Genomic DNA, 57,007 nt, shown 5'->3' on the forward strand with positions numbered 1-57,007 from the left:
CCCGGGCCGGCATCGGGTAGCCGTCGTGGTGGTGGATCGTGTCGTCGACCCGGTGTCCGCCCAGTCCCAGCAGATAGCGGCCGGGGAACGCCTCGCCGAGGGTGCGCTCGGCGGTCGCCATGGCGATCGGATCCCGGAAGGCGATGTTGGCGATTCCCGAGGCGATCACGATGCGCCGGGTCGCCGACAGCAACAGCCAGCCCTGCCCCACGGTGTCGCGTCCGAACGCCTCCCCGTACCAGATGGCTCCGTAGCCCAACTCCTCGATCTCCGCGGCGGCTTCGCGGACCCGCCTGGCGGGCTGCCCTTCGAAGGCGAAGGTCCAGATCCCGACCCGGCCCAGCGCACCCCGTGTGTCGCGCGTCATCACATGCTCCCTGGACAGAACGTACCGGAGAACCTCTCCGTTTTCACTTCGATACAATACGGAGAAGCTCTCCGCTTGGCTACCCCGGCCCGCCGCGATGCGAGCGGTGGGAGAGGAGGACACGATGACGCCCGCGCACAGCCGGCCCGGGCCCGAGGTGCCGCGCCGCTCGGACGCGCGCCGCAATCGCGAGCGCCTGGTCGACGCCGCCCGTGCGGTCTTCGCCGAGTCCGGCCCCGAGGCGTCGCTCAATGAGATCGCCCAGCGCGCGGGCGTCGGGCCCGGCACCCTCTACCGGAACTTCCCCAACCGCCGGGCCCTGCTGGCGGCGGTGCTCAGGGACCGGATCGACACGCTGTGCGAGCATGCCGAGCGACTGCTGACAGCCGACTCCGCCGACCGGGCGCTCGCCGAGTGGCTGCACGCCTTCCTGGAGCACGCCCGGGTCAACCAAGGGCTGGCCGGTTCCCTGCTGCTCGACGAACCGGAGGCGCTGGGCGTGGACTGCCATCGGCTGATCGAGGACGCGGCCGCCGCACTGCTCGTCCGGGCTCAGCGCTCGGGGACCGCCCGAGGCGATCTGGCCCCCGGTGACCTCATCCAACTGGTGGTGGGGGTCGCGCTGGCCACGGTGCGCGTCGAGGATGCCGCCCAGCCCGGCCGACTGCTCGGGCTGGTCCTCGACGCGGTGCACGCGGGACCACGTCCCGCGGGCGGCTGAGCGGCTGACGGGCCGTCACCGGCCTGGCCGGTCGGGGCGGTAGGGGCGGCCGGCGCTTCGGAATCTCCGGCGTCCTGCGGTTACCAGCGCAGTTCCCACGGCGACCCGCCGGAGCGCCCCCATGAGATGCGCCTGGTTCGGGGCCATCGCCACGTGCGGGTGGCTTTGTTGACGCCTTCCGAGAGCGGCTGTGCAGCGTGTCGGGAGGCGATCCCTCCGGGAACGGATTCGTTCTCCACGAGAACGGACAGCACCCTGCCAAGGTGCCGCAGCGGGTTCGAACGTCGATCGCCTGTCGTGGCATGAGGCCGACGCCCCCGCGGGTTGTTCCCGCGAGGGCGCTTGTGCCGCCGCTCAGCTCAGCCGGATGGTGGCATAGGCATCGATCGCGTCACGCTGGTACGCGGCCAGGCCCGGGGTGATCGCCTCGTACGCGGCGCGCCAGACGTCATTGCCGACGCGAGAGCGTCCGATGGCGCGGCACTCCTCGGCGGAGACGGCACGCATCCGGGCCAGCGCTCGGTACTGGGCCTCGATCTCGGCCAGGACCGGCTCCCCGTCGGCCGGTTGACCCGCGGCCATGGGTTCGCCAGCCGAATCGCCTGGGCCGTGCGCTCACGATGCCCGGCGTCTGCGTCGGCCTGGCTCATCTCGGCAGCGCGCCGCCCGACCCCTTCGGCGAGTCCGGGGAATTCGCGCATGTTCTCCGCGACATGGGAGGGCGTCACGCCCTCGAACAGGTTCTCCGGTCGATTGATGGTCATGGAGTGGCCGTCCTTCCTGGACTGCTCCAGTGCGGCGATCGTGCGGGAGACGGTGCCGGCCAGGGCGTCGAGCCGGTCCCGCTCCGCGAGCAGCCGCTGGTGGTGGCCCCGCAGGGCGTCGGGTGCGTCGTCCCCCAGCCCGGGGGCTGGCGACTGACGCAGCGCGACTGGCGACGCGGAAGGTCACGCCGGAAACAAGCACCTGAGGCCCTGCGCGACAAGACACCAAGAAAGCCCCTGGTTGACCCTCTGCCGCATTTTCAGGGACTCAAGGCAGGGGGGATTGAGCCAGGGGGCGCGGGGGCGGCACGGTGGAGCATGGAGGCGCTCCTGCCCCGTCGACGAGGAGCACCTCCGGTAGCCTGGACAGCGTCCCGGCAGCCGACGGTCTCTCAGTTCGGGCTGCCGCGCGCCGTCTCCGCCAGTTGTCCGGCCGTTCCCGCACCGTGGTGTGGGAGCGCGGTCCGCCATGCCCGAAAGAGAGCATCTGTGACCACTTACGACACTCACAGCGCCACCCATACCCCCGTACCCCAGCAGCCCGGCCATGCCGGGACGGCGTCGTATGACGCCAACGCGATCACTGTTCTGGACGGACTGGACGCGGTGCGCAAGCGGCCCGGGATGTACATCGGCTCCACGGGAGAGCGGGGGCTGCACCACCTGGTGCAGGAGCTCGTGGACAACTCCGTGGACGAGGCGCTCGCAGGGGTGGCCGACCGGATCGACGTGACGATCCTGGCCGACGGCGGGGTGCGGGTGGTCGACAACGGCCGCGGCATTCCGGTGGGGACACACCCGGTGGAGAAGCGGCCGGCCGTCGAGGTCGTGCTGACCGTGCTGCACGCGGGCGGGAAGTTCGGGGGCGGCGGGTATGCGGTCTCCGGCGGTCTGCACGGTGTGGGCCTGTCGGTGGTCAACGCGCTGTCGACACGGCTGTCGGCGGAGATCTGGACCGACGGCCATCGGTGGACGCAGGACTACAGGAACGGCGCTCCCACCGCCCCACCGGCCCGACACGAGGCCGCCTCCCGGACAGGCACCTCGCTGACGTTCTGGGCGGACGGCGACATCTTCGAGACCACCGCATACTCCTTCGAGACGCTGGCCAGGCGTTTCCAGGAGATGGCCTTCCTCAACCGCGGGCTCACCCTGACCCTCACCGACGAACGGCCCTCCGCGCGCGCGACGGCCGCGGCCGACGAAGCCGACTCGGACCCGGCGGCGAAGACGGTCTCCTACCGCTACGACGGCGGCATCACCGACTTCGTCGCCCACCTCAACTCCCGCAAGGGCGAGCCGGTCCATCCCTCGGTCATCACCATCTCCGCCGAGGACACGGAACGGCTGCTGTCGGCCGAGGTCGCCCTGCAGTGGAACGGCCAGTACACCGACAGCGTGTACTCCTACGCCAACGCCATCCACACCCATGAGGGCGGCACCCACGAGGAGGGCTTCCGCGCGGCCCTGACCACCGTGGTCAACCGCTACGCGCGGGAGAAGAGGCTGCTGCGGGAGAAGGACGCCAACCTCTCCGGCGAGGACATCCGTGAGGGCCTGACCGCGATCATCTCGGTCAAGCTCGGCGAGCCGCAGTTCGAGGGCCAGACCAAGACCAAACTCGGCAACACCGAGGCGCGCACCTTCGTGCAGAAGGTCGTCCACGAGTATCTGACCGACTGGTTCGACCGCAATCCGAACGAGGCCACGGACATCGTGCGCAAGGCCGTCCAGGCGGCCACGGCCCGGGTCGCGGCCCGCAAGGCGCGCGACCTGACCCGCCGCAAGGGACTGCTGGAAACGGCGGCGCTGCCGGGGAAGCTGTCCGACTGTCAGTCGAATGACCCGGCGATGTCGGAGATCTTCATCGTCGAAGGAGACTCCGCCGGCGGATCTGCCAAGTCCGGCCGCAATCCGCAGTACCAAGCGATCCTCCCGATCCGCGGCAAGATCCTCAACGTGGAGAAGGCCCGGATCGACAAGATCCTGCACAACCAGGAGATCCAGGCGATCATCTCCGCGTTCGGCACGGGCGTGCACGAGGACTTCGACGTCGCCAAACTCCGCTACCACAAGATCATCCTGATGGCGGACGCCGACGTCGACGGCCAGCACATCAACACCCTGCTGCTGACCTTCCTGTTCCGCTTCATGCGCCCACTGATCGAAGAGGGCCACGTCTACCTCTCCCGCCCCCCGCTGTACAAGATCAAGTGGAGCCGGGACCACGTCGAATACGCCTACTCCGACCGCGAACGCAACATGCTCCTGGAACGGGGCCGACAGGACGGCCGTCGGATCAAGGACGACTCCATCCAGCGCTTCAAGGGCCTGGGTGAGATGAACGCCGAGGAACTGCGCGTCACCACCATGGACCCCGACCACCGGGTCTTGGGCCAGGTCACCCTCGATGACGCAGCCGTCGCCGACGACCTCTTCTCCGTCCTGATGGGCGAGGACGTCGAAGCCCGCCGCCACTTCATCCAGCGCAACGCCAAGGACGTCCGCTTCCTCGACATCTGACAACGGGTCGTTGGACGTTACCCGGGTGCCCTGCTTGCCTCCTGGCCACCGTCCCTGGTCGAGGCGTCGTAGCCGATCAGGGTGCCCAGAACATCGTTGATGGCGCGTTCGCGCGGCAGCATTCCCGCGTAGCGGCCGCGCCGAACGAGTGGCACGAAGGGCTCCCGGGCGTCCAACACCCGGCGTGCCCAGAACCCGTCGCTCTTGGCAGGCGCGTCCACCTCGGCGGCGATGCGCCGCAACTTCGCGTCGAACAAGGCCCGGGCCTCGGCGAGGTCCACCGGCGTGTACCGGCCTGCGCCTTCGAGGTCACCCATAGCAGCGGCCAGCAGCAGCTCAGGAGCCAACGGGGCGAGGGCGTAGTCCGGCGGCTGATAGATCAGCCAGGGATGGCCGGGCTGGGCCGTGGCCGGGGACACTGGCGTAAACGGGAGGCGTGGCTGGGTCAGCTTGCCGGGAGGCTCATCCGCGCGGTCGGGAAGCTCACCCGCCGTGCGCGGTTCCGCCAGCTCCCACTGGCGTAGCCAGGCGCGCCCCCGGTCGTACGCACGGCGCAGCGCGGGTCGGGACAGCAGCCGGTCGCGCAGCTCGTCCGGGGGTGCCCAGCCGAGGAACGTGCCCGGCCCGGTGTCCGCAACGTTGGCTGTGAGGACCACCGCCCGGGGTCGCCCGATCCGGGCGGCCCCGGCGCAGAACACCAGCAGCCTGGTGTCCCACCAGGTTGTTCCGTCCGCCAGGTCCACCACAGCCACCTCGGTGTGCACCGCCTGCTTGAGGACCTCCACGACCGCCCGCGTGCTGGCGTCCCCGAGCGGCTCTCCCGGAGGGAGCCCCATCCGCGGCGGCACGGAGATCTCCCGCCGCTCCGGACGCGCCTCCGGGAAGTGCAGGGCGATACCCAGGAACTCGACCGAGCCGCCGCCGGTGAGTGAGCCCAGCACCACCAGAATCAGAGGCAGCAGACCAAGGATGAGTGCGATGACGAGCACCGTGCCCTCGTGCCGCTCGCTCGGCCAGTCCGCCGTCACACTCAGCACGATCGTCAAGGCCAGCAGAACGACCACCAGCACGAACGAGGAGACCACGGCCCGTCGCCTGGACCAGGGCCAGAACGGCCCGTCCGACCTATCCACGCTTCCCACTGTCGGACCGCCCCCGGGTTCCCGTCAAACGCGCAGGGGGGCCAGAGCTGCTCCCGCTTCCGGGACACACCGAGCAGCAACACGGCAGGACCTCCGCGATCCGCCAACTCATCCCCCAGACCCCGGTTCCCGTCGTCGCGAAGGCGCTCGGTTACGACGCCCGGCTCCTATCTAGCCCGTTTCGGTCTAACGCACCTGATCAGGGGCGGAGGCCATCATGAGGTGCTGGGGGGCGGGCAGTGCGTTCAGCCTCCCGGCGTGTCTCGGTTGGGCGTGCGCCAGAGTCAAGCGATCCTGGATCGCCTTCGACCACTGAGAACATCGGACTCACGCATCCAGCCTGCGGTTGCGCTGGACCGAGGAGAAGAAGGACCAGGCGATCAGGACGACGCCGACGAGGCCCGTGATGACCTCGGGGATCTCATACTGGATGGTGACGAGCAGAATCACCGCGAGGGCGCCGATCGCGTAGTGCGCGCCGTGCTCCAGGTAGACGTAGTCGTCGAGGGTGCCCTGGCGGACCAGGTAGACCGTGAGCGAGCGGACGTACATCGCGCCGATGCCGAGGCCGAGCGACATCAGGACGATGTCGTTGGTGATCGCGAAGGCGGCGATGACGCCGTCGAAGGAGAAGGACGCGTCCAGGACCTCCAGGTAGAGGAACATGAAGAACGCGGCCTTGCCGGCCATCGCGACCGCCGGGACCTTCTTGCCGCTCCTCTTGGCCTCTTCCTCGACCTCGTGCTCGCGCTCCTCCTCTTCCTCGAGCTTGTTCTCGAAGTAGCCGGAAAGGCCGCCGACGATCAGGTAGGTGATCAAGCCCGCGACGCCGGCGATCAGGACGGTCTCCGTCTTGTCCGCATGTATGCCGCCGTGCTGGTGGGCGTTGGTGGCGAAGGTCATCGCGGAGACGAGCAGCACGATGAGCGCGATGCAGACGGAGAGCATGTCGACCTTGCCGAGCTTGGCGAGCGGACGCTCCAGCCAGCCGAGCCACTTGATCTCCCGGTCCTCGAAGATGAAGTCGAGGAAGATCATCAACAGGAACATGCCACCGAAGGCGGCGATCGACGGGTGGGCGTCGGTCACCAACTGCTGGTACTTGTCCTTGTCGTCGAGCGCGAGCCGCACCGCTTCGATCGGACCGATCTTGGCACTGACGGCGACGATCACGACTGGGAAGACCAGGCGCATGCCGAAGACCGCGATCAGGACGCCGATGGTGAGGAAGATCTTCTGCCAGAAGGCATTCATCTTCTTCAGGATCCCGGCGTTGACCACGGCGTTGTCGAAGGACACCGAGATCTCGAGGATGGACAGGATCGCCACGATCCCGAAGCCGGTCCACCCCCCGTACAGCACCGCCACGACGAGGCCGAGCGCGGTGACCGCGAACGACCAGCCGAACGTTTTCAAAAGCACTGGCTACCCAATCGTTTTGTGCGGGGCTCCCCCGCGCCGTACCTGGCTCTACGAAACATCGACCTAGGCGAGTGCGATCATCCTACGTAGAGGGTGTGCTCAACCGCCGTCGTCGCCTCGCGAGTTCGGCCGTGACCCGGCGTTGCGGAGGTCGTATTCGACGAGGCCGGCCCGATCGACGGTGGAGGTTGAGCGCAGGGGCCGTCGCCGACGGTCAGGCCGAACAGTCGCCCCGGGCGCCGTTCGCCGAGATGCTGATGGACTACCTGGGACAGCGGCCGAACACCACGACCGCTACCAACCCGGACGCCCGATGGCTCTTCCCCGGCCGCAGTCGTGGAGCGCTTCGGCGTGCGCGTCGGCCGCTGTGGAGCCCGTGGCCGCATGCGCCGAGCGGCCAGGGCGAGAGCCGACAGAAAGAGCTCATTGGATTGATGTCGCACAATAGTCAACTGATACCCGCATCTCTATAAGACGCGGACGAGTGAGCGGTCGTCCGCAGGGGGAGTCATGGCCACAGACCCGAGCGCGCATCGGTTGCGCCTGCTCTTGGTGTTGGCGGAGGAACTTCATTTCGGGCGTGCAGCCAAGCGGCTGTTCATCAGTCAGCCCGCGTTCAGCCGACAGATCCGCACCCTTGAGGAGCATCTAGGGGTACCACTCGTGGAGCGGTCCACGCGGCGGGTGGAGCTCACACCGGCCGGGGAGGCGTTGCTGCCGCGCATGAGGGCCGCGGTGGACGCCCTTGATGCGCTTCGCGGTGCCGCAGAGGCGGAAGCGCGCCCGGCGGAACCGGACCGGGTAGTTCTTGGGGGCTACGTCTCTGGCCTGCCCGCGCTGCGGATCCTCGTCGACGAGCTGCGTAAACGCCATGCGGTTCCCGAGGTCGAATGGCGTGCGGTGGGCCCTGTCGAGCAGGCACGGGTGGTGCTGGACGGGGAGGTCGACGGGGTCGCGTGCTACGGGCCCATGCCCGAGGGGCTTCGGACGCTCCGACTGGCAACCGAACCTCGCTTCGTCTGCCTGGCGGATACCCATCCACTGGCGGACCGCGAGGCCCTGACCCTCGCGGATCTGGCCGACGAGCCTGTCATCGGCTTCCCGCCTGAGATGGGCCGGGAATGGCGCGACTTCTGGGCTGCCGACCCTCGCCCCGACGGGAAGCCGGTGCGGTACACCGACCAGACGGGGGTCACGCTGGAGGCGTGTGTCTCCCTCGTCAGCCTGGGAAACGGGATCCGCTTCGTCTCTGGAAGCAGCCGGGAACTCCTGCCTTGGCCTGGCGTCCGCTTCATCCCCGTCACCGACCTACCCCCTTGCACCGCGCTGCTGGCCTGGTCGGCCTCCCGGCCCCCCTCCCCAGCCTTCGGCTCGCTCCTGCGCGCCCTCAGCGCCTACCTCCGCACCGTGGGCGACGTGACCGTTGGCAGCGCCAAAGGGGATCGGCCCAGGGACGCGGTCGCCCTGGCGGGCAAGCGCACCGCCCGATGAGCGCCGCGGCGCCAAGCACCCGCTCGGTCGGCCTCACGGCGCGCGGACGGGTCGTCAGCGGGACAACCACACCGCGACTGTGCTGACGCCCACCCACTGCCACCACGCCACCCACTCACCCGCGTCCACGGCGTTTCCCGCGCGCAACGCCGCCCTCAGCCGTTGGGGAGGCGTTGTGTGAGGCCGGCGTCCCTACCCAGGCGCACCGGCAGCGCCTCGACGCCGTTGCCGACGAAGCTGGGGTGGGGCGGCACCTCCTCGGCCGGTACGGCGAGCTCCAGCTCCGGGAAGTGGCGGAACAACGCCTCCAGCGCGATCGCCCCCTCCATGCGGGCCAGCGCGGCGCCCAGGCAGGCGTGCGGGCCGTGCCCGAAGGACAGATGGCGGCCCGGCGGCCGGTTCAAGTCGAACCGGTCGGCGTCCGGCCCGTGCGCGTCCGCATCCCGCCCGGCCGAGGTGTAGGAGACGAGGACCGGCGCCCCACGCGGGATCACCGTGGCGCCGACGGTCAGGTCCGCCGTCGGGTAGCGGAACGGAAAGTAGCCGACCGGGCCGTCGTAGCGGAGGGTCTCCTCGACGACGTCCTCCCAGGACACCCGGCCGGACCGGACCAGGTCCAGCTGGTCGCGGTGGCGGCACAGCGCGCGGACCGCGTTGCAGATCAGGTTGACGATGGTCTCGTGCCCCGCGATCAGCAGCGACTGCAGGGTGCCGGCCAGCTCCGTCTCGCTCAGCCGGGTGCCGTCCTCCCCCGGCCCCGCCGCAAGCAGCGCGCTGGTGAGGTCCTCGCCGGGCGACGCGCGGCGATCGGCGACGACCTGGCGCAGGATCGCGAGCACCCCTCAATCCCGGGCCCGCCGTGCGCACGGGACCGTCCACCCCCGACGCTCCAGATCGGGGGTGGGGGCGCGGACTCAGTGCGAGGCGACGAGGCCCTGGGCGAAGCCGCCGTCGACGGCGAGTTCGACATTGGTGGTGAAGGTCGCCTCGCCGGCCAGGAACAGCGCGGCCGCGGCGACCTCCTCGACCGTGCCGTTGCGCTTGAGCGGGGTGGTCTCGTCGCCCTGTCGCTCGAACTCCCGGCGCTGCTCCTCCGTCAGGCCGGGCACACCCATCGTCGGGGTCTTGATGAACCCCGGCGCTACGGAGTTCACCCGGATCCTCCGGGGGAGCAGCTCGGCCGCCAGCACGTGGGCGAGAGCGCGCATCGCCTCCTTCGACGCGGAGTAGGCACTCAGTCCGGGGAAGACGACGTCGTTGGCGACCGTGGTGAAGACGATCGAACCGTGGTCCTCGATCAGCGGGGCCAGCGCCTGCACGGTGAAGAAGACCCCCTTGGTGTTGACGTCGAAGTGTCGGTCCCACGACGCCTCGGTGACCTCCGCCAGCTCGGCGAACTCCGCGATCCCGTGGTTGACGAAGAGGTGGTCGACACGGCCGAGCGCCTCCCCGGCGAACTCGGCGAGGGCCGCGATGTCGGCCATGCTGGCGGCGTCGGAGCGCACCACGTGCGCAGCCTGACCCTTCAGCTCGGACCGCGCGGCTTCGAGGGTCCGCTCGTTACGTCCCGTCAGGACGACCTCCGCCCCTTCGGCGAGCAGCGCCTTGACGATCGCCAGACCCATGCCGTGCGTCCCGCCGGTGACCACGGCCTTCTTACCCGTGAACCTGCTCATCATGACTCCCTGTTCGTGGTGATGGTGTGGCTGGTGGGGTGACGAGGACGACTCTGCGGGGTGGCGCTTTCAATCCGCCTGCGGTCCGCCCCGGTCCGCCTGCGGTTCGGCTGCGGTCCGCTTTCTGTTCCCCGCCCGGCCCGTGCCGGCCCGCGTCCGGCCCCGTACGCTGGACCGATGCGTTTCGGGATACTGGGCCCACTGGCCGTGTGGACGGCGGACAGGGAACCCGTGGCGGTGCCCGAGGCGAAGGTCCGCGCCTTGCTGGCCGGTCTGCTGGTCACACCGGGGCGGGTCGTCTCGTCAGACCGGCTGATCGAGGACCTGTGGGGCGACGCGGTGCCCGCACGCCCCGACAGGGCGTTGCAGACCCTTGTCTCCCGGCTGCGCAAGGCGCTGACGGCGGGGGAAGGACACGCGGCGGGCGCAGGGCACGAGCCGAGCGGTGGGCGCGGGCTGGTGGTGCACCGCCCGCCGGGGTATCTGCTGCGGGTGGCCGGCGAGGCGGTGGACGCGGAGTCCTTCCTCTCGCTGGCCGGCCGGGCCCGCCGCACCGCCGACCTCCACGAGCGGGCGGCCGGCTTCTCCGCGGCTCTCTCGCAGTGGCGGGGGCCTGCCTTCGCCGACTTCGCGGACGAGCCGTTCGCCCGCGCGGCGGTGACGCGCCTGGAGGAAGAGCGGCTCCTGGTTTGGGAGGAGCACGCCGAAACCCGACTCCTACTGGGCGAACACGGTCCCCTGGCCGGCGTCCTCCAGGAGCTGTCGGAGCGTCATCCGCTGCGCGAGCGGCTGCGCGCGGCCCAGATGCGCGCCCTGTACGGCGCGGGCCGGCCGAGTGAGGCCCTGGCCGTGTATCAGGATGTGCGCCGCCGGCTCTCCGACGAGCTGGGCCTGGAGCCGGGGCCCGAGCTGGTCGCGCTCCAGAGGGATATCCTCCGCCAGCTCCCGGAGGTGCTTCCCGGTGCGGGTGTGCGGGCTCCCGCGGAAGCGGCGTCACGGCGGGCCGTCTTCGACGTGGCTCGCGCGCGGGCGGCCCGTCCCGACGCGGACGGCTCGGGGCTGGGCGGGTCGGAGGTGGGCGGCCTGGGGGTGGGTGGCTCGAAGGTCGACCCCCCGGAGGCGGACCGCCGGGAGATGGACCGCCCGGAGGCAGACCGCCCGGAGGTGGGCCTCCAGGAGATGGACCGCCCGGAGGCGGACCCCTCGGAGGCAGCCGGCCCGCGTCCTCGTACGAATCTGCCCGTCCCGATGACCGGCCTGATCGGGCGGGCGCAGTCCGTGACGCGGATCCGGGCGCTGCTGACGGCGGGGCGACTGGTGACCCTGACCGGGCCGGGCGGAGTCGGCAAGACCCGGTTGGCGCTCGAGGTGGCGGGCGGGGAGGCGCGGCCGGGAAACCAAGAGGAGGTGGGGGCGCCGGGGACGCCGGGTGACTCCTTCCCGGACGGCGTGTGGCTGGTAGAGCTGTCCGGGGTATCCCGGTCCGTGGGGTCCGGCGGACACGTCGGGTCCGTGGGGGTCGTCGGCGCCATCGGGTCCGTCGGGTCGGAGGCGGCTGCTCCGGTTCTCTCGGGGCCGCCTCCGGACAGCGTGCCCGGCGCGGCGGTGGACGGTCTCGCGGAGCTGGTGGCCGTGGCCCTGGGCATCCGCGACGACGCTCGCCCCGACACACTGCCGCCTCCGACGACGGCCCCCCGCTCCCACCCTCTGACCGACCGGCTGGCCGACGCCCTGCGCGATCGGCGACTCCTGCTCGTCCTGGACAACTGCGAGCATGTGATCGAGGCCGTGGCGGCGCTGGCCCGTGTGCTGCTGCGGGCCGCGCCGGGGCTACGCGTGCTGGCCACCAGCCGCGAGCCGCTGGGCGTAGCGGGCGAACAGCTGTGGCCGGTGGCGCCCCTGGACGTGCCGAAGCCCGGCGCCTCGCCGGCCGAGGTTCGGCGGTCGAGCGCGGTCCGCCTGTTCGTGGCCCGGGCCGCCGCCGTGTTCCCCGGCTTCGTCCTCTCCGACGGCGACGCCGAGGCCGTCGCCACCATCTGCCGCCGCATGGACGGCATACCGCTCGCCGTCGAGCTGGCGGCGACCCGGCTCCGCGTCCTGGGCGTGGCCGGGCTCGCCGAACGCCTCGACGACCGGTTCGGGCTCCTGACGAGCGGACGGCGGGACGCCCCCGCGCGTCAGCAGACCCTGCGGGCGGTGATCGACTGGAGTTGGGAGCTGCTGACCGCCGCCGAACGCACGGTGCTGAGCCGGCTGGCCATCCACTCCGACGGCTGCACCCTGGAAGCCGCCGAGGCGCTCTGTTCCGCGGGCGGGGTGAAGCCCACCGAGGTCATGGACCTGCTGGCGCGCCTGGTGGACCGGTCGCTGGTGGTGGTCACCGACGAAGCCGACGGCAAGGGCGACGGAGGCACGGGGGGCAACGACGGAACGGACCCCACCGACCGGCTCCGACCCCGTTACCGGCTGCTGGAGTCGGTGGCCGCGTACTGCCTGGAACGGTTGCGAGCGTCCGAGACCGCCCCGGCGTACGGCTCCGGGGGCACCCCCGCGCCCGCCGCCGGACCGGTGACCGTGTACGAACGGCTGCGCCGCGACCACGCCCGCTACTACACGGCACTCGCCGAGCGGGCCGACACCCACCTGCGCGGCGGCGACCAGCAGCGCTGGCTGCGCCGGATGGAGGCCGAGTCGGCCAACCTCCGCGGCGCCCTCGACACCGCGGCCGTCACGGGCGACGCCCCGCTCGCGCGGCGACTGGTGCGCGCCATGGCCTGGTTCTGGTTCCTGTGCTGTCGCCTCACGGAGGCGAAGCGCTCGATGGCCGCGGCCCTGGCCATCGTGGAGACCGCGGTGGCGGAGCGCGGCACGGAGGAGTCGGGCGCCGGCGAGACCGACGCCGCACGGGCTCATGTGGTCGCCTGGCATGCGGGGATGACCCTGCTGTCGGGCGAACCGCTCGACTCCCGCCGCGGCAGCCACGGCCCGCTGCGGCTCTACGAGGACATCGACGATCCGGGCGGCCGAGCCGGACCCGGGTGGTTCCTCGGCTACGCCGCGACCATGTTCGGCGCGATGGAGGTCGGGGAGGAGCTCGTGCGCCGGGCCTTGGCCGACTTCCGGGCGCTGGGCGACCGCTGGGGTGTCGCGGCGGCCCTGAGCGTACGGGGCGTGCAGCGTTCCGTACGCGGCGACCTGGCGGCCGCCCGGTCCGACGCCGAGGCGAGCCTCGCCCTCTTCGGCGAGCTCGGCGACGGCTGGGGCCGGCTCCAGGCCACCGGGGTGCTGGGCAGGCTGGCGGAGATCCAGGGTGACTACCGGGCGGCGGAGGCCGAGCATCGGGAGGGCCTGCGCGTCGCCGAGCGCCTGGGCCTGTGGACCGAGGCGTCCACCCGCTGGTCCGAACTGGGCCGGATCGCCCTGCTCAGCGGCGACCACCCGCGGGCCGAGCGGCTCCACCGGCGCGGCAGGGACCTGGCCGTGCGGCACGGGGACCGCCGCGCCCAGGAGTTCGCCGAGGTCGGCCTCGCCCTCGGCGCCCGCCGCCAGGGCCGCCTCGACGAGGCCGAGTCCGGTCTGCGCACCTGGCTGGAGTGGAACCGCCGCTTCGACGCCGCGAACGGTGCCGCCCTCATCCTCGCCGAGCTCGGCTTCATCGCCGAGCATCGCGGCGACTCCGAGGCCGCCCTGAGGCTGCACACCGAGGGCCTGACCGCCGCCCGGGCCACCGGTGATCCGCGCGCCGTCGCGCTGGCGCTGGAGGGGCTGGCCGGCGCCCGCCGTCTCACCGGCCAGCACGAACTCGCCGCCGGCCTGCTCGGCACCGCCGCGCGGTTCCGTGCCTCCGTGGGCGCCCCGCTGCCCCCGGCGGAGCGCGCCGACGTCGACCGCGTCACGACGGCCGTACGGGCGGCACTGGGCGAGGCGGGCTTCGCCGCGGCGTTCGAGCGGCACACGGAACCGAGCGCCGGCCCCGCACCGGGTGCGGGGTAGCCTGCTGCGCTGCCGGTAGATCCCGCCGTCGCGCCAGGCGCTCACGCCGGAGACCCGGCGCCGTTCGACAGGGCCCGTTTACGCGGCCGGGGTGAGTTCGGCGCGGCCGAACAGCAGGGCGTAGCCGGTGGGGAGCTGGTGGAGGATACGGGTGATCAGGTCGGGGCCGGCGTAGGCGGCGATGGCGGAGAAGACCGAGCCGGTGTCCCAGCGGGTGGTGGCCAGGGAGGCGCCGGTGCGGGCGGCGAGGTCCTTGACGAAGGCCCAGCCGGTCAGGGGATGGATGTCGGGGATCTGCACGGTGAGGACGCGTGCGGCCTCGAGGGGTAGCCGGGCGGCCAGGTCGACGCGTTCGTCGCCGGTCAGCTGGCGCCCCAGCCCCGCAAGGACCAGGCGGACGGCTTCGTCGGCTCTCTCGCGGGTGGGGTAGGCGCCTTCGTAGCGGACCTTCTCCAGCATCTGCTCATACGCCGCCCCGTACGGCTGCTCGTGCTCGAGCGGGACGCGCACGTCGGTGATCACTGCGATGCATGCCTTTCGTGGAGCAAGGGGGTGCCGGGTGTGCGGCACCGCGGTATGGGTCAGGTGGGCTGGGGGCGGCCGAAGAGCAGGTCGTAGCCGGCGGGGAGCTGGAGCAGCATCTGCTCCAGCAGGTCGTCGCCGGCGGTGTCGGCGGCCGTGGACAGCACGGCGCCGACGTCCCACGTGGCAGTCTGCTCGGTGGCGCCCTCGATCCAGGCCGCGGTCGCCCGCACGAACCGCTCCGGCGACAGCGGCTCTGCGCTCTGCAGCGGGTTGAGAAGGATCAGGGCGAAGTCCTCCGGCAGGCGTGCCGCGAGCTGAGCGCGGACTTCGCCGACCAGGTGCGCACCGAGCAGGGCGAGCACCACACGGGCCGCGCGCTCGGCTTCCTCCGGAGTGTCGTACTCGCCGCGTTCCTTCACGTGGTCGAGGAACGCTTCGCGTCGCAGAGTCATCTCGGCCGCGCCCCTTTCCTCTTCGGACTGCCTATGGGAGTGCGGAGGGCGGACTGAGGGGGAGATCAGGTGCCCGTCCCCCGCACCGGTCCGGCCGGTGTCAGCCGGAGATCTCCTTGTGGCCGGATCCGACGCCGATGGCGATCTTGCGGGGCTTGGCGCGCTCGGCGATCGGGATGCGCAGGGTGAGTACGCCCGCCTCGTAGTCGGCCTTGATGTGCTCGGTGTCGAGGGTGTCGGCGAGCACGATCTGGCGGGAGAAGACGCCCAGCGGCCGCTCGGCCAGCTCCATCTGTACGTCGTCGGCCTTCGTCACCGGCCGGCGCTCGGCCTTGACCGTGAGCATGTTCCGTTCGACGTCGATGTCGATCGCCTCGGCGCTGACGCCGGGGAGGTCGAAGGCCACGACGTACTCGTCGCCCTCCCGATATGCGTCCATCGGCATCGCCGACGGCCTCGACCAGGTGGCCGGGCCCATCATCTGCTGGGCCAGCCGGTCCAGCTCACGGAAGGGGTCAGTGCGCATCAACATGGAAAAACACCTCCAGAGGTTCGGGCAGTCACTGCCAATGCGCCTCACTGAATCCGTTGTAGCATGTCATCCAACGGATGACAAACATGATGTCGTCCACATGATGACGACCCGAGGGAGGTCTCCGTGATCCCGGCCGACCAGCCGTCCTCGTCCAGCACCGACGCCCACAGCCCGGCATCGTTCCTGGCCGCCGCGGCAGCCCTGCACGCCATAGACGACGCACTGCGCACCGCCCAGCACGAGGCCCCCGACACCCCCGGCGCCGGGCCGGCCCCGGAGCAGGCCCTGGCCTCCCTGATGCTGCTGCGGCAGGTCCGCGAGCAGCTCGCCGGATGGGAGACCGGCCTGATCGAAACGGCCCGCGACGCGGGCGCCAGCTGGGCCGACCTCGCCCGCCCCCTCGGTGTCGCCAGCCGGCAGGCCGCCGAGCGTCGCTACCTGCGCGGCCGCCCCGGCCCCGCCGGGAGCACCGGCGAACAGCGCGTAACCGCCACCCGCCGGCGCCGCGCCGCCGACCGCACGACCGCCACCTGGGCCCGCCACAACGCCGCCGACCTACGCAGCCTCGCCGGCCGGATCACCGCACTCACCGACCTTCCCCCCGCCGCCCGCCTCCCGGTCGGCGAGCTCCACGCGGCCCTCGCCCACGACGACCCCGCCGCCCTCGTCGCGCCCCTGGCTGCCACCCGCCGTCATCTGGCCACCGCCCACCCCGACCTCGCAGCGCAGCTCGACACCCTCACACCGCCCTAGGGTCGCTCTGGCAATTGATCATGCTGGGGTTCGTGGAGTCAGAGGACGAGCGAGGTGAGGTGGAGTCCGGCGAGGTAGGGGGTGGCGGCCGGTTTCTCGAAGCGGGTGGCGACGGCCCGAAAACGGTTTGGGCCTGCGCAGCCCGCTCACCCCGAGCCGGCCGGCTACGGGGCCGCCGCGCGGAAGAGGGCCAAGAGGGCCTGGGCCGGCGGAGTGTCCGCGTGGAAGAACTGGGTGGCCAGCGCGGGTGGCACGGCCGTTCCCTGCATGCGGACCTCGTGGCGCCTGAAGCGGAACGCTGCCTCGAACAGAGCCTGGTCGAGAGATTCCCCGCCGAGCGGCACCCGGGCCTGCGGTGATCTCGGGGCTCAAGTGTGGTGTGGCGTACGGAAGTACGACCCTGAGGAGGGCCCGCCAGGATGCCTGACGAGCCCTCCTCGCTGTTGCACCTGGTCTAGCCGGGGTTGCCAGCCTTCCAGCCTACATATTTGAACCCGGGAATCCTCTTGTAATTTGGCTTGAAGTCAATCGCGCCGCCGGGGCCGAAATTGGTACCCCAGACACCTCCCGCGCCATCCGAAAGTCCTACATGCCAGTGCCTCCCCCCGTTGTCCCAAAAGACAAAGGACCCCTTCGGAGGCATGCCTGAGGTGTGCTTGGCGCCGTCCGAGGATGTCCAGTGCGTCTTGGCCGAAGAGTGGACGACGGAGCGGTTCCATGCTTTAGCAACTGCTAGTTCGCATAGATTGTTGTAGGACTTGTCGCCCTTACGGTGGAGAAACCAGTTCATGGCCTCCATGACCGGAGACCCGAACACTTCCACGGGGGCGGCCTTTTCGCGCGCGGGCGCGTCGGCTATCGCGATGCCGGAAAGTGGGAGAGTCAGCGCAAGGCACGCGGCAGCGCTGACTCCTATACGTGACAAATTGGCTTTCTTGCGCTTGCCTGACGTCATGTTCGGCTCTTTCGTCAAGTAGTTCAGGAAGAACGAGTCGTGTGCGCCGGGAACCACCACGGTCGTGATGTTTGCTCGGGGGACGACCCCGCGTACGCCCTGGAGAAGGTCGTGGTCACCTATCGCCCGCGCGTGGCGCGACCGCGCTGCCGGTCGTCTACTGGCCCTGAGCGGCCTGCTTCCCTTTCAGCTTCGCCAGCGTCGCCTTGGCACTCCGCTTCAGCATGTCGGCGGCCTCCTCAGCGGTCGCCGGCTTGCCCTTGGAGTCGGGGGCGCGCAGCTCCGACCACTTGGACTCGTACGTCAGCCATCCGTCCCGGATGGCGAGGATCACCTCGGCCGCGTCAGTGCCGCCGTCATCGGGCACCTCCGTCACCAGGAACGCCTCCTCGCCGAAGCCCGGTGCCGGTTTCACCACGTAGTGGTAGTCCAACCGGTCTTTCTTGTCCTTGTACGCCTTGTACCGCGCCGCGAACTCAGGGGCCGGGTCGGATGCCTTGTGCAGGTACACCTCGGTGTCGACGTACGCCGACGAGTACTCGGAGGGGCCGCGGTCCGGCGGGTTGAAGTCCAGGTCGCAGGTCATCCAGTCGAGCGCCGACTGCCGGGACCCCGACACCAAAGGGTTGCCCGCGCGCTCCTGCATCGCGTAGCCGCGTGCCATGTAGGGACCGAGGTCGGTGGCTTCGCACAGATCGCTGACGTAGTGGTAACCCGCCAGATTCGCCTTGGGCTTCTCCTCGACCGCCGGCTTGTCGTCATCGCCGAAGCCGCCGGTAGCGAAGAGCGTGCCCGCCCAGACCGCCGAGGCGACGACCGCCCCGCCCAGGCCCCAGAGCCAACCCCTGCTCCGACCGACGCCGGCCGGAGGCGCCGCGGGCTGGGGCGAGGTGGGTCCGAATCCGCCGGACGAGGGCAGCGGAGTCCCCGCCATCGTCAGCTGCCCGTACGGACCGGGCGCGCCGGGCTGGGGCGCGGGCTGCTGCGGCGGCATCTGCGCCGCGTACGGATTCGGCTGCCCCTGCGGCGGCTGCGGCTGCGGTGGGCCGTAGGGCTGGGGCTGCTGGGCGTATGGATTCGGTTGATCCCCCGGTATTGACATGCGCGAAGCGTACCGGGACGCGTACATGACGCGAGGCCCGGTCCCGTCCTGGGGAAGGACGACGAGCCCGCTCATGGATGGCGCTCCAAAACCTCCATGGCCGAACTCCTCACCCCCCAACGAGAACGACCGCCGGCTTCCCGCGCTGCACCGAAGCAGCTCGGCCAGCGACTGCACCACTCGGCGAGACACGACCCGTGGTCGGCGGATGCCACAGCGGGAGCCGTCCCGTGCGATGACGTAGGACAGGGCGATGCGGGCACCGCCGAGTCCCAGCTTGTCGGCACGTCGGGCGGGGGCCGACTGCGTGGGCCCGTGCCACTCTCGTGCCAGATGGAGCGGGGACTCACCGGGAACCCGAGGTGCGATGATGAGATCACGCTACTGATAGCCGGACCTCGCTCGGCATGCGGGCGACATTTTGATGACTTAGCCTAAAAAACAGCGCCTGCTAGTCGATTGCTGCTCGAGCAGGAAAGCAGGATCAATGATGTACATGATGCGCGAGGTCTACCAAGCTGAACGCGGGAAGGCGCCGGAGATCGTAGCGGCGTTCAAGACCCTCACCAAGGTGTTTGAAGAGACCGGATACGCGAACCGGCGAATCTACGTCGATTACGCCGGCCCCATGGATACGGTCGTCTGCCAATGGGAATTCGACAGCCTCGACCAGTACTTCACCATGGAGCGAGCGTTCTTCGTGAATCCAGACGAGAACGCCCAGTCACTGATCGATACCTTGAACAACAACGCGGTATCCGGCTACAAGGAGATCTACGAGGTCATCCAGTAGCGGATCGCCTGGGCGACAGAGGCCACCGTCACCCCGCGCGTTCCCGGGCCGCGACCGGCTACACCACTCAGTGGGACGCCATCCGCGCATGTACCGCCGGCCCTACGCACGCCGTGGCTGCCTGGATCGGATCAAGACGCGCCGTCACGGGACAGCCGGAGGTCGAAGGACACGTTGAGGCATTCGGGCCCGGCCCCGTACCGAGGAGCGGGACTCAGCGCGCCCGCAGCGAGTCGAGAGTGGCGAGCGCGGTCGTGAGCAGCGGGTCCCGCTGTTCGTGGACCCGCCCCAAGACCCGCAACCCGTAGTACGAACTCAGAACCTGACGGGCGAGGGTGCGCGCATCGGTGCCGGTACGGATCTCCCCGGCGGCCTGCCCCTCGGCGACGACCGTGTGGATCGCGTCCTCGACGCGGTCGAAGGTGCGCCGCACGACCTTCCGTACGTCCGGATCCAGCGCCGCGGCTTCGATCGCCGCGCTGATCGCGAAGCAGCCACGCGGCCCGTCCGCGCCACCGCCCCCGCCCGGGGCCACATCGGCGTCGATGGCGTGCGCCATCAGCGCGCGCAGCCGCTCCTGACCGGTCCCGGGCCCGGACAGGAGCTCGACCTGCTCGGTGGTGGCGGTCTCGTAGTAGCGCTCCAGGGCGCGCAGATACAGCTGCCGCTTGCCGCCGAAGGTGTTGTAGAGGCTGGACGGCCCGAGCCCGGTGCTCTCGCAGAGGTCGCGGGTGGAGGTCCCCTCGTAGCCCTGACGCCAGAAGGTTTCCATGGCCGCGCTGATGACGCGGTCCTCGTCGAACTGCCGTGGCCTGGCCATACGCCCATCTTAGAGGTTTTGTAACAGCCGTACAAAACATGCGTCAGCCACGCGGGATCGACGAGCGCCGCGACCTGCACGAACGGTGCGGCGGTCAGGACACGGCACGGGTACGAGACTCAAGGGGCTCAGCAGGCGCGGAAGCGTTCCGCCGCATGCGCGCGGCGCCGAGTACGCCCGCGAAACCGACGGCGGCGAGGCCGGCACCGACCCAGGCGACGGAGGTGTAACCGAGGCCGGCGTCGATCGCGAGGCCGCCGAGGAGCGGAGCCAAGGTGTTGCCGACGTTGAAGGCGGCGGTGTTGGTCGCGCCGACGAGGGTGGGGGCATCGGGCGCGAGCGTGAAGACCCGCGACTGCAGCGCCGGGTTGGTGACGTACCCGGCGATGCCGAGCAGGAACACCAGAGCGATGACGGCGATCGCGCTGTGCGCGGCCAGGGCCAGGAGCACGGAGACCGCGGCGAGCGCACCGAGCCCCCAGCCGAGGGTCGCGAGCGGGTGGGCATGCGCGGTGCGCCCGCCGATGACGAGACCGAGCAGACCCCCGGCGCCGAACAGGGCCAGCAGCGCGGGCACCCACTTCTCACCGATGCCGGTGACGTCGGTCAGCAGCGGCGCGAGGTAGCTGAAGGTCACGATGACCGCGCCGAAGGTGAAGGCGGTGATGGCGTAGGAGAGCCAGAGCTGCGGCCGAGCCATGCCGCGCAGCTCCGCCCGCACCGAGCGGGGCACGTCACCGGGCCTGCCGTGATCCGCCCGGACGGCGATGAGAGTGCAGACGAGGCTGGCCACGGTCGCCCCGGCCACGGCCCAGAAGGCGGCGCGCCAACTGGCGTGCTGGCTCAGGACGGTGCCCGCGGGGACGCCGACGATGGTGGCGAGGGTGAGGCCACCGGCGACGACGGCGACGGCCCGGCTCTTGGCGCTCTCGGGCACGAGCGTGACGGCGGTGGCGACGGCGACGCCCCAGAACCCGGCGTAGGCGAGCGCGCTGACGATGCGGGTCGCGAAGAGGAAGCCGTAACCGGGAGCGAGCGCGCCCGCGATGTGCGCGGCCACGAACACGGCCTGAAGCCAGACGAGGGCGGTACGGCGGGGAAGGTTGAGGGTGGCGACGGCGAGCAGGGGCGCGCCGACGACCATGCCGATGGCGAAGGCCGAGATGAGCAGCCCGGCTTGAGGAATCGAAACCCCGAGGTCAGCGGCCATACCGGGAAGCAGCCCGGAGAGCATGAACTCGGAGGTGCCCTGAGTGAAGATGCCAAGCCCCAGGATGTAGACGGCGATCGGCATGGTCCCCCCTTTTTTAGATCGAACGCTTCAAAACGAGGGCAACGATGATCGACTGGCCCCCAGGGGTGGGACGTTAGCACGTTTTGAAGCACTCGCTTCAAAACTGCCGGAAGCAGCCACCTCATAGGGGCCTTGCCGCCTCCATCACGACAGACGGCAGATGACGGTGGTGACCTGGGTCGACATCAGCTTCTGACGGGTGCTGACCCTGGCCAGGCCCTGGCGCCTGGGGACTCCTGCCGTCCGGCAACAGCGTGAGAAACCAGCGGACTTGTAGCCATCGCATGCCAGCGCTCGTCCGTGAACCTCGACCCGTCGAACGCTGCCCGCTGTACGGCGGCGAACACCTGCGCCTGCTCGGGCCCGACCACCTCGATCTGCACGCCTGGGTCCTTCACCGGCTCGACCTCGGGTATCCGGCGCGCGGACCCGGTGTTCATACCCTTCCACTGGGCGGGCGAGAGCCGGGTGGACAGCGTCGCCAACCCGGCCCTCGACTCGCTTACCGGATGCGGGAGTTCAAGTTATGTGCGATGGGCCCGGAGCGGCCGCCGTCTCACGATCCGGTCGGGGTGCCCGCCGGGGTGCAGAACTCGGCCGATACGACGTTCTTGCCGCCGCCCACGAAGTCGCCGTTGAAGTTCAGCGCGATCATGTGCTTGCCGTCCTTGGTGCCGAACGCCTGCGTCGTGGAGCCGTGGATGCCGCCGGAGTGGCCCCAGACCTTGGTGCCGCAGGTCGTCTCGTATTCGATGATGCCCAGGCCGTAGCGCTGTCGGGGGAGGTTGCCCTCGGTCTCGACGGTGGTCATCATCTGCTTGAGCTGGGCGGGGCGCAGCAGCTTGCCGCGGAAGAGCGCGGTGTAGAAGCGGTTCAGGTCCGAGGAGTTGGTGACCATCTCACCGGCCGCCCAGGCCCACGACGGGTTCAGCTCGGTGACGTCGTAGGTCTTGCCGGGGTCCTCCTCGAAGGTGGAGTAGTGCCGGGTGGGCCCGGGGATCTCCGAGTCGGTGCCGGGGAAGTACGTGGCACGCATCTTCAGCGGCCTGGTGATGCGCCGCTCGATCTCCTCTGCGTAGGAGTTGCCGGTCACCTTCTCGATGATGAGCCCGACGAGGAGGTAGTTGGTGTTGGAGTACTTCCAGGAGGTGCCGGGCTCGAACTGGGGCGGGTTCTTCAGCGCGAGGGCGATGACCTGCTGCGGGGTCCAGTCGTCGTAGCGGTTCCGCAGGAAGTCGATGCCCATCACCGCTTTCTGGAACGCGGCGTCGTCGGTGAAGTTGAAGATGCCGCTGGTGTGGTTCATCAGCTGGCGGACCGTGATCTTCGTACCGTCGTGGCCGTTCCCCCGGACCACGCCCGGCAGATAGCTGTCGACCGTGGCGTCGAGGTCGACCCTGCCCTCCGCCTGGAGTTGGAGCATCACGGTCGACACCAGCGACTTGGTGGTGCTGCCCGCCCGGAACCGGTCGCCGTTGCCGCGCGGCTGCTGCGTGGTGAGGTCGGCGACGCCCGCGGTGCCCTTCCACACCCCGTGCGCGTCGCGCGCCTCGGCCACGATGCCGGGCACCCCTGCCGCGACGGCCGTGTCCATGGCCTTTTGGGTTGCGGCGTGTCCGGTGTCCTTCGCTCCGGTCGCGCCGGCCGCCGTGGCCACCGGCGCCGTCAGCACGGCCGCACCGACCGCCGCGATCGTGGTCGCGCTCACCAGCGCGGTGCGTATCAGGCGTGTCGACATGTGCATCAACCTTCTTCTCGACGGCACTTGACGATCTTTCTTCTCTCCGCACCACACACCGTCACCACGGGCCGGGACAACGCCTCCGTTGGAGAAAACCGATCATTGTGGCCGGGGTCACACGCGGTTGACGGCGTCGAGCAGCAGCTTCGCGGCCATCGTCGCCCCGTCGGTCCGGACCGTGCCGGCCACGGTGGTTGCCCGTGCGCGGGTCTCGGGGGTCAGGGCGGTCCTGAGCGCGACCGAAAGGGACTCGGCGGTCGGTGTCGGACCGTGGTGTGCCACGCCGATGCCCAGGTCGGTCACCCGGCCGGCCCAGTACGGCTGGTCCGCTCCCTGGGGGACCACCACCTGCGGCGCGCCGACCCAGGCGGCCGTCGTCGTGGTGCCCGCGCTGCCGTGGTGCACGACAGCGGCCGTCCGCCGGAACAGCGCCTGATGGTTCACTTCGCCGACGGCGAAGCAGTCGTCCTGGTCGTCGATCAGTGCCAGGTCGGCCCAGCCGCGGGAGACGATCACGCGACGGCCCTGCGCGCGGATCGCCTCGACGGCCGTCCGGACGAAGTCCTCCGGGGCGCTCATGGGCGTGCTGCCGAAGCCCACGTACACCGGTGGGGTGCCGGCCTCCAGGAACGCGGCCAGCCCATCCGGGAGCGGGCGTTCGTCGGTCAGGAGCCACGCGCCGGTCTGCACCACATCGAGGTCGGTCGGCTGCCACGGGGACAGGACCGGGTCCGTAGCCAGCCACGGGTGGTCGGTGAAGGCGTAGTCGCGGACGTTGTCCACCGGGGGCAGCCCGATCGACGCCCGCCGGGTGTTGAGCTCCTCGCCGAACATCGTGTTCGCGATCTGGGCGTCAAGGTCCCACAGCGCCCGGTTGTCGGTCGCGTCCGGCGGCAACGGCCGGCCGCGCCGCGCGGGCGGCCGGCGGTACGGCGAGGGCAGGCTGACCGGTTGGTGGCTCGCGTGCACGTAGCGGACGCCCAGTTTCTCGGCCACCGACCGCGCCCCGGCCGTCGCCGGCAAGGGGCCGGTCGCCACCAACGCGTCACATCCCTCGGCCGCCGCGGCGACCGTGTCGAACTGCGCGGCCATCAAGTCGGCCGCACGCTGCGCCAGTCCCGCCGCCGACCCCGGAGTCACCGTGGTCACCAGCGGGCGCACCGGCGCGCCGGTCGGCACCAGCGCCACACCCACCTCGGCCAGCCGCTCGGCGAACTCCTCGTCCGGCGGCGCGCACACCCGCACCTCCGCGCCGAGTTCCCGCAACCGCACCGCGAGTGCCGCTGTCGGTTCGACGCTCCCACGCGACCCGTACGTCGAGAACACCACGCGCATTCCGTCACTCCCCGCTTCGATGATCTTTGGCTGAGGTCGGTGATTCTGCGGCATGACCAGGCTCTTGCCGCAAGCCCCCCGGTGCGCTATATGTTGATCATGGAAAGAGGGGAGCCCCCTTTCCCCTTGTCCGTCCGCGGTAGACGGACAGCCTCCTCGCGAAGCGGCGGACGCGCCGCGTACGGCGGTAGCGTCGGCTCAGGACGAGCTCCCATGCGCCGTCTCACGTACTCTCCCTGCCCGGTGAGTACAGGGTTGTGGCCTACCCCTGGAAGTAACCCACTCTCAACCTCCCATACTTGATCAGGCGTCTGTATCTGGCAGGGGCTATCGCACGCGTCTGAGGGTCGACTCTGGTCCGCGCGCGTGCGGAGGAGGAGGGGGATGTGGGAATCGAGACGGATCTGCTGGCGGTGGTGCCGTTGGACAGCGAACACGCGAAGGATCCCGCCGTCACCGGTGCCAAGGCCGCCAATCTGGCTCGCGCGGCCGTGGCGGGGCTGCCGGTGCTCCCCGGCTTCGCCCTGGTACCCGCCGGGCGGGCGAAGGGCGCCCCCGCCGGTGACGAGGAGCTGCGTCGGGCCTGGAGGGAGCTGGCCGGGGAGGACGGGCGGCCGTTGGTCGTGCGGTCCTCCTCGGCGCACGAGGACGCCGAGGACTCCTCGATGGCCGGCCGCTTCGAGTCCGTGCTCGACGTCAGGGGCTGGGAGGAGTTCACCGCCGCGGTGCGGACGGTCCTGGACTCGGCCCGTCGTGTGCAGGTGCTCCATCCTCCCGAGGGGCGGAACGCGGACCCGCTGGACGGCATGGCGGTCCTGGTGCAGCCGATGCTGCGGTCGGTCACCGGCGGGGTGATGTTCGGCGCGGACCCGGTGGCGGGCCGCGAGGACCGCATCCTGGTCAGCGCCGTCAGCGGCGGCCCCGACCGGCTGGTGGACGGCAGCACCCAGGGAGTGCGCTACCAACTGTCCCGGTCGGGCAGACGGTTACGGACCGATCCGGCCGAACCCCGCTCCGCGCGGCTGCTCGGCCGACGAGAGACCACCTCGCTGGTCCGGCTGGCCAGGAAGACCCAGCGGGTGTTCGGTCGCCCCCAGGACATGGAGTTCGGGTTCGACGCCGAGGGGCGTCTGTGGCTGTTCCAGGCCCGTCCGATCACCGCGATGGCGGTCCGGCCGCCGCGCGGCGCGCGGCTGCTGGGTCCCGGCCCGGTCGCCGAGACCTTTCCCGGAGTGCTCCAGCCGCTGGAGGAGGACCTGTGGGTCGCCCCCATGTCGCACGGTCTCACCCTCGCCCTCGACCTCACGGGAGCGGCTCCCCGGCGCAGGCTCCGCAGCCTGCCGGTGGTCACCACCGTCGACGGGCGGGCCGCCGCCGACCTGCGGCTGCTCGGCGTGGTCCGGTCCGCCCATCCCCTACGGGACTTCATCAACCCCGCCCCTGGTGCCCGCCGTGTCGCGGCCGCCTGGCGGGTGGGGCGGCTGCGCTCCGCGCTGCCGCTGCTCGCGCTGGACCTCATGGCCGATGTCGACCGGCGGCTCGCCGACTTCCCCGCGCCGGCGCGGATGCTCAGCGGTCAGATCCTGGACGCCGTCTCGTGGGGCCGCGCCGTACTGTCCTCCCTGCACGCTCAGGAATCGCTGGCCGGCGCGCTGCTCGTGTCGGGCTCCGGGGCGACGGCCGCCGGTGAGGCGCTGGCCGTGCTGGCCGAGGGCCGGGCGCAGGGCCTGAGCGACGCCCGACTACTCGCCCGCCACCCCGTGCTTCTGTCCCTGCTGCCGCCCACGCTCGGCGCACGCGCCGCCCTCCCGGAGGGTACGGCCGGCACGGGTGTGCCGCACGGAGTGGGATCGCTCCCGGTTCGGGAGGGTCTGCGGCTGCGTATCCGCTGGGTGCAGGAGATGCAGGCGGAGATGGTCCGCGAACTCGGCACCAGGCTGCGCGTGGGTGACGACGCGGTGGGGCTGTCCCGTCTTCTCCTGCTGCGCTGGAGCGAGCTGACCGAGGCGGCGGACGGCGGCGGGCTGCCGCCCGATCTGGCCGAGCGCCTCCCCCGGCCGGACGCCCCGGCCCTGCCCTCCGCCTTCCGTCTGGCCGACGGCCGCCCGGTGGCACAGCTCGCGGTCACGCGCGGCCGCACCGGCGCGGGGCAGGGCGCGGGCGGCGGCTTCGGCACCGGCACCGCCTGGGACGGACACGGCGACCGGCCCGAGCACGCGGTGCTGGTCGTCCGCGTGCTCGACCCCGCGCTGGCACCCCTGCTGCCGGGGCTGGCGGGCCTGGTCGCCGAGACCGGCAGCGTTCTGTCCCACCTCGCCGTACTCGCCCGTGAGTACCAGGTTCCCACCGCCGTCGGCGTGTCCGACGCCCTGGACCGCTTCCCACCCGGCACCGAACTCTCGGTGGACGGCGGCACCGGAGCGGTGGAGAAGGCCGGCGAACACGCGGCGCCACGGACCTCGGCGAGCGGAAAGGGAGCGGCGGCATGAAGTACGTGGGCTATCTCTTCGGCGGTCTGTCCGCCGCGTACGCCGGGTACTACATGGTGCTGTACCTGTACCGGTGGGAGTGGCAGCGCGCGCTGATCTCCGGCGTACTGCTTCTGGTGATCGAAGGCTTCCTGGCCTGTCTCATCCTCCTCAACCGGCTGTCCCGGCTGGAGAGACGACTGACGGAGTACGACGCCCGCGTCGAGGAGGTGCAGCGGCGGCTGGACCAGTCCCGGGAGACGGCGCCGGACCGCCGCTTCCGCTGGATCGGCTCCGAGGGCCTGGACGGCACCCAGCGGACCTTCGTCTTCGTCCCCGTCCTCATGGTGGCCGGAGCCGCCCTCTCCGGTGTCGCGTTCGTCATCCAGAAGATCGCCTCAGCCACCGCCCGCCCGGGTGCGGAACGCCGACTGGCCGGCCGGCTGGCACCCCTCACCGCCCCCGCCGACACCGCGCCCGGCGGGGCGGCACGCGCGGCACGGCTGGAGGACCGTCCGGCCGTACCGCCGTCCCGCGCCGGACGGAAGCTGGCGGTCGGGGCCGCCGCCGTCGCCGCCGTGGTGCTTTTGACGCTGATGCGGGAGGGATTGGCCGACGCCACCCAGACCCGCCCGGAGGCCACCCCGGACGCGGCGGCCTCCACCGTGGTGTTCCGGATCGAGATGCGCGGCGACGAGACCCGGGAGGCCCGGGAACTCGCCGCGGGCGACCTGTGGCAGACCTGCCGCCGCTCCACCGCGGCCCAGAACGACCGTGCCTTCCTGCAACACCTGGAGAGCGAGGTGTACGCAGGGGTGATCCGCCCCGCCCTTACCCCGCACGATCTGATGCGGTTGCGGGGCTGCATCGAAGACGCCTCGACGAACCGCGCCACGGCGAGCGTCCTCGGCGAGGGCCAGGCCGAACGCCGGCGCTGAGCGGCCGACACCGGAGACCGTCCGCCGTACGCGTCCGCCTGGACGGCAGCCGGTCCTCACGCGCTCCTGCGCGTCGCTCAGCTCGCCCCCACCGGGACCCCCAGGAGGGAGGCTGTGACGGGATGAGCGGGTGCGGCGAAGATCTCCGGTGTGGGGCCGTACTCGACGGCTTGGCCCTGGGACAGGACGAGAAGGGTGTCGGTCCGGTCCTCCACCAGGCGCAGGTCGTGGCTGATGAGTATGAGGGCCAGGTCGCGGCCGTGGCGGAGTTCGTCCAGCAGGTTCATGACGGAGAGGGCGGTCTCGGCGTCGAGGGCGGAGGTCACCTCGTCGCACACGAGGACGTCGGGATCGGCCGCGAGGGCGCGGGCGATGGAGGCGCGCTGCCGTTGTCCGCCGGAGAGTTCGTGGGGATAGCGGTCCGCGAAGTCCGCCGGCAGGCCCACCTGATCGAGCAGTTCCCGTACGCGGTCGGCGATCTGTCCGGGGTCGGTGCGGCGGTGCAGGGTCAGGGGGCGGCGGATGGCCGCGCCGACGGTGCGGCCGGGGTTGAGGGTGCCCAGCGGGTCCTGGGGGACAAGCTGGATGCGGCGGCGCTGTTCGCGGGTGCGGCGGGTGGCGGAGGCGCGCAGCGAGCGGCCGTCGAGGGTGACGGTGCCGCCGGTCGCGCGGTGGAGGCCGACGATGGTGCGCATGAGGGTCGTCTTGCCGGAGCCGGAGACGCCGACCACGCCCAGGCTGCAACCGGCGGGAACGGTGAGGTCTATGCCGTGGAGGACGGGAGTCCGCCGGCCTCGTCGGGTGAAGGCCGCCTTCAGGCCGGTGACGGACAGCACGGGCGGCTTCGCGGTGACGTCGCGCGGTGCGGACCGGGCGGCAGGGGCGCGCCGGGCCGCAGCCCTGATCCGGGGGCTCAGTTCCACGACGTCGTCGGCCAGCCGGGAGACGAGGTCCGCGTCGTGGCAGGAGAGCGCGACGGCGAGTTGCTGTGAGGTCGCCAGGTGGCGTAGGAGTTCGCCGATCTCGTCGCGCAGGTTCGGGTCGAGTCCGGCGGTGGGCTCGTCGAGGAGGAGGACGGCGGGGCGCCGGGCCAGGGCGCGGGCGAGGGCCACTCGCCGCTGTTGGCCGCCGGAGAGGGCTCCGGGGCGGCGGTCGGCCAGGTCTCCGTCGGTGGGGAGGCGTACTTCCTCGAGCAGCGCGCGCAGTGCCTCGGGGGTGCGGTCCGCCGCCACTTCGGCGAGAAGGCGGCGCACCTTCATCCGGGGGTTGAGGCCGGAGCCCGGGTCCTGGCCGAGGTAGGCGAGGCGGTGCCGTCGCAGGGCGCGTATCTCCGTCTCGGCCAGTGTGAACGGGTCGTGTCCGAGGACGTCGACGGTCCCGGCCGTCCGCTGTGCGCCCGTGGGCAGCACGCCCGCCACGGCGCGCAGCAGCGTGGTCTTGCCGCAGCCGGATGGTCCGGTGAGGGCGACGACGCGGCCCTGGGGGACGGTCAGGGAGCCGTCCTTCAGGAGTAGTCGGCCGTCGGGGCCGGCGATGGTCAGGCCACTGACGCGCACGGGCACGTCGTCCGTGCCCGCCCGGCCTTGGGGATACCGGCGAGGCATGTGGTTCACAGCGCGGTCACCGCCTTGCGGCCGCCGAGCGGGACGAGTGCCGCGGCGGCCAGGTTGACGCTCATGGCCAGCAGGCCGATGGCGATGCTGGGGGCCAGTACGGCCCACGGGTTGAGGAGGATGCCGCCCGCGTTCTCGCGGATCATCAACGCCCAGTCGGCCGCCGGAGGCTGCGGTCCCACCTGGAGGAAGCCCGCTGTGGCGACGACGTAGACGGCGGCGACGAAGCGCAGCCCGAACAGCGCGAGAAGTGTGGCCCTCAGGTTGGGCAGGACTTCGCGGACGACGAGGTACCACAGGCGCTCGCCCCCGGCGGTCGCCGCTTCGATGTAGCCGGAGGCCACGATCGGTGCGGCCGCGGCGGCGACCAGGCGTACCGCGTACGGCGTCCCCATGACGTAGGCGGCGGCGATCAGGGCGAGTCGGCCGCCGTCGGGCCAGGACAGGGCGATCAGAAGGATGCCGAGCACGGACGGCAGCAGCATCAGGACGTCGGCAGCGCGGTCGATGACGCGGCCGATCCCGGGGCGAAGGGCCGAGACGGTGCCGAGGACCGCGGCCGTGGCGGTGACGAGGACGGCTACCAGCAGCGAGGTGATGACGAGTTCCCGGCCGCCCGCGAGGAGCCGGGTGAGCACGTCGCGGCCGAGCTGGTCGCCGCCGAGCGGCGCTCCCCCACCCGGTTCCGCGTAGGGAGCGGTGAGCGGGGCGTCGATGGCGTGCGGGGCCAGCCATGGCCCGGTCACGGTGGCGAGGACGAGCAGCAGCGCGGGCAGGGTGCTCAGCACCACGCCCGCGCGCGGGAGACGGCGCCGAGCGGCCTCGGTCCGGGTGGTGGTCACAGGTTCCCTCCGGATGCCCTGGCCCGCACGAGGTCGGCGAGGAGCAGTACGCCGGTGATGACGGCCCCGGTGACGGCGACGACTCCGGCGATGACGGGGCTGTCCCGGTCGGTGACGGCTCCGGCAAGAACGGCGCCGATGCCGGGGTAGTTGAAGATGGTCTCGACGACGACCGCGCCGCCCAACAGCATTCCGGTCGAGGTGGCGATGCCGGCCGCGATGGCGGGCATGGCCCCGGGCAGCACATGGTGGGTGAGGACGCGGCGGCTTGGCAGCCCGTCGAGGATGGCGGCTTCCACGTGCGGGGCCTTGGCCTCGTCGGCGAGTGCGGCCCGCACGATGCGGGTGTTCCACCCGATCTGCGGGATGGCCAGGGCCACCACGGGTAGGACGAGCATCTCCCAGGACGCGGGCCAGCCGTCGCTGTCGGCCAGTGTCACGGCGGGCAGCCATTGCAGCCACTGCGCGAAGACCAGGACGAGGGCGACCGCCACGACGAATTCCGGCAGCGCCAGCACGCCGGTCGCGGTGGCGGAGATGGCCCGGTCCGTCTTGCCGCCGGGCCGGAGCGCCGCCCAGCCGCCGAGGGCGAGCGAGGCGACGAGGGTGACGAGTAGAGCCAGACCGCCGAGCAGGAGGGTGTTGGGGAAGGGGCGTGCCAGCATGTCCGCGACCTGCTCGCCACGAGCGGAGGTGCCGAGGTCCCCGGTGGGCAGGCCGGTCATCCAGTCGGCGAACCGTTCCACCACCGACCGGTCCAGGCCCAGCAGTTCTCGCCGCTGGGCGATGTCGGCGGCGCTCTCTCCCCGCTCGGCCGTGGCGGTGGCCGCGTCCCCGGGGAGCAGTTCGACAGCCGCGAAGAGGGTGGCCAGCAGCACGGCGAGCATCAGGGCTCGACGGGCGAGGAGGGCGACCAGGCGCAGCGGCGCGAGCAGCCAGGGCCGGGGCGGCGCGGAGGAGGTGCCCTCGGCCGCCCCGACGCCGGGCCGCTCGACGGTCGGCGTCAGCGGTTCAGCCATGCCCGCTCAAGCTGGACGCGTCCGTAGCCGGGGAGCTTGGGCAGGCCGCGCACGGGTGCGGTGGCCAGGTCGATGCCGTCGGCCATGCCCCACAGGACGTAGCCCGACGCGTCGTGCTGGAGCCGCTGCACGTCGTGGAGGAGCCCCGCCCGCTTCGCCGGGTCCTTGGTGGCCATGGCCTTGCGGTAGGCGGCGTCGAACTCCTTGTCCTTCCAGCCCGCCTCGTTCTGCGCGGAGTCGGAGACCATGGTCTTGCTGGCGAAGAAGACCACGGAGTCGTTGGTGCCCCAGTAGGTGGTGTAGAGGTCGCCCTTGAGCCAGGTCTTCTCCCAGAACGCCCCGGACTCCTGCTTGACCACCTTGAGCTTGACGCCGACCTCGCGGACCTGGGTGGCGAACAGGGTGGCGGCCTCGGCGAGCCCGGCGATGTCCTCCGTCGTGACCAGTTCGTAGGTCTTGGACAGGTCGAAGTCCGCCTCCTTCAGCAGCGACCTGGCCTTGGCGAGGTCGCGGCCGCGCTGCGCGATGTCCTTGGCGTAGGCGGGGTCGCCGGTGCCGAGGATGTCGTTGGCGACGGTGCCGTAGCCGGAGAGCACCTGCTCGACCATGGCCTCCCGGTCCACGGCCAGGCGCAGCGCCTCGCGTACCTTCTCGTCCGCGAACGGCCCGTCGGCGGTGCGCATGACGATGGGCATCGCCATGTCGTTGGGACGGCGCACGATCTGGATGTCCTTGCGCTTCTCGGCCGTCCGGGCGGCCACGGCGCCGACGTTGGAGGCGAGGTCGATCTGCCCGGCGAGCAGGGCGTTCGCCATGGCCTGCGGGCTCTCGAAGATCTTGACTTCGATCGCGTCGAGCAGGACCCGGCCGCCGTACCAGTCGTCGTTGCGCACGAGCCGGGCGTTGCCGTCGCGGAACCACTCCAGCGTGAAGGGGCCGGTGCCCGGGGCCTTGGCGATCTCCTTGTCCTTGGTGCCCTTCTTGATCACGAAGGTGGTCAGACGGGTGAGCAGGGGGAGTTCGGCGTTGGCGTAGTCGGAGACGAGGACGACGGTGTCGTTCCCGTCGGCCTTGATGTTCTCGGCCTTGATGCCGGGCAGGCGGGAGGCGCCGGACGGGGTGCCCCGCAGCCGTCGCAGCGAGAAGACGACGTCTTCGGCGGTGACGGGGCTGCCGTCGTGGAACTTCGCCCCCTTGGCGACGGTGAATCGCCAGGTCTTCAGATCCTTGGACGACGTCCACCGGGAGGCGAGGCGCGGCATGGTGTTGGGCTTGGCGCCGGGGATGGTGAGGGTGTCGTAGACGAGCGAGAGGATGAGGTAGTCGCTCTCGTTGGCCTGGGTGCCGTGCGGGTCACGGGTGATGGCGTTGGCGCGACCGAGGGCGCCGACCCGCAGCGTGCCACCGCGCTTGGGCGTGGCGTTGGAGTCCGACGAGGCATCCGACGAGTCGTCACCTCCGCATGCCGCGAGCATCAGGGCCGCGCTGATGCCGCCGCCCGCCCACAGCAACTGCCTTCTGTTGAGATCCACGTCGTCCTCGTTCCCGGGCTTCGAATCGTTTCGATCTTAGGTGTGCCTACCCTAAGAGCCGATCGGATGACAAGGCTTCACGCTGTGACCGGGCCGCTACGTCCACGAACGTCCCAACTTGAGCCAAGGCCAAAGGTGTTCTGGTTTCGGATGCGACTGATGGGGCGCGAGGACATCTCGCACTAAGGCTTGCCTTACCTAAGTTCCATTGGTACGTTCCCGGCGGCTGCCCCTACCAGCCGACACCCGCTCGGCCCTGCGCGCTCCCCGCTCGGTGGCCGCCCGCAGCCTCCTCCTTTTCGCGCGCTTGTCACTTCCCCCTGCAATGGAAACGGACGATCGATCCATGACCACGGGAACCGCCCCCGTACGCCAGCTCGACCCGCACTCCGTCGCCGAACTCACCCAAGCCGCACAGGAGATCCTCGACGAGTTCGGGAGCTCCGCCACGTCCTCCGCACTGCTGGAGCGCGTATCCGAGACAGCCGCCCGTCTGAGCGAGCCGATCCGGCACCACTGCCGCCCCGTGGACACCGATGACGGCGTGTTCGTCCTGCGGGGTCTGCCCCTGGACGACATCGAGATCGGCCCCACGCCGCTTAGTTGGGCCACCTCCGGGGACAGCGGCGCGGTGTGGGACGTGACCCTGCTGCTGCTCGCCACCGTGATGGGCAACCCCATCGCGTGGGAGGGCCAGCAGGACGGCCGGTTCGTCCACAACATCGTTCCCAGCCCCGGCCACGAGCAGCAGCAGACGGGCGCCAGCAGCACCGTCCTGCTGAGCCCGCACACCGAGGACGCCTTCCACTCCGGCCGCGCGCACCTGCTGATGCTCGGCTGTATGCGCAACCACGACCGCATCGCCACCACCGCCGCCAGCATTCGAAGGGTCCGACTTGACGGCTCCGACATCGAGGTGCTGTCCCGCCCGGCGCTGCCGATCCTGCCCGACGACGCCTACACCGAGGCCCAGGGCTTCGCGGGTCGACCGCCGAACGTGCCCACCGTGTGGGAGTCCGAGGGCGGTCTCACGCTGCGCTTCGACCCCGCCTACACGCCACTTGACGACGCCTCCCCCGAACTCCGCGCCGCCTACGGCCGACTGGGGGACGAACTCGCCCGGGTGTCGGTGGCGGTGAGCCTGGAGCCCGGGGACATCCTGGTCGTCGACAACGACCTCGTCGTCCACGGACGCGTTCCGTTCCAGGCGCGCTACGACGGCACCGACCGCTGGCTGAAGAGGGCCTCCGTGCGAGTTCCCGGCCGCCGCACCCGCCCCGCGGCCGAAGCGGACGAGCACGGCTACGGCCAGGCCGCGATCCAGGCGTACGCGTAACCACCGACCGGACGAAGGGGACCACCATGACCGAGAGCTTCGAACTTGAGGACGACAGAAGTCTGCGCGTGCTCAGCGCCACGGACATCGCGGGCATCGACATCACGCTGACCGACGTCGTCGACGTCGTCGAGCAGGCGTACCGCACCCTGGCCGACGGGAGGTCGGACAACCCCCGCAAGCTGACGGTGAAGCCCGAGGACGGCCACTCGGTCTCCTACGCGATGCTCGGCCGCGACGGCGTGCGCGACGTCGTCGCCATCAAGACCTCGTACAAGCACGGCCTGCACGAGGACCGGGACAAGCAGCACTACTACACCACTCTCACGATCTACGACGACGTGACCGGCCTGCCCGTCGCCATGATGGACTGCGGTCGCGTCGGATCCCTGCGCACCCCGGCCGTCTCGGCTCTCCTCGCCCGCGAGCTGGCCGCCCCCGGCAGCCGTAACGCGCTCGTCATCGGCACCGGCACCCAGGGCCGGCTGGCCCTGCCCTTCCTGCTGACCACGCTGCCGGAGCTGGAGCGGCTGATGGTCTTCGGCACCCACCCGGACGGGATCCGCGCGGTGCGCGAGCAGCTCCACACGTACTTCCCCGAGCGCGAGGTGGAGTTCGTCGAGGATCTGCGCGAGGCCGCCGCGGCGGCCGACGTGGTGGTCGCCACCGCGGGCCAGAACACCCCGGCGGCGGTCGAAGCCGACTGGCTGGGGCCCAGCACCCTGTCCATACTCGTCGGCCACGGCATCGAGCCCTCCACGCTGCACCGCGCGGACCGCGTCATCGCCACCAGCGCCGCGCAGATGAAGGTCACCGGCACCGACATGGCCGACGCGAACGGCGAACTCCGTGCGGTGGACGCCGAGTTCCCCGAGGTGCTGGCGGGCCGCGCGGCCGGACGTACCGACGACGGCCAGCGCGTCTTCGCGTACAACAGCGGGCTCGTCGTCACGGACATCGCCCTCGGCCACCGCTTCGCACAGCTCGCCGTCGCCCAGGGCCTGGGAACGCGGGTGCCGCTGTGGCAGTGATCCCCTTCCCCGGCGCCCGCGGGCTGACGCTTCCCGCCCACCCCGATCCGTGGCTGGACACCCTCCTGCACGGCGGACTCCCGCACGAACTGGCGTACGCGTTCGGCGGCCCCTTCCACCTGCTGCTGCCCGAGCGCTTCGACGCAGGCGTCGCCGCGTTCCGGGCCGCCCTCGACGAGGCGGACGTCGACGGCCGCGTCTACTACGCCAAGAAGGCCAACAAGGCCGCGGCCTGGATCGAACGGTGCGCCGCAGGTGGCACCGGCGTCGACGTGGCCAGCCTCGGCGAGCTGCGCGAGGCGCTCGGCCACGGCGTACGCGGCGAGAACATCGTGGTGACCGGCCCCGCCAAGGCCGACGACCTGCTGCGCGTCGCCGTCCTCCAGGGCTGCCTGATCGCGGTCGACGCCCTGGACGAACTCGACCGCCTCATCACCCTCGCCGCGACGACCCGCCCGGCCCGGCTGCTGCTGCGCCGGCTTCCCCCCGCCCAGCCGCACAGCCGCTTCGGCATGGACGACGCCGAGCTGCACACCGCCCTGGAACGGTGCCGGGAGGCGGGCGACGCCGTACGGATGGAGGGCTTCTCCTTCCATCTGTCGGGTTACGCGGTGCGGCCGCGCGCCGACCTCGCGGGCGAGCTGGTCGACATGTGCCTCACAGCCCGCGCCCTGGGCCTGCGAGCGGACCGGATCAGCATCGGCGGCGGCTTCGCCGTCGACTACGCCGCGGCGGACGACTGGGAGCGCTTCACCCACGAGCAGAGCCCCGCCGACTACCACGCGGGCAAGTCCTTCGCGACATCCGACTTCTACCCGTACCACTCGCCCGTCGCCGGCGCCGACGCGCTGCGGGCGATCCTCGCCGCCCGGCCCGGCGGCCGCGGCGCCCCCCTCGCCGCCCGGCTGCGCGACTGCGGCGTCATCCTCCTGATGGAACCCGGACGTGCCCTGCTGGACCGGGCCGGCTGCACCGTCTTCCCCGTCCAGGGCGTCAAGGAGCGCGACGGCTACGGGATCCTCACCGTGGGCGGCACCAGCCTGAGCCTGTCCGAGCAGTGGTTCAACAGCGAGTACCTGCCCGACCCCGTCCTCCTCACCGACCGGCCGGTCGGCGCCCCGTCGCCGTTCCGCGCCTGCGTCGGCGGCGCCACCTGCCTGGAATCGGACATGCTCACCTGGCGCAAGGTCGCTCTCGCCACCCGGCCGCACCCCGGCGACCTGCTGGTCTACCCCAACACCGCCGGCTACCAGATGGACTCCAACGAGTCGCCCTTCCACGACCTTCCGCTGCCTCCCAAGGTCGTCGTCGAGGCCCCAGGCGGGCGCACCCGCTGGCGGCTGGACCACCGCCCGCCCGCCTGACCGTCCCCCTCCCCCCCCGGAGCCCCTCATGCACCACGCACTCCTGCGACCGGCCGTCGTCAGCCGCGTCTCCGACCTCATCGGCTACACCCCCCTGTTCGAGCTGTGCCGCACCGAGAACGGCAGCCGCCTGCTGCTCAAACTCGAACAGTTCAACCCCACCGGGACCGCGAAGATACGCATGGCCCGCCAGATGGTCCTCGACGCCGAGGAACGCGGCGAACTCCGTCCCGGCGGCCGCATCATCGAATCGACCTCCGGCAACACCGGCCTCGGCCTGGCCGTGATCGCCGCCGAACGCGGATACACCTTCACCGCCGTCGTCGACAACCACGCCTGCGCCGACAAGCTGCGCGGCATGAAGGCCCTCGGCACCGAACTCGTCTACGTCGTCGACGACGGCACCGAGGAGCTGGCCACCGCGGCCCGCGAAGAACTCGCCGAGGAGATGGCAGGCCAGGACGACAACGCCATCTTCACCGAACAGCACAACAACCCCGCCAACGCCGTCGGCTACCACCAGGTCGGGCGCGAGCTGGACGCCGCCCTCGACGGCCGCGTCGACGTCCTCATCGGCGCGGTCGGCACCGGCGGCGGACTCTGCGGCACCGGCCGCGAGTTGCGTCGGACCGTCCCGGACGTGACGATCGTCGGGGTGGAGCCCAAGGGGTCGATCGCCTTCGGCGGTCCGGCCCACGACTACTACCAGTCGGGTACCGGCACGCCCGAAGGCGCGACCATCGGCGCCCTGGTCGACTTCGACCTGATCGACGAAGGTGTGAAGGTCGGCGACATCGAGGCGTTCGCCACCGCCCGTGTCGTCGCCCGCAGGACCGGGCTCCTCATCGGCGGCTCCGCCGGTGGCGTCGTCTACGAGGCACTGACCCGGATGGCGGACCTCCGGCCCGACACCACTATGGTCGCCCTACTCAACGACGGCGGTGAGAAGTACATGGACACCGTCTTCGACGACGACTGGATGCACGCTCGTGATCTCATCGACCCCACCGTCGAGCGCGAGATCGACGAGGTGCTGACCAAACTCCGCGGGAACTGACACCCATGCCGATACCGATCCGCACCCTGCTCCACGACAGCCGGGCCCTCGCCACCCTGGCCGTGCCGCTCGCCCTCACTCAACTGGCCCAGGTCGCCCTGACCACCACCGACACCGTCATGATGGGCGTGATGGGCGCCGAGGCCCTGGCGGCCGGCGGCCTCGCCATGGTGATCTTCAACCAACTGCGCACCATGGGCGTCGGCATGGTCACCGCCGTCGGCAACCAGGTGGCCGCCGCGGCGGCCCGCGCCGAGTCCGCCGACACCGAGGAGTCGCGGGCCCGAGCCGACGAGGAGGTGCGCGACCTCGTGCGCGCCGCGCTCGCCCTCGCCACCCTCGCGGGACTCGCCGGCGCCGTGCTCATGGTGCTCATCGGCCACGCCGTGGCCTGGCTCGGCCAGGACGCCGACGTGGTCGACGCGGCCAAGCCCGTTCTCTACGCCCTGGCCCCCGGCCTCGTCCCCTGCCTGTGGTTCCAGGCCATCCGGCAGTTCACCGTCGGCATGCGCCGTCCCCAGGCCCTGCTGCACATCACCGTCGCCTCCATCGCCGTCAACGCCGCCCTCAACTGGGCTCTCATCCACGGCACCTGGATCCTGCCGGAGCTCGGCCTGCCCGGCGTCGGGATCTCCACCTCGCTGGTCTACCTGCTGTCCTGTCTGGCGTTGTACGCCTCCGCGCGCCGCGACCCCCAGCTCTCCCCCCTGCTGGACATCCGCATCTGGAAGACCCGCAAGGACACCCTCCGCGGGCTGGCCGGACTGGGCACCCCCATAGCCGCCACCTACGGTTCGGAGGCCGGCTTCTTCTTCGTCGTCGCCCTCATGGTCGGCACCTTCGGCAGCGCGGCACTCGCCGCGCACACCGCCGTCAACCAGCTTGTCTACATCGTCTTCCAGATAGCCGTGGGCCTGTCCCACGCGGCCTCCATCAACGTCAGCCGGGAACTCGCCCTCGGCCGGACAGACGAGGCCCGGCGTCTGAAGAACACCGCCCTGGCCTGCGCCGGTGCCGTCATGGCCGTGGTCGGCACCGTCTACGTCCTCACCCCGGAACTGGTCCTACGCCCCTTCCTCTCCTCATCGGAGCACGAGGCGATCTCCATCGGCGCCGACCTGCTCCTGATCGCCGCCGTCCTCCAGTTCTTCGACTGCGCCCAGAACATCGGCGTCGGCCTGCTGCGCGGACTGGACGACACCAAGGGCGGATTCCACGTCACCCTCATCGGCTACTGGCTGATCGGCCTCCCCGCCGCCTGGCTCCTGGGCCGGCTCACCGGCCTGGACACCACCGGCATCTGGCTCGGCCTCCTGACCGGCCTCGCCGCCACCGCCCTGTTGCTCCTACGCCGCTACAACCGCGGCCTTGCCAGCCGCGGCGAGGCGCCATCCGCGGTGCCCGCGCCGACAGCCGGCTGAGAGGACGCCAGACGACGCACCAGGCCCTGGTCTACGACCTGGGCCTTCGCCCTGCGGCGGGTGAGGCCGGCATGGGGCCGGGATTGGCCCTTCGCCTTGTACGCCGTCGGCCACATCGAGCCTCACTTGACCTTGCCACAGTGACAGGGTCTTCACTGAGGCCAAGGAGGTCGCCCTCATGACCATGCCGAAAGAGGCCACGAACACCATGCGAGCTCTCCAGGGGCTGGAGAACGACAGCTCGTCGATCCGACTGCAGGCGGCGCTGGCGGTCGGAACGACCCCGGACCCCGGGTTCATCGGCAAGCTCATCGAACGATGCGCGCGCGAACCCGAGTTCCACGTGCGCGAAATGCTGACGTGGGCACTCACTCGCCACGCGGCTTCGATGACGGTCCCGTTGCTCCTCGACGAAGTCCGCTCGGAGCATGCGCGGGCACGGAGCCAGGCGTTGCACACACTGTCCAAGATCGGGGATCGGCGAGCGTGGCCGGCGATCACACCCGCGCTGCTGTCCGACGCCGACGACGAGGTGGCCCGGAGCGCCTGGCGGGCAGCGGTCGTGCTCGTGCCCGAAGGCGAGGAGCACGCGTTGGGCGTGGTGTTGGCGACACAGCTCGGGCGCGGCGAAGTAGAGACGCAGCTGAGCCTCAGCCGGGCGCTGATCGCGCTCGGGGAGGTGATGCTGCCGACACTGGGCGCCGCGACGGCGGATCTCGACCCTCGCGTGAGCGCGCACGCGATCGCCACGGAACAGCTCTGGCGCGACCCGGATGCCGGATTCGCGTTCGCGATCGAGGAGGCGAAGCGCGTCACAGCCCTCGGCGGGGCCTACCAGGAGGGGCAGGTAGGCCGTGTTGATCGGTGATGTCGCGCGACGGTCCGGCGTCAGCGCCCGCATGCTCAGGCATTACGAATCGCTCGGCCTGGTGCGGCCGACGGGTCGTACGGAGTCCGGCTATCGCCGGTATTCCAGCGAGGACATCCGGCGCATCTTCCACATCGAGAGCCTGCGGTCGTTGGGGCTGTCGCTGCGCGACGTCGGGCGCGCGCTCGACGACCCCGGCTTCGCGCCCGCGGAGCTCGTCGACGACCTCATCCGCCAGACGCGAGACCGCATCGCAGCGGAGACGGAGCTGCTCACACGACTGCGTCGGATCGGTGCCGCGGAACCCGCCGGCTGGGAGGACGTCCTCCAGACCACCGCGCTCCTCCAGGCGTTGGGGTCGACGAGCGCGGGGACGCGGCAGCGTGCGGCCCTGTCCGCGGTCGAGGAAGTCCCCGTGCCGGTGGAAGCGCTGGTCGAGGCCGTGCTGAGCGAGTCGGACCCGAACGTCGCCGGGGCCCTTCGTTGGGCTCTGGCTCAAACGGGTGAGGACGGGCCGGCGCTGCTGGCGGAGGGCCTCGACTCACCCGCTGCCGAGGTGCGGAAACGTGCCGTCCAGTCCATCGCCGAGATACCGAACGACGAGGCGACCGCACTGCTGCGGAACGCCCTCACGCACTCCGACATCGTGGTCCGCAGGTACGCGGCACTGGCGCTCGGAGCACGTGGAGTGGCCGACGCGGTCCCGACGCTCATCGACATGGTCGTCGAGGAGGGGAACGACGCCGACGCGGCCGACGCACTGAGCACGCTGGCGAGTGATCCCACGTTGGCGGATCGGATCGCCACCGGTCTCGTCGACTGCCTCTCCCGCGACACCATGGGATCGTCCGCGCGTCGACGGCTGGCACAGGCGCTCGCGGACATCCCCGGGACCACGCCGTCACGTGCCCTCGCGGACCTGTCCCATGACGAAGACCGGGCCGTGGCTCTTACCGCGACATACATTCTCCAACTGCGCGACGCACGATAGCGACCCTCTCCTGGGGTGCCATGGGGGGCCCTTGTCGGCGGTCACCGCCGACAGGTCCACGGCATCGCCCATGACCCCGGCGGTATCGCCTCACGCCAGGCGGTACAGGCGTGCCGGAGCGTGCGTCGAAGATGTCAGGCCGCCGAGCTCGCCGCGTTCCGGGAGACGGGCTTGATGTGGGCGAAGGCGCTGCGGGCGTTCCAGGTGGGGAAGGCTTTGGCGAGCCAGGAGGGGCCGTGGAGTTGGATGCGACGGTCGCGGGTGGCTTCGGACCAGGTTTGCTGGCCGGCGTGCCATTTGATGAAGGCTTCGGCGTCCGCGGTGATGTAGAGGTCCTCGTCGAGGCCGGGGTACGTCTTGCAGATCTCGGTGTCTCCGTGCTCGATCAGCAGCCAGAACCGCTCCTGGGGTCGGCGGCCGGTGAAGTCGAAGCGGATGACGACGCGTCGATCCGGGAGCCGGTCCCGGCGGAGCATGTTGCACATCGACCACAGCGCCACAAAGGGATCGAGGTGCTCGGGGGCGATCTCAAGCCAGCGGGCGCCCCACTCGCCGAGCGACACACAGACCTTGAACAGGTCGTGCCCCGCGGGAGTGAGCTCGTAGTGGCGCCCGCGCCCGTCGGGCTTGGCTGCCGATTCGACGACGCCGAGCCGTTCGAGCTGCTTGAGCCGCTGCGAGAGCAGGGTGCGGGAGAGCCCGGGGGCTCCCTCCAGGATCTCACCGAAGCTTCCGCAGCCCAGGGACAGGTTGCGGATGATCAGCGGTGTCCAGCGCTCGGCGAAGATCTCGGCGCCGCGGGCGATGGGGCAGTACTGGCCATAGCTCCGCACGACCCCAGTGTCCCACCCCCGCCATCGGCCCTGCAGTACAGATTCTTGACTTTACGGCCGGGGTCCCCGGTGATCCGATGGAGATCGGGACACGAGGAGGTGGCGACAGACCACTGCCGAGCAGGTCGGCCATATCCGAGCGAGGAGGCGATCGCCATGGAGATCGACGGGTTCCGGGGCCGGCTGATCACAGCTGACCACTCCGACTACGACACCGCCCGAGCCGTGTGGAACGGGGCCGTCGACCGGCGCCCCCGGCTGATCGCCCGATGTAGCGGGACCGCCGACGTGGCCGCGGCCGTGCGCTTCGCCCGCGCCCACGACCTGGAGATCGCGGTACGAGGCGGGGGCCACAACGTGGCGGGTACCGCGGTGTGCGACGACGGGATCGTCATCAGCCTCTCGGCGATGCGGGCCGTGGGGGTCGACCCCGCCGACCGCACGGCCCGGGTACAGGGCGGTGCCCTGTGGGGCGACGTCGACCACGAGACGCAGGCCCATGGTCTGGCCACCACCGGCGGCATCGTGGGCCACACCGGGGTCGCCGGGCTCACCCTCGGCGGTGGCATCGGCTTCCTCATGCGCGGACATGGGCTCACCGTCGACAACCTGCTGGCCGCCGAGGTGGTCACCGCCGAGGGCAGCATCCTTCGGGCCTCCGCCGACGACCACCCCGATCTGTTCTGGGCGCTGCGAGGCGGCGGCGGCAACTTCGGCGTCGTCACCACGTTCCGGTTCGCGCTGCACCCCGTCGGCCCGACCGTGATCGCCGGCCCCGTCTTCTGGGCGGCCGACGACACCACCGACGTGCTGCGCTTCTACCGGGACTTCGCCGCCGAGGCACCCGACGAGCTCGGGACCGTCGTCAGGCTCGGCACCATCCCCCCACTGTCGGTCATCCCCGAGGAACTGCACTGGCGGCCGGCCATCGCCGTCGTCTGCTGCTACGCCGGTGCCCTCGAGGACGGCGAGTGTGCGGTACGGGCGCTGCGCCAGCTGGGGAGGCCGCTGGTGGACCTGATCGCGCCCATTCCGTACGTCGCCTTCCAGGGCGCCCTCGACGACACCGTCCTCCACGGGTGGCACTACTACTGGAAGTCCACGGACCTCGCCGACCTGTCCGACGACACCATCGCCGCCATCGCCGATCACGCCTTCAGCGGCGGCTCGCCCCGGTCGTACTCGGCGATGTTCCACATGGGTGGCGCCGTCGCCCGGGTCCCCCGCGACGCCACCGCGTACGCCGGTCGCGACGTGGCCCACAACATCGTCATCGACGGCGTGTGGCTCCCTGACGAGTCCGGCGAGCACGCCACAGCCGAGACCGCGTGGGCGCGGCGGTTCCTCCAGGCCCTCCGACCGCACCGCGCCGACAGTGTCTATGTCAACTTCCTCGACTCCGACGACGACACCAGCCGCGTTCGAGAAGCCTACGGCGATCACACCTACCGGCGACTGGCCGATGTCAAGGCCAAGTACGACCCCGACAACGCCTTCCACCACAACAAGAACATCCGCCCCCGTTGAGCGGAGCCGGCGGTGACGGGTGGCCAGGCCATCGCGCCGGTGCGGACCGGCTCCACGGTGCTTGCCGGCACCGATCTGCCTCCGCTCGTGGGGGGGCGGACATGGAGGACGGATGGCGCGGGTTGGATTCCCGTCATCGGCTCCATGACACAGCCCCAGGTCAGCGACCTGGGGCTGGTGTGTTGTCCGGGGCAGCGTGACCGGCGTCGGCACCATGTCGGGCACCGACGGGGCGGCACGACGGTGAGCGAGGAAGCCCGCGTTCAGCGGAGGGTGAGTGGGGTTTCGGAGTCGACGTGGGAGAGCTTCTCGGGGTTGCGGACGTAGTAGAGGCCGGTGATGCGGGCGTCCTCGACGTGGATCGCCATGACACCGTCGATCTCGCCGTCCAGGTGGACGAGGAGTGCCGGGTTGCCGTTGACCACGGTGGGGGCGACGGTGATCCGGCGCACGTTCTTGCGGAGGCCGCCGACCATGAAGCGGGTCACCTTGTCGGCGCCGGCGACCGGGCGCGGCGCGGCCTGCTTGATGCCGCCCCCGTCGCTCACCAGGACCACCTCCGGGGCGAGCACATCGAGGAAGTCCTGCGGGTTCCCGGTCTCGAGCGCGCGCTGGAACGACTCCAGAGCCGCCCGGATCACGCTCGGAGGGACCGCCTGGCGGGGGCGGCGGGCCTCGACGTGCCGGCGGGCGCGGTGCGCGATCTGGCGGACGGCCGCGGGGCTCTTGTCGACGGCGGCGGCGATCTCGTCGTAGCCGAGGTCGAAGGCCTCGCGCAGGACGAAGACGGCGCGCTCGGTGGGCGACAGCGTCTCCAGGACGAGCATCATCGCCATCGACACGCTCTCGGCGAGCTCGACGTCCTCGGCCACGTCGGGCGCGGTGAGCAGCGGCTCCGGCAGCCAGGAGCCGACGTACGCCTCCTTGCGACGCTGCATGGTGCGCAGCCGGTTCAGCGCCTGCCGGGTCGTGATCCGGACCAGGTAGGCGCGCCGATCACCCACCTGCTCCAGATCGACCTTGACCCATCGCAGCCAGGTCTCCTGCAGGACGTCCTCGGCGTCGGCCGCCGATCCGAGCATCTCGTAGGCGACGGTGAAGAGCAGGTTGCGGTGGGCGACGAACGCCTCGGTCGCCGGGTCGGTGGCGGGGTCGTTCATGTCCGGTCCTGAGTCCTCTGAGTGTGCATCCTCGTCAAGTCCTTGGTGTCGGCGGGCGTTCGATCAAGCCCGCGCCCGCTGCGGGGCGGTGGCCGGCGCCTCGGCCTGTTCGGCCTGCTTGGCCTTCAGCAGTCGCTGTCGCGTGGCCCCTCCCGAGACGCGGTGCAAGCGGTACCCGCCGGGCTTGCCCGCCTCGTCGGCCAAGTGCTTGACGACGCCCACGCACACGACTTCCTTGAGCTTCGCGCCCATGCGGCCGTCGATGTTGAACCACACCGCGACGTCGGACCGGTTGGCGAACTGGAAGATGCCGTCGCCCCGGCCCAGGCTGATGCACTGGGCGGCGAAGGACTGGTTGAGGGTCTCGGGCTGCTCCCCCGCGATCCGGCTGAGCACCGTGTCGGCAGCCCGCGCGCCCATCGGCATCGCGGCCTGGCAGCTCATCCGCAGCGGCAGGCCCGACGGCGCCGCCGAGTCCCCGGCCGCGATGATGCGTGCGTCGTCCACGCTGGTCAGCGTCTCGTCCGTGAGCAGGCGCCCCAGGGCGTCGGTGCTCAGCCCGCTGCGCACCGCCAGGTCCGGCACGCCGAAGCCGACGGTCCAGATCGTCACCGCACTCGGCAGCTCGCGGCCGCCACTGAGCCGGACGGCATCACGGGTCACCGCCGTCACCCTCGTGTCGGGGCCGTCGAGCACGGTCACCCCGAGCCTGGCCAGGCGCCGGGCCACCGAGCGGCGGCCCCGGGGATGCAGATACGGGCCGAGTACCCCGCCGCAGACCAGGGTCACGGCGCGGCCCTGCTCGGCCAGCTCGGCGGCGGTCTCGATGCCGGTCGGGCCGGCTCCCACCACCGTCACCGCGGCCGTCGCGGGCGCGGCGTCGAGGACCGGCCGCAGCCGCCCGGCCTCCTCGAAGGTGCCGATCGGGTAGGCGAACTCGGCCGCCCCCGGCACGCTCGGATCGGCGCTGCCACTGCCCACCGCGTAGACCAGGTAGTCGTAGTCGACCGTGCCGCCGGACGCCAGCGCCACGCTGCGCCCGGCCGCGTCGATCCGGGTCACGGTGTCGACCACCAGCCGGACGCTCTCGCCCAGGACCTCCCGGTAGTCGACGACCGCGTCGTCCGTCCCGCCCACCAGCTGGTGCAGCCGGATCCGGTGGACGAAGCTCCGGCGCGGGTTGATCAGCGTCACGGTCACGTCGCCGCGCTGCGTGAGGCGATTGGCCGCCATGACGCCGGCGTACCCGCCGCCGATCACGACCACATCGGTGTTCTGGTTCATGGTGTGTCCTCCGCTTCAAGGGGTTCGGCCTCAAGACACCGACGGCCCGGTTCCTGTGACAGGTACGGCTGTGTGACCTGCGCGACACTCGGGTTCACGTCCGTGCAGTTATTGCACTGCTGTGCAGCGACTGCATGAAGATATACTTATTCCCTGAGGGGGCGTCAAGCCCCGCCCAATCCAGACCCGGGGAGCGACAGGGCCCGATGACCAGTGACGATCCAGTCCGCCGCGGTGGCCGTGAAGCGCAGCGCCGCCGCACCCGCAAGGCGATCGTCGACGCGGCGGTCCGGCTGAGCGCCGGCGGAGCGACGCCGTCCATCGACGAGATCGCGGCCGCCGCCGACGTGTCACGGCGCACGGTCTACGCGTACTTTCCGAGCCTCGACCACCTGCTGATCGACGCGACCGCCGGCGCGCTCAACGAGCCCCCGGTCGAGGAGGCGCTGGCCGACCCCTCGATCGCCGACGACCCCGCAGCCCGGGTGGACGCCCTCATAAGGACGCTGTTGAGGTACTCACCGCAGTCGCTTCCCCTTGGCCGCCGACTGATCCGCCTGACCGTCGATCCACCGGTGAGCGAAACCCCGGAGCCGGCCACCCCGCGCCGCGGCCCCCGCCGGATCGAATGGCTGGAGCAGGCTTGCGCACCTCTCCGCGACACCCTGAGCCAGGAGTCGTACCAGCGGCTGATCTCGGCCCTGACCATCGTGGTCGGCTGGGAGGCACAGATCGCTCTGCGCGACGTCCGCGGCCTTGGCCCGGAGGCCGAAGAGGAGGCCATCACCTGGGCGGCACGAGCCCTGGTGGAGGCGGCGATCAGGGAACACGAAGCGGACAGCCCGCAAGGCGACGGCCCCCGTGCGCCGGCCGGCTCTGACGGCGGAACTCGCGCAGAAAAGGGCCCAAAAAAATCGGATGGCGATGTCGAGAACCCGCGTCCGGCTCCGTCCCCGGGGTGAACGCGACCACAATGGGTCGCACCAGCACCGAGGAGAACCACGATGGCCAAGTACCTGCTGCTCAAGCACTACCGCGGCGCCCCGGCTTCGATCAACGACGTGCCGATGGACCAGTGGACGCCGGAGGAGATCTCGGCGCATGTGCAGTACATGAACGACTTCGCGGCCCGACTCGAGAGGACCGGCGAGTTCGTCGACGGTCAGGCGCTCGCCCCCGAGGGCGCGTGGGTCCGGTACGACGGTGAGGGGCGCCCGCCGGTCACCGACGGACCGTTCGCCGAGACCAAGGACCTCATCGCCGGCTGGATGATCATCGACGTCGACAGCTACGAGCGGGCCGTCGAGCTGGCCGGGGAGCTGTCGGCCGCGCCGGGGGCCGGCGGCAGGCCGATCCACGAGTGGCTGGAGGTGCGCCCGTTCCTGACCGCGCCGCCCACCATCACGGAATGACGTGACCCATGGACGAGGTCCTGCTCCGGAGCCTCACGCCGAGCGTGCTCACCGTCCTCGTCCGCCGCGGAGCCGACTTCGCGGCGGCCGAGGACGCCGTGCAGGACGCTCTGGTCGAGGCGCTCCGGGTCTGGCCGGCCGACCCTTCCCCGAGTTCTCCGCCTCGCTCGAGCCGGGGAGACGCCGTTCGGGATGCCAAGGGCTGGCTGGTCACCGTGGCCTGGCGCAAGTTCCTCGACGCGACGCGCGCCGACGCCGCCCGCCGCCGGCGTGAGGACCGCGTCGAGAAGGAGCCGGCGCCCGGGCCCGCGCCCGCGGTGGACGACACGCTCCAGCTCTACTTCCTGTGTGCCCACCCGTCGCTGACACCGGCGTCCGCGGTCGCGCTCACCCTGCGCGCCGTCGGCGGGCTCACCACCCGTCAGATCGCCCAGGCCTATCTGGTGCCCGAGGCGACCATGGCGCAGCGGATCAGCCGGGCCAAGCGCACCGTCTCCGACGTGCGATTCGACCGGCCCGGCGATGTCGCCACCGTGCTGCGCGTCCTCTACCTGGTCTTCAACGAGGGTTACTCCGGCGATATCGACCTCGCCGCCGAGGCCATCCGGCTCACTCGGCAACTCGCGGCCGCCGTCGACCACCCGGAGGTGGCCGGGCTGCTCGCCCTCATGCTGCTCCACCACGCCCGACGCGCCGCCCGCACCGCGCCCGACGGCAGCCTGGTGCCGCTCGCCGAGCAGGACCGCGGCCGGTGGGACACCGCGTTGATCGCCGAGGGCGTCGGGATCCTCCAGGCGGCCCTCGCCCGCGACCGGCTGGGTGAGTTCCAGGCGCAGGCCGCCATCGCGGCACTCCACGCTGACGCGCCCACCGCCGAGGAGACCGACTGGGCGCAGATCGTCGAGTGGTACGACGAGCTCACGCGCCTGACCGACAGCCCGGTCGTCCGGCTCAACCGCGCGGTCGCCGTCGGCGAGGCCGACGGACCGCGCGCCGGCCTGGCGGCGCTCGCGGCGCTGGACGACTCTTACCCAAGCTCGGCGAGCAGGGGATACCCCATACCCCGTTATGCCGCGGTGGCGGCGTACCTCCACGAACGCGACGGCGACCTGGCCACGGCGGCACGGCTGTACGCCGAGGCGGCCCACAAGGCACCCAACCTGGCCGAGCGCGACCACCTGACGCGCCAGGCCGCCCGGCTCAACGCCCGCCGATGTCGCTGACGGGTCGCACTGAGTGGAATCCGCTGGCACCCGCTTCCGTATGCGCCGGGCCGCGACGTGGAAGATCGGCGGCCACCTGGCCGTACGTGGCGTACGTGGCGCGGGGGGCGAAGTCGTGGGCGGGCCGGTCGGCCCCGCGCTGGACGCCCAGGACCTGGCCAGGGCGGCCAGCGCCGCGGCGAGACTCGGGGAGGGCGTTCGTCCCGGTGGCCTCCTTCGCGGCGATCAGCGGTGGTCGGGGTTCAGCAGCGCGGCGGCCGCGGCGATGAAGGCCCCGGACGCCTCCTTGGCCGCACGCCGCAGGGCGTCCAGCTCGGCGCGGCCGGTGGCATTGCGCAGGGCGTAGGTGGCATCGGCGGCCTGCTGGGCAGGGCCGGCCAACTCGGGAACCAGGACCTGGAGGCGGACGTGGGGCGCGGTGATCGCCGTCCGGGTGTCGTGGGACTTCGTCTGGGCCTCCAGCTGGTGCTCGGCGCCGGCCTCGATCAGGGCCAGGCGCTCCCGGTGGAACATCGCCGAGCGGTGCGCGTCCAGGGCGGTCGCGAAGTCGGTGACGGCGCCGAGCCGGTCCTGGCGGTGGCTGTCGACGCGCTGCTCAGCGCGTGCGGAGACGGCGGCGCGGTGCTGAAGGAGTCCGGCGGTCAGGGCGCCGGCCAGGGTGCCGATCACGGCGACGATCGAAGACCACATGGGTGTCGGGTCCTCTCCAGGTGCGGGTCGGAATGGGTGGTCAAGCCAGGGCAGACGGTGGCCATGGCGAGCGGCAGGAAGCCGAGGAGGCCGCGGTGGTGCCGGTCCCCGTCGGCCCCGGGAGCCGCCCCCTGCACCGTCGTGCGCGAACGCTCACGCCACCGCCGCTGCTATGCCACTGGGGTGCCGTGCCGGCCGATACCGGCGTGGCATCCGACATCGGCGCCTGGCCCCCTTTAGGCACAACAATCATGCTCACTCGCGTGGCGTCGTGTTCCCCGACGTTACGCGGGTGAGCATGTGCAGACCCAGCCCTCTTCCCGCACCGAGGCGATGCGATGCCCGACCGCGCTGACCAAGACCGCCCCGAGGGCGCCGCGCCAAGGGGGATCGCGCGGCGACGGCCGCCGGAGCAGTGGCTGTTCAGCGGCATCTACGGACTGGTACTGGCCAGCGCCATGGTGGCCGCGCTGGACGCGACGGGCGAGACAGTCGATCCCGGTTCGGACGCGCTGTGGGTCCTGCTCACCGCGCTGGCGTCGAGTGCCGCCCATGGGTACGCGCACGTCATCGCCCAGCGTGCGTCCGTCGGCGGGGCGGCCAGCACGAGCAGACTGCGGTCGGTGCTCGCCGAGTGGCCACTGGTCGCCGCCGTGCTGCCCACGGTGGGGATACTGCTTGCCGCGGTAGCCGGGTGGTGGGCGGAGGCCACGGCGGTAGACGCCGCCCTGCTGTTCAACACCTTCGCCTTGTTCGGCTTGGGCGCTTCGGCCGCCCGCACCGCTGGGCACCGGTGGCCGTCCTCGTGCCGGGCGGGATGCCTCGACATGCTGATCGGCCTAGTGATCATTGGTGCGAATGCCCTGATTCATTAGCCGGGCCGTCGGGTGCCAAAACCGGGGCCGTCCAACAGCGGCAAAGCGCTGGCTCCAGTTCGGGCAGGTCTGCGCAGTCGGATCTCTCCGTACTCCTCTCAGCTGGTGTGAAGGATCCGAAAGCGATGGGGTTCCACCGGATCCCGATCGACGACTTGGACTGACGTCCAAGCCCATTGCCAAACGCTGATGCCCGGCGTGCGGGAGAACCAGATCTGCCCGCGGGTGCCTTCGCCGCGACACGTGGCCAGGATTCGGCAATGCGCGCCCGGTCCGCGCCGTGAGAACGCAGCACGTCGGCGAGGACGGTGACCGTGTCGTACCCCTCGAAGGCGACGAAGGAGGGCGCTTCGCCCAGCCGCTCGCGGAGGGCCGTCTCGACTCGTGCACCGAGTGGGCTGAGACGCTCGGGCAGGTAGCGCAGGAACGGGATCGCTGAGCCGTCGTCGCCCAGCAGTGCCGCCCATTCGGCGAACTCCGGTTGCCCTGCCGGAGCACCGATCATGATCTCGGTGAGGCGCTGGTCGCGACGGACGGACCTGACGATCGACACTGCCGGCTCCGGGTGGCCGGTCAGCAGGAGGAGGGCTGTCGCACGATGGTGGACGAGTTCGTCGCACACGGCCGTGGGGGCGAGCGTGCCCATGTCGAGTTCGATGACGGTGCCGCCGCGTGGAGCGAGGTAGTCCCGCAGGATGCGGGCCCCAGATGCCCAGTAGACACTCGGCTGGGCTGCTACGGCGATTCGACTGTGGCCCGCGCTGAGGAGGAAGTCTGCGTAGATCTGCCAGCCGTGGGACTGCGCCGGGCAGAGGCGCGCGCCCCATTCAGTCGGCTGTTCGGTGAGCGCGTCGAGAACCGCCGACGAGCAGAGGAACGGCACGCCGAGGGCGTCGGCCCTGGCGGCGGCGGCGCGAGCGACGACGCTGTGATACTCCCCCGCCAAGGCGGCCACCCCCAGGCGAGCCAGTTCGTCTACGGCCGCCGCAGCCCTCCGTGGATCAGCCGCGGTGTCTCGGACCACCAGCTCGAGCGGTCTTCCGACGATCCCGCCGGCGTCATTGACTTCGCGAACGGCCATCTCGAGTCCAGCGAGCAAGTGCCGGCCTGCCTCGACCCAGCCAGGCCGAGTCAGCGGAACGAGAGCGCCGATCCGCACTGATGAACCGTCAGGCCACTCGGTTTCGGATGACGATGGTGACGTATTCATGCGTTGGCGTCTCCCGCGTGACGATTCGGTCGCAGGTTGCCCAGATCGCCGAGTGGCAAGGCCCGGTGATACGCGTCCATCTCATCTCGTCGCGGCGAGCGCACCTGCGTGATCATGCCGGACATTGCATCCGCCGCCCTCACCGACAGGCAACCGAATATCTGTTCGCCGCCGGAAGTGCCGCCGCGGCGACGAAGCGGCCGTGGCCCTGGTGCCGCGACTGCCCCGCGCCCGCCGGGCTGCGCGGAGCGACCATGGCCGGGGGCGTGCGGCGGTCAGAGGCGAATGCGGTAGACCCGCCTGGTGTCGGGGTGTTCGGCGAGGCCCCAGAGGGCGCCCCCGCTGGCCCGTGGCTGGTATGTTCCGGACAGGGGGCCAGGCGGCTCACCCCGCGGGCTGGCCGCTCCGGCGACAAGCCGAAGGTCGGTGTGGGGGGATTTCCACAATCGGAGCGGCGCTCTCGCCCTCTGCCCCTGCATACCCTTCGACACGGACCACGTCGACCGAACCGAGGGCAGGGGGACCATGAACGTCAACAGGCGTGACTTCCTTGGAGGTTCACTCGCGGCCGCCGCTGCGATCGGTCCGCTGGGCACCATCGCCTCCTCAGCACACGCCTCTCCACAGGCCCGCGCAGCGGAGCGCTCGACCTTCGACCTCGCTCTGGTCGACGCCAAGAACGGCGTGGTGGAGAACGTCAACACCGGAGACATTCGTAAGGGAACCTTCGGCAGGCCATGGGCGCGGTTCGACACCGGTGGCTGGGCCCCGCTGGAGTTCCGCCGCCGGAAGGTCAAGGGCGTGGGTCTCGTCTTCATGCTGTGCGGAGCCCACCTCAACGGAAAGAACGGACAGGTGACCATTCATCGGGAGGGCACCTCGGAGGGGATCGGGGCGGACCACGGGCTCACCATCTTCCCGCACTGCATGGAGTACCTGCCGACGGCGGATGCCGTGATCGTCGTGGGGACGAGAGGACGCGAGGACGCCGGTCCGGTGCCGCCCGGGGCGCGCCGCGGCGGAAGTTACCAGCTCTACACCGCGCCTGATGGAACTCCGGGCTCCTTCAAGCGGGTCGGGACACCACAGCCCTTCCGTCAGGCACACGCCGTTCTCTGGGATCCCTTACGCCAGTTGCTGTGGATTTACGGAGGGAACAGGCTCCAGGCGTTCAAGGTCGAGGGGCGCGGCACGAGCACCAAGCTGACGGAAGTGCCGGGCATGAACCTGGTGTCCAGAGTGCTGGAGAACGGCCACGACCTCCAGCCCGACTACGTGGACACCCGGTTCTTCTGGGCGACCGGGTCCCACTACATGTTCAAGATCTACAAGGCGGGCGACCGCCCCTCCATCTCATGGAGCCATCGCGTGCGGGAGGTGAAATCCTTCTCCCGCCACGAAAGCGGCCGCGGCATCTGGACCACCTCTCGCGACGTGGACAACCCGTACGGCGACAACAAAGTCCACTTCATGTGGCCCAATGAGACCGTCCGGCACTCCGATCGCTCGAAGTGGATCTACAAGGCGCGCCTCCTGAACCACGAGCTACCTGGTGCATAACGGCTCCACGCCCGCAACACTTCGAGGCTCCGCGACGGCACGTTCCACGAACACCGGACCCCGCGCCTCGCTTGACGAAGGACATGGAGGCACCCCCGAATCGGGAGGCGCCGGGCTCGCCCGGGGCCCGACAATGGCGTGCATGGTCGTCTTTCGCTGCCGCCGCTGTCTCGGCGATGTCACCGCACCCGTACGAGAGGTGCCGCTGCCCGATGCGGCCAGCGCCCCGGTGCCGTACGCGCTGCCGGAGGGCGAGGACTGCCCGCCGCGGATGCGTCCGGGCACCTTCGCCTACGATCCGCCGGAGGCCGGGGAGCGAGTCTTCCGGCCAGGTTTCACGGGGGCGTCCCTGGGGCTCCAGCGTGCGGGGCTGAACGGCATCGTCCTGGCCCGGGCCGATGTGCACGGCACCGAGCTCACCTCGCTGCCCGGACGGCGGAACGGCTGCTGCGGCCTGGACGGCTGCGACGGCCCGAACCTCGTCTGCCGCGGTTGCACGGCCGAAGTGGCCACTGAGCGTTCGGACTGCTGGACCCCGCAGGAGGTCGTGCTCGTTCCCACCGCGGTGGAGGCCGTCGCCACCGACTGATCACCTGGCTCATGGGGGTAACCGCCGCCACTCACGCTCAGTCTCGCCGACTCAGGCGCTCATCATCCGCCAGTGAAGCCCTCAGTCACCGGTGGTCCGAGGCCGCGTCGGGTGAACCCCGCCTACAGGTCGAACTCGATGTGCTCGAGGTCGGTGAGCTCGACCTCCAGACCTTGGGCGCGGCGGCCGTTGTCGCGGAAGTAGACCTCGCCCAGGGCCTCCGCGGCGATCTGTTGCAGATGCCGCTCTGTGGCGCCGGCCTCCTGGGCGTCGAAGAGGCGGGCGGCGTGGCGTGGCGGCAGGGCCAGGGTGAGGTGGCGCAACCGGGCGTCGTCGGTGCTGCCGGGGGCGGCGGTGAAGCCGAAGCGGGCGCGGGTGTCGATCATGATGCCGCCGGTCGTGGCCGCGACCTGCTTGGCCCTGGCCCGGACCTGCGGCTGCCACCGGCGGCGGACTTCCCGCTCCATGCGGGCGGCGAGGTGCGGCCGGGGCTTCTTGATCTGGTCCTTCACATACCGTTCGACGGTGCGCTGGGTGATGTCGAGCAGCCGGGCGACCTGCTTGGTGCTGCCCTTGTGCTGCTTGACCAGGTACCGCATCTGGGCGCCGGCGGACTTCGGGATCGGGCGCGTGAACGCCCCCTGGACCGCCTTGTCGAGCCCTTCCCCGACGGTGGCCATCGATCTCGTCTCCTACTCTCCGTTGTCCTTGGCGGTGATCTCGCCCGTTTTGATGTAGCGGGCGAGGTTGGCGACCTTGCCGTCGCTGTTCAGCTGCTCGTGCACCTCCGCGCCCCACAGCACGGTCTGGGTGCCCTCGTGCTTGACCATCCCGGGCGACACGCCGAGTCGGAAGGAGCCCGGGACGGTCTTGCCGTCGGCGCCGTACGGCAGGACGTCCAGTGGGCTGGGACCGTCGGCGGCGTACACGGCGCAGTCCGACAGGATCGCGACCGGGTACCGGCCGGTGGCCGCGGCGAGGTTGAGCATCTTGCGGTGCATGTTGATCCGGGCGCGGGAGATGACGACCGCCCGGATGTCGGGACGCCAGGTCGGCCGGGCGAGGGCCGGCCACGCCTGCCCCGGACGCCAGCCGCCACCGCGGGCCTTCTCCCGCAGCTTGCCGATGCCGCCCTTGGTGGTCATCTTGATGGCGTTCAGGACGATCGCCAGCTCGGGGTCACGCTGCTTGTAGCCGTCCATCGCCGCCAGGAACTCCGCCGGAGGCAGCTTCTCGCCGACGTCGAGGTCGCCCATGGTGTGGACGTACGCGTCGCGCAGTCGCTTGTACCAGCCGTCGAGGAACTTGCCCTTCTCCCGGCGCAGCCAGGCTTCGAGCGGGGCGACGTCGTAGCCGAGCTCCACCGCGTAGGCGACCGTGGGTGTGGCGTACCAGGCGGGGCCGGTCGGGCGCTCGCCGGTCGGTGTGAAGGGGCTGGGCAGCAGGTCGCCGTGGAGTCGGCGCCACTGCTTGCCGACCAGGACGCGGGAGAGGTCGACGTGGGAGAGGTCGACCAGCCAGGCGCCGGGCAGCGCCGGGTCGAAGACCGGGTTGGTGATGTGCTCGGGCGGCGTCGACAGGCCGACGACCGCGCCGTTCGCGGCCGCGCCGAAGGCGAGGTTGACGTCGATGCCGACCAGGTAGCGCCGCATGCACTCCTCCGCGTCGACGTCTGCGCGACGAGGTGGCGCTCGACGGGATGCCTTGACTTGAAGTGCAGTTGAGCTTCTAGCGTGTCGCTCAGATGATCAACGGGCGAGGAGAGGGGAACGCTCATGATTCTGGTGACCGGGGCGACGGGCAATGTGGGTGGTGTGTTGCTCGACGAGTTGCGCGCCTCCGGCGTCGGGCCGCTGCGGGCGCTCACGCGCGATGTCACCCGGGCCCGGTTCCCGGAAGGGGTTGAGGCGGTGAAGGGGGACTTGGCGGACCCGGTGTCGTGGAAGCCCGCGTTCGAGGGGGTGCGCTCGCTGTTCCTCGTGCCTCATCTGGGTCCGGATGCCGAGATCCTCCAGGCCGCCCGGGATGCTGGCGTCGAGCATGTGGTGCTGTTGTCATCGATCACCGTGCAGACGCATCCGCACCTGGGCCCGGCTCGAAGGAATCTGGAGGTCGAACGGCTGCTCAAGGGAAGCGGGATGGCGTGGACGGTCCTGCGACCGACACAGTTCGCGTCGAACACGTTGATGTGGGCGGCGGCCATCCGTGAGGGAGAGGCCATCCACGCGCCGTACGCGGAGGTCGCCCTGCCCACGATCCACCCCGCGGACATCGCCGCGGTGGCACGGGCGGCCCTGACCGATCCCGGCCACCGGGGACGAACCCATGCGCTCACCGGCCCCGAGCGCGTGACCCCCCGGCAGCAGGTCGCGGCGATCGCGGGCGCGCTGGGGCGTGACCTGGACTTCTTCGAGATCAGCCGGGAGCAGGCCCACGCCGGGATGGTCGCGGTCTTCGGAGCCGAGGCAGCGGACGCCGTGCTCGACGTCACGGGTGGCGACGTCAACGACGAGCTGCTGATGGTGCGCGACACGGTTGCCCGTGTCACCGGCGCCCCGGCCCGGCCCTTCCGGCAGTGGGCTTCGGAGAACGTCGCCGCCTTCCGTTGACCTCCTTGCCCAGGTCGGGGCCTCCCCCCGGTGAGGGAGCGATGCGAGGGCATCCGGGGTAGCCGGGCACACCGACAGGCCACGGAACCGCCCTCGCGGCCCTGAAAAGGCGGCCCCGCCACCCCCGCGGCCCAAGCCGATGGCCTCCGGCGTCGGCCGGTCAGGCGTCCAGGGGCCGCCAGGCTGGGCCGTCTCCGTCCTGCTCGACGCGCCCGAACACCACGTCGGCGAAGTGGACGCCGAAGCCGATCGTGCAGGGCTCGGCCAACTCGGCGACGAGGCGGCGGCGGTGGTCGGCGGTCTGGGCGGGGTCGTGGTCGAAGGCCGAGGACCAGCCGGGGTGGTCGATCTGGATCGGCGAGTGTACGGCGTCCCCGAAGGCGATCAGGCGCCGTCCGCCGCCGGTGATGACGTACTCGGCGTGCCCGACGGTGTGGCCGGGGGTGATCCGCACGCGTACGCCGGGGAAGATCTCCTGCCCGTCCGAGATCGCGCGTACGCGCGGCGCGAGGGCCGCGACCTGCTCGGTCATACCCTGGGCTTCCAGCAGGTCGCGGCGGTCCCACTCCGGCTCGGAGATCAGGTAGTCGGCGTGGGCGAACACGGGCTGGTCACCGCCGGGAGCGGGGTGACAGGCCCAGCCGAGGTGGTCGGAGTGGAGGTGGGTGAAGGCCACCGCTTCGATGTCCTCGGGACGACGGCCGAGTTCGGCCAGGCTGTCTGGGAGCGCGCCTCCGTGGATCACGCCGAGCGGGCCGTCGGGGGCCTTGAGGGTCTGCGGGCCGAAGCCCGCGTCGATCAGCAGGGCGCGGTCGCCGTGCTCCACCAGCAGGCCGCCGACGCTCCCCACGAGGTGGCCTGTCGGGTCCAGGTACTCCGGGTGCGCGGCCCATACCTCGTCGGTGGTGTCCTGGAGCAGTCGCAGCGGCCGGAGCCGTACGTCGCCGTCCGGCACGTACGACACCTTGGTGTCGCCCAGTCGTATGGAGCGGATCTTCGCCGGCCGGCGCAGTCGTTCGGCCTGATCCACCGTCATGTCAGTCATGGCTTCTCCCTTGTGGGTCGTCGTCAGATCGCCGTGGTGTTTCCTCGCGGCGACGACGCCACCATAAGAGTCAAGCTCGAATCATTCAAGCTGTAAATGTTTTAGC

46 protein-coding genes and 4 pseudogenes (1 of these 50 only partly in view) are annotated in these 57,007 nt (G+C 71.1%); 23 read left to right on the plus strand and 27 right to left on the minus strand.

Annotation, left to right across the window (positions count from 1 at the left end; translation table 11 throughout):
- Positions 1-367 carry the start of a TIGR03620 family F420-dependent LLM class oxidoreductase gene (locus CD790_RS22640; protein ID WP_144385151.1) on the minus strand. It extends 554 nt beyond the left edge of the window, so the window shows 367 of its 921 coding nt (coding positions 1-367); it begins with the start codon at positions 365-367; its stop codon lies off the left edge, out of view.
- 124 nt (positions 368-491) lie between these two features.
- On the opposite strand from CD790_RS22640, the gene CD790_RS22645 reads away from it, so the two are divergent.
- Entirely contained in the window at positions 492-1,088 is a 597-nt protein-coding gene (locus CD790_RS22645) for a TetR/AcrR family transcriptional regulator (RefSeq protein ID WP_144385152.1), read from the plus strand.
- Between the two features lie 354 nt (positions 1,089-1,442).
- On the opposite strand, the pseudogene CD790_RS22650 reads toward CD790_RS22645, so the two are convergent.
- A pseudogene (locus CD790_RS22650) lies at positions 1,443-1,981 on the minus strand (TipAS antibiotic-recognition domain-containing protein); the annotation flags it as partial.
- 360 nt (positions 1,982-2,341) lie between these two features.
- On the opposite strand from CD790_RS22650, the gene gyrB reads away from it, so the two are divergent.
- A complete protein-coding gene (gene gyrB / locus CD790_RS22655) occupies positions 2,342-4,375 on the plus strand; it encodes a DNA topoisomerase (ATP-hydrolyzing) subunit B (RefSeq protein ID WP_144385153.1) in 2,034 nt (677 codons plus the stop codon).
- A 17-nt stretch (positions 4,376-4,392) separates the two neighbouring features.
- On the opposite strand, the gene CD790_RS22660 is transcribed toward gyrB, so the two are convergent.
- Positions 4,393-5,508: a hypothetical protein gene (locus CD790_RS22660; RefSeq protein ID WP_144385154.1), complete on the minus strand. Its 1,116-nt coding sequence runs from the start codon at positions 5,506-5,508 to the stop codon at positions 4,393-4,395.
- 336 nt (positions 5,509-5,844) lie between these two features.
- Positions 5,845-6,939, minus strand: coding sequence for a DUF475 domain-containing protein (locus tag CD790_RS22665; RefSeq protein WP_144385155.1), 1,095 nt, complete (start codon positions 6,937-6,939; stop codon positions 5,845-5,847).
- A gap of 510 nt (positions 6,940-7,449) precedes the next feature.
- On the opposite strand from CD790_RS22665, the gene CD790_RS22670 reads away from it, so the two are divergent.
- Positions 7,450-8,430 (plus strand): LysR family transcriptional regulator, encoded by a 981-nt coding sequence (locus tag CD790_RS22670; protein ID WP_144385156.1) that lies wholly within the window; start codon positions 7,450-7,452, stop codon positions 8,428-8,430.
- Between the two features lie 155 nt (positions 8,431-8,585).
- On the opposite strand, the pseudogene CD790_RS22675 reads toward CD790_RS22670, so the two are convergent.
- Positions 8,586-9,269, minus strand: a pseudogene (locus tag CD790_RS22675) (cytochrome P450); the annotation flags it as partial.
- Positions 9,270-9,344: 75 nt separating this feature from the next.
- Positions 9,345-10,106, minus strand: a complete 762-nt coding sequence (locus CD790_RS22680) for an SDR family oxidoreductase (RefSeq protein WP_144385158.1) — start codon at positions 10,104-10,106, stop codon at positions 9,345-9,347.
- A gap of 177 nt (positions 10,107-10,283) precedes the next feature.
- Between CD790_RS22680 and CD790_RS36645 the strand changes: the two genes are divergently transcribed.
- A complete protein-coding gene (locus CD790_RS36645) occupies positions 10,284-14,099 on the plus strand; it encodes a BTAD domain-containing putative transcriptional regulator (RefSeq protein ID WP_313956529.1) in 3,816 nt (1,271 codons plus the stop codon).
- Between the two features lie 78 nt (positions 14,100-14,177).
- Here CD790_RS36645 and CD790_RS22690 read toward each other — a convergent pair whose 3' ends face one another.
- The 3 genes from CD790_RS22690 to CD790_RS22700 all read right to left on the minus strand — a co-directional run bounded on the left by CD790_RS22690 (position 14,178) and on the right by CD790_RS22700 (position 15,608).
- On the minus strand, positions 14,178-14,621 hold the full coding sequence (locus CD790_RS22690; RefSeq protein ID WP_144385159.1) for a DUF2267 domain-containing protein: 444 nt from the start codon (positions 14,619-14,621) through the stop codon (positions 14,178-14,180).
- Between the two features lie 59 nt (positions 14,622-14,680).
- A complete protein-coding gene (locus tag CD790_RS22695) occupies positions 14,681-15,076 on the minus strand; it encodes a DUF2267 domain-containing protein (protein WP_144385160.1) in 396 nt (131 codons plus the stop codon).
- A 100-nt stretch (positions 15,077-15,176) separates the two neighbouring features.
- On the minus strand, positions 15,177-15,608 hold the full coding sequence (locus CD790_RS22700) for an Hsp20/alpha crystallin family protein (protein ID WP_144385161.1): 432 nt from the start codon (positions 15,606-15,608) through the stop codon (positions 15,177-15,179).
- A 126-nt stretch (positions 15,609-15,734) separates the two neighbouring features.
- On the opposite strand from CD790_RS22700, the gene CD790_RS22705 reads away from it, so the two are divergent.
- Positions 15,735-16,364, plus strand: a complete 630-nt coding sequence (locus CD790_RS22705) for a type III effector protein (RefSeq protein ID WP_144385162.1) — start codon at positions 15,735-15,737, stop codon at positions 16,362-16,364.
- A 454-nt stretch (positions 16,365-16,818) separates the two neighbouring features.
- Here CD790_RS22705 and CD790_RS22715 read toward each other — a convergent pair whose 3' ends face one another.
- Positions 16,819-17,379 (minus strand): hypothetical protein, encoded by a 561-nt coding sequence (locus CD790_RS22715; protein WP_144385164.1) that lies wholly within the window; start codon positions 17,377-17,379, stop codon positions 16,819-16,821.
- Positions 17,380-17,476: 97 nt separating this feature from the next.
- Positions 17,477-18,421, minus strand: coding sequence for a hypothetical protein (locus CD790_RS22720; RefSeq protein WP_144385165.1), 945 nt, complete (start codon positions 18,419-18,421; stop codon positions 17,477-17,479).
- Between the two features lie 487 nt (positions 18,422-18,908).
- Here CD790_RS22720 and CD790_RS22725 point away from each other — a divergent pair, with 487 nt between their 5' ends.
- Positions 18,909-19,214: a hypothetical protein gene (locus CD790_RS22725; protein WP_144385166.1), complete on the plus strand. Its 306-nt coding sequence runs from the start codon at positions 18,909-18,911 to the stop codon at positions 19,212-19,214.
- 214 nt (positions 19,215-19,428) lie between these two features.
- Here the strand turns inward: CD790_RS22725 and CD790_RS22730 are convergent, their stop codons facing one another.
- From CD790_RS22730 to CD790_RS22750, 4 genes are all read right to left on the minus strand, one after another.
- Positions 19,429-20,034: a TetR/AcrR family transcriptional regulator gene (locus tag CD790_RS22730; RefSeq protein WP_144385167.1), complete on the minus strand. Its 606-nt coding sequence runs from the start codon at positions 20,032-20,034 to the stop codon at positions 19,429-19,431.
- A 94-nt stretch (positions 20,035-20,128) separates the two neighbouring features.
- The gene (locus CD790_RS22735) at positions 20,129-21,328 is read right to left on the minus strand and encodes a Cmx/CmrA family chloramphenicol efflux MFS transporter (protein ID WP_144385168.1); all 1,200 of its coding nucleotides are present in this window, start codon (positions 21,326-21,328) and stop codon (positions 20,129-20,131) included.
- Between the two features lie 556 nt (positions 21,329-21,884).
- Positions 21,885-23,066, minus strand: a complete 1,182-nt coding sequence (locus CD790_RS22745; protein WP_144385169.1) for a serine hydrolase — start codon at positions 23,064-23,066, stop codon at positions 21,885-21,887.
- A gap of 117 nt (positions 23,067-23,183) precedes the next feature.
- On the minus strand, positions 23,184-24,404 hold the full coding sequence (locus CD790_RS22750) for a glycosyltransferase (RefSeq protein WP_144385170.1): 1,221 nt from the start codon (positions 24,402-24,404) through the stop codon (positions 23,184-23,186).
- Positions 24,405-24,790: 386 nt separating this feature from the next.
- Here CD790_RS22750 and CD790_RS22755 point away from each other — a divergent pair, with 386 nt between their 5' ends.
- Together CD790_RS22755 and CD790_RS22760 are read left to right on the plus strand one after the other, a co-directional pair.
- Positions 24,791-26,893 carry a PEP/pyruvate-binding domain-containing protein gene (locus CD790_RS22755; protein ID WP_260867799.1) on the plus strand — a complete coding sequence of 701 codons (2,103 nt, stop codon included), beginning with the start codon at positions 24,791-24,793 and terminating at the stop codon, positions 26,891-26,893.
- Positions 26,890-27,810 (plus strand): hypothetical protein, encoded by a 921-nt coding sequence (locus CD790_RS22760; RefSeq protein ID WP_144385172.1) that lies wholly within the window; start codon positions 26,890-26,892, stop codon positions 27,808-27,810. Before CD790_RS22755 ends, CD790_RS22760 begins: the two co-directional genes overlap by 4 nt.
- 77 nt (positions 27,811-27,887) lie before the next feature.
- Here CD790_RS22760 and CD790_RS22765 read toward each other — a convergent pair whose 3' ends face one another.
- The 4 genes from CD790_RS22765 to CD790_RS22780 are packed head-to-tail and all read right to left on the minus strand — an operon-like array spanning position 27,888 to position 32,816.
- Positions 27,888-29,423, minus strand: a complete 1,536-nt coding sequence (locus tag CD790_RS22765; protein WP_144385173.1) for an ABC transporter ATP-binding protein — start codon at positions 29,421-29,423, stop codon at positions 27,888-27,890.
- Entirely contained in the window at positions 29,420-30,265 is an 846-nt protein-coding gene (locus tag CD790_RS22770; RefSeq protein ID WP_399218068.1) for an ABC transporter permease, read from the minus strand. The genes CD790_RS22765 and CD790_RS22770 overlap by 4 nt, the downstream gene beginning before the upstream one ends.
- Positions 30,262-31,284 carry an ABC transporter permease gene (locus CD790_RS22775; RefSeq protein WP_144385174.1) on the minus strand — a complete coding sequence of 341 codons (1,023 nt, stop codon included), beginning with the start codon at positions 31,282-31,284 and terminating at the stop codon, positions 30,262-30,264. Before CD790_RS22775 ends, CD790_RS22770 begins: the two co-directional genes overlap by 4 nt.
- Positions 31,269-32,816, minus strand: a complete 1,548-nt coding sequence (locus CD790_RS22780) for an ABC transporter substrate-binding protein (protein ID WP_144385175.1) — start codon at positions 32,814-32,816, stop codon at positions 31,269-31,271. Before CD790_RS22780 ends, CD790_RS22775 begins: the two co-directional genes overlap by 16 nt.
- Before the next feature lie 346 nt (positions 32,817-33,162).
- On the opposite strand from CD790_RS22780, the gene CD790_RS22785 reads away from it, so the two are divergent.
- The 7 genes from CD790_RS22785 (at position 33,163) to CD790_RS22815 (ending at position 40,884) form a co-directional block, all read left to right on the plus strand.
- The gene (locus CD790_RS22785; protein WP_144385176.1) at positions 33,163-34,152 is read left to right on the plus strand and encodes a TauD/TfdA family dioxygenase; all 990 of its coding nucleotides are present in this window, start codon (positions 33,163-33,165) and stop codon (positions 34,150-34,152) included.
- A gap of 26 nt (positions 34,153-34,178) precedes the next feature.
- Positions 34,179-35,183, plus strand: coding sequence for an ornithine cyclodeaminase family protein (locus CD790_RS22790; protein WP_144385177.1), 1,005 nt, complete (start codon positions 34,179-34,181; stop codon positions 35,181-35,183).
- Positions 35,174-36,547, plus strand: a complete 1,374-nt coding sequence (locus CD790_RS22795) for a Y4yA family PLP-dependent enzyme (RefSeq protein ID WP_399218070.1) — start codon at positions 35,174-35,176, stop codon at positions 36,545-36,547. The genes CD790_RS22790 and CD790_RS22795 overlap by 10 nt, the downstream gene beginning before the upstream one ends.
- 28 nt (positions 36,548-36,575) lie before the next feature.
- Complete coding sequence (locus CD790_RS22800) at positions 36,576-37,604, plus strand: cysteine synthase family protein (protein ID WP_144385178.1); 1,029 nt, start codon at positions 36,576-36,578, stop codon at positions 37,602-37,604.
- Positions 37,605-37,609: 5 nt separating this feature from the next.
- Complete coding sequence (locus CD790_RS22805) at positions 37,610-39,025, plus strand: MATE family efflux transporter (protein WP_144385179.1); 1,416 nt, start codon at positions 37,610-37,612, stop codon at positions 39,023-39,025.
- Between the two features lie 178 nt (positions 39,026-39,203).
- Positions 39,204-39,893 carry a HEAT repeat domain-containing protein gene (locus CD790_RS22810; RefSeq protein ID WP_144385180.1) on the plus strand — a complete coding sequence of 230 codons (690 nt, stop codon included), beginning with the start codon at positions 39,204-39,206 and terminating at the stop codon, positions 39,891-39,893.
- Complete coding sequence (locus CD790_RS22815) at positions 39,880-40,884, plus strand: HEAT repeat domain-containing protein (protein WP_144385181.1); 1,005 nt, start codon at positions 39,880-39,882, stop codon at positions 40,882-40,884. Before CD790_RS22810 ends, CD790_RS22815 begins: the two co-directional genes overlap by 14 nt.
- Before the next feature lie 134 nt (positions 40,885-41,018).
- On the opposite strand, the gene CD790_RS22820 is transcribed toward CD790_RS22815, so the two are convergent.
- Complete coding sequence (locus CD790_RS22820; protein WP_144385182.1) at positions 41,019-41,717, minus strand: helix-turn-helix domain-containing protein; 699 nt, start codon at positions 41,715-41,717, stop codon at positions 41,019-41,021.
- 156 nt (positions 41,718-41,873) lie between these two features.
- Between CD790_RS22820 and CD790_RS22825 the strand changes: the two genes are divergently transcribed.
- Positions 41,874-43,244, plus strand: coding sequence for an FAD-binding oxidoreductase (locus tag CD790_RS22825; protein WP_144385184.1), 1,371 nt, complete (start codon positions 41,874-41,876; stop codon positions 43,242-43,244).
- 263 nt (positions 43,245-43,507) lie between these two features.
- Here the strand turns inward: CD790_RS22825 and CD790_RS22830 are convergent, their stop codons facing one another.
- Positions 43,508-44,404 carry an RNA polymerase sigma-70 factor gene (locus CD790_RS22830; protein ID WP_144385185.1) on the minus strand — a complete coding sequence of 299 codons (897 nt, stop codon included), beginning with the start codon at positions 44,402-44,404 and terminating at the stop codon, positions 43,508-43,510.
- Between the two features lie 63 nt (positions 44,405-44,467).
- Positions 44,468-45,688 carry an NAD(P)/FAD-dependent oxidoreductase gene (locus tag CD790_RS22835; protein ID WP_144385187.1) on the minus strand — a complete coding sequence of 407 codons (1,221 nt, stop codon included), beginning with the start codon at positions 45,686-45,688 and terminating at the stop codon, positions 44,468-44,470.
- Between the two features lie 206 nt (positions 45,689-45,894).
- Between CD790_RS22835 and CD790_RS22840 the strand changes: the two genes are divergently transcribed.
- The 3 genes from CD790_RS22840 to CD790_RS22850 are packed head-to-tail and all read left to right on the plus strand — an operon-like array spanning position 45,895 to position 48,323.
- Positions 45,895-46,650: a TetR/AcrR family transcriptional regulator gene (locus tag CD790_RS22840; protein ID WP_186319182.1), complete on the plus strand. Its 756-nt coding sequence runs from the start codon at positions 45,895-45,897 to the stop codon at positions 46,648-46,650.
- Between the two features lie 42 nt (positions 46,651-46,692).
- Positions 46,693-47,100 (plus strand): YciI family protein, encoded by a 408-nt coding sequence (locus CD790_RS22845; protein ID WP_144385189.1) that lies wholly within the window; start codon positions 46,693-46,695, stop codon positions 47,098-47,100.
- A gap of 8 nt (positions 47,101-47,108) precedes the next feature.
- Entirely contained in the window at positions 47,109-48,323 is a 1,215-nt protein-coding gene (locus CD790_RS22850; protein ID WP_144385190.1) for an RNA polymerase sigma factor, read from the plus strand.
- Between the two features lie 225 nt (positions 48,324-48,548).
- On the opposite strand, the gene CD790_RS22855 is transcribed toward CD790_RS22850, so the two are convergent.
- A complete protein-coding gene (locus CD790_RS22855; RefSeq protein WP_186319183.1) occupies positions 48,549-49,013 on the minus strand; it encodes a hypothetical protein in 465 nt (154 codons plus the stop codon).
- 338 nt (positions 49,014-49,351) lie between these two features.
- Here CD790_RS22855 and CD790_RS22860 point away from each other — a divergent pair, with 338 nt between their 5' ends.
- Positions 49,352-49,888 (plus strand): hypothetical protein, encoded by a 537-nt coding sequence (locus CD790_RS22860; RefSeq protein WP_144385191.1) that lies wholly within the window; start codon positions 49,352-49,354, stop codon positions 49,886-49,888.
- Between the two features lie 98 nt (positions 49,889-49,986).
- Here the strand turns inward: CD790_RS22860 and CD790_RS22865 are convergent.
- Positions 49,987-51,098, minus strand: a pseudogene (locus CD790_RS22865) (ABC transporter substrate-binding protein).
- Positions 51,099-51,623: 525 nt separating this feature from the next.
- Between CD790_RS22865 and CD790_RS22870 the strand changes: the two are divergent.
- The gene (locus CD790_RS22870) at positions 51,624-52,658 is read left to right on the plus strand and encodes a twin-arginine translocation signal domain-containing protein (protein WP_144385192.1); all 1,035 of its coding nucleotides are present in this window, start codon (positions 51,624-51,626) and stop codon (positions 52,656-52,658) included.
- Between the two features lie 142 nt (positions 52,659-52,800).
- Positions 52,801-53,247 carry a hypothetical protein gene (locus CD790_RS22875; RefSeq protein ID WP_144385193.1) on the plus strand — a complete coding sequence of 149 codons (447 nt, stop codon included), beginning with the start codon at positions 52,801-52,803 and terminating at the stop codon, positions 53,245-53,247.
- A gap of 122 nt (positions 53,248-53,369) precedes the next feature.
- Here CD790_RS22875 and tpg read toward each other — a convergent pair whose 3' ends face one another.
- Positions 53,370-53,927, minus strand: a complete 558-nt coding sequence (gene tpg, locus CD790_RS22880; RefSeq protein ID WP_144385194.1) for a telomere-protecting terminal protein Tpg — start codon at positions 53,925-53,927, stop codon at positions 53,370-53,372.
- Positions 53,928-53,939: 12 nt separating this feature from the next.
- Positions 53,940-54,908: pseudogene (locus CD790_RS22885) on the minus strand (transcriptional regulator); the annotation flags it as partial.
- 114 nt (positions 54,909-55,022) lie between these two features.
- On the opposite strand from CD790_RS22885, the gene CD790_RS22890 reads away from it, so the two are divergent.
- Entirely contained in the window at positions 55,023-55,856 is an 834-nt protein-coding gene (locus CD790_RS22890) for an SDR family oxidoreductase (RefSeq protein ID WP_144385195.1), read from the plus strand.
- 160 nt (positions 55,857-56,016) lie between these two features.
- Here the strand turns inward: CD790_RS22890 and CD790_RS22895 are convergent, their stop codons facing one another.
- Positions 56,017-56,901, minus strand: coding sequence for an MBL fold metallo-hydrolase (locus tag CD790_RS22895; RefSeq protein ID WP_144385196.1), 885 nt, complete (start codon positions 56,899-56,901; stop codon positions 56,017-56,019).
- Between the last annotated feature and the right edge of the window lie 106 nt (positions 56,902-57,007).

Source organism: Streptomyces sp. SAJ15 (genome assembly GCF_007595705.1).
Lineage (GTDB): Bacteria > Actinomycetota > Actinomycetes > Streptomycetales > Streptomycetaceae > Streptomyces.

What these genes read in the sequence shown, in the direction of transcription:
- CD790_RS22645 (WP_144385152.1), top strand. Translation starts at nt 492, where the DNA reads ATGACGCCCGCGCACAGCCGGCCCGGGCCCGAGGTGCCGCGCCGCTCG.
- CD790_RS22670 (WP_144385156.1), top strand. Translation starts at nt 7,450, where the DNA reads ATGGCCACAGACCCGAGCGCGCATCGGTTGCGCCTGCTCTTGGTGTTG.
- CD790_RS22680 (WP_144385158.1), bottom strand. Translation starts at nt 10,106, where the DNA reads ATGAGCAGGTTCACGGGTAAGAAGGCCGTGGTCACCGGCGGGACGCAC.
- CD790_RS36645 (WP_313956529.1), top strand. Translation starts at nt 10,284, where the DNA reads ATGCGTTTCGGGATACTGGGCCCACTGGCCGTGTGGACGGCGGACAGG.
- CD790_RS22695 (WP_144385160.1), bottom strand. Translation starts at nt 15,076, where the DNA reads ATGACTCTGCGACGCGAAGCGTTCCTCGACCACGTGAAGGAACGCGGC.
- CD790_RS22700 (WP_144385161.1), bottom strand. Translation starts at nt 15,608, where the DNA reads ATGTTGATGCGCACTGACCCCTTCCGTGAGCTGGACCGGCTGGCCCAG.
- CD790_RS22720 (WP_144385165.1), bottom strand. Translation starts at nt 18,421, where the DNA reads ATGTCAATACCGGGGGATCAACCGAATCCATACGCCCAGCAGCCCCAG.
- CD790_RS22725 (WP_144385166.1), top strand. Translation starts at nt 18,909, where the DNA reads ATGATGTACATGATGCGCGAGGTCTACCAAGCTGAACGCGGGAAGGCG.
- CD790_RS22730 (WP_144385167.1), bottom strand. Translation starts at nt 20,034, where the DNA reads ATGGCCAGGCCACGGCAGTTCGACGAGGACCGCGTCATCAGCGCGGCC.
- CD790_RS22735 (WP_144385168.1), bottom strand. Translation starts at nt 21,328, where the DNA reads ATGCCGATCGCCGTCTACATCCTGGGGCTTGGCATCTTCACTCAGGGC.
- CD790_RS22745 (WP_144385169.1), bottom strand. Translation starts at nt 23,066, where the DNA reads ATGTCGACACGCCTGATACGCACCGCGCTGGTGAGCGCGACCACGATC.
- CD790_RS22750 (WP_144385170.1), bottom strand. Translation starts at nt 24,404, where the DNA reads ATGCGCGTGGTGTTCTCGACGTACGGGTCGCGTGGGAGCGTCGAACCG.
- CD790_RS22760 (WP_144385172.1), top strand. Translation starts at nt 26,890, where the DNA reads ATGAAGTACGTGGGCTATCTCTTCGGCGGTCTGTCCGCCGCGTACGCC.
- CD790_RS22775 (WP_144385174.1), bottom strand. Translation starts at nt 31,284, where the DNA reads ATGGCTGAACCGCTGACGCCGACCGTCGAGCGGCCCGGCGTCGGGGCG.
- CD790_RS22785 (WP_144385176.1), top strand. Translation starts at nt 33,163, where the DNA reads ATGACCACGGGAACCGCCCCCGTACGCCAGCTCGACCCGCACTCCGTC.
- CD790_RS22790 (WP_144385177.1), top strand. Translation starts at nt 34,179, where the DNA reads ATGACCGAGAGCTTCGAACTTGAGGACGACAGAAGTCTGCGCGTGCTC.
- CD790_RS22800 (WP_144385178.1), top strand. Translation starts at nt 36,576, where the DNA reads ATGCACCACGCACTCCTGCGACCGGCCGTCGTCAGCCGCGTCTCCGAC.
- CD790_RS22805 (WP_144385179.1), top strand. Translation starts at nt 37,610, where the DNA reads ATGCCGATACCGATCCGCACCCTGCTCCACGACAGCCGGGCCCTCGCC.
- CD790_RS22810 (WP_144385180.1), top strand. Translation starts at nt 39,204, where the DNA reads ATGACCATGCCGAAAGAGGCCACGAACACCATGCGAGCTCTCCAGGGG.
- CD790_RS22825 (WP_144385184.1), top strand. Translation starts at nt 41,874, where the DNA reads ATGGAGATCGACGGGTTCCGGGGCCGGCTGATCACAGCTGACCACTCC.
- CD790_RS22830 (WP_144385185.1), bottom strand. Translation starts at nt 44,404, where the DNA reads ATGAACGACCCCGCCACCGACCCGGCGACCGAGGCGTTCGTCGCCCAC.
- CD790_RS22835 (WP_144385187.1), bottom strand. Translation starts at nt 45,688, where the DNA reads ATGAACCAGAACACCGATGTGGTCGTGATCGGCGGCGGGTACGCCGGC.
- CD790_RS22840 (WP_186319182.1), top strand. Translation starts at nt 45,895, where the DNA reads ATGACCAGTGACGATCCAGTCCGCCGCGGTGGCCGTGAAGCGCAGCGC.
- CD790_RS22845 (WP_144385189.1), top strand. Translation starts at nt 46,693, where the DNA reads ATGGCCAAGTACCTGCTGCTCAAGCACTACCGCGGCGCCCCGGCTTCG.
- CD790_RS22850 (WP_144385190.1), top strand. Translation starts at nt 47,109, where the DNA reads ATGGACGAGGTCCTGCTCCGGAGCCTCACGCCGAGCGTGCTCACCGTC.
- CD790_RS22855 (WP_186319183.1), bottom strand. Translation starts at nt 49,013, where the DNA reads ATGTGGTCTTCGATCGTCGCCGTGATCGGCACCCTGGCCGGCGCCCTG.
- CD790_RS22860 (WP_144385191.1), top strand. Translation starts at nt 49,352, where the DNA reads ATGCCCGACCGCGCTGACCAAGACCGCCCCGAGGGCGCCGCGCCAAGG.
- CD790_RS22870 (WP_144385192.1), top strand. Translation starts at nt 51,624, where the DNA reads ATGAACGTCAACAGGCGTGACTTCCTTGGAGGTTCACTCGCGGCCGCC.
- CD790_RS22875 (WP_144385193.1), top strand. Translation starts at nt 52,801, where the DNA reads ATGGTCGTCTTTCGCTGCCGCCGCTGTCTCGGCGATGTCACCGCACCC.
- tpg (WP_144385194.1), bottom strand. Translation starts at nt 53,927, where the DNA reads ATGGCCACCGTCGGGGAAGGGCTCGACAAGGCGGTCCAGGGGGCGTTC.
- CD790_RS22890 (WP_144385195.1), top strand. Translation starts at nt 55,023, where the DNA reads ATGATTCTGGTGACCGGGGCGACGGGCAATGTGGGTGGTGTGTTGCTC.
- CD790_RS22895 (WP_144385196.1), bottom strand. Translation starts at nt 56,901, where the DNA reads ATGACTGACATGACGGTGGATCAGGCCGAACGACTGCGCCGGCCGGCG.